Below are 57,671 nucleotides of genomic sequence, written 5' to 3'. Positions count from 1 at the left end.
CGATCGGATAGCCGCGGTGCAGCAGCACGCCTTCGTCGCCATCGATATAGGTGATCTTGGATTCGCACGACGCCGTGGAGGTAAAGCCCGGGTCGTAGGTAAACATCTTCGTCTGCTTGTAGAGCGAGCCGATATCCACGACGTCCGGGCCGATCGACCCCGATCGCACTGGCAGGTCCGCCGATTTTCCGCCGATTGTTATTGTCGCGCTTCTTTCTGACATGGGACCCTCCGTGTTTGTGGCATCGTGGCATATCGATGTGCCGCGAATTTGAGCGTTGCGAATTTGCTATATGATTTATTTTCGGCTGCCAAGCAGTACGAAAGGCATATTGTGCGGTGCGAAAATCAGCATATGGCGTTGCAACAATCGCATGTTACGGCAACATGTCCAGCGATATCAATGGTCGCCAAGCTGATAATGCGGTACCATTCTATTTGCAATTGAGCGGCCGTGCCTGTTTTTTGGGCAGGCGGCCTTCCGATTGCAATCCCGCTTCATAGATTGCAGGATCGCCTTCCTTGGCAGGAGGGGCGAAGCGGACGAATGGGGGAGCGACAGGCACAGGCAGTCGTGCTAGACGCGGAGCGTGCCGCGTGGCGGCCCGCCGCTGGCGATCATGCGCCTGCGAGCGCCGATTTGCCCGCCACGCGCCTTGGCCGCACGCGACCGGCGACCCGTTACGGCCCGATGCTCCGCAATCGCGTCCGGTCGACGGCGAAATCCTTTCGCGGCCATTTCGGCGCCGCTGTGGCCGAGGAGGCGGAGTTCGGCCACGGTTTCGTCCTGGTTCCGGTTCTGCTTGCGCTTGGTGCCATTGCGTGGTTTGCGCTGCCGGAATCCGTCGGAATTGCCGAACTTGCAGTGCTGCTCTGCGTTTTCGGCATACCTGCATTGCTCTGCCGGGGCGGTTTTCATCGCTGGCGGCCGCTGGCTCTTGGGCCCGCGCTCGTTGTCGCCGGCATGCTGCTCGCCTCCCTCGAAACGGCGAGGCTCGACACCGTCGTTCTCGACGGGTCGGTGACGACGGAGCTGCGCGGCCGCGTGCTGTCGCGGGAGCCGGACGACAAGGGGCGCTGGCGCTATCTCGTCGAGATTGAGGAAACGTCGAGGCCGCGGCTGCGCAGGCCTCCGGCGCGCGCGACGCTGCTTGCGCGGAGCCGTCACGAGCCTTTTCAGGTTGGAACGGTCATCGAAGGCAAGGCCCGCCTTTCTCCGCCTTCGGGGCCGGCGCTGCCTGGGCTCAATGATTTTGCCTTCGACTCCTACTTCAGGGGCGTGGGCGCCGTCGGCTTTTTCTACGGCGCTCCGCATGCCGCGACTGATGCGGTGAGCGTCGCCATCCCGTCGCAAACCGCACTCTCTGACTGGATGCGCGCCGAGTTGGCGACTATGCGCGAGACGGTCGGCAATCGAATCCGGGCGGCGATCGGCGGCGACACCGGGGCGATTGCCGCGGCGCTCGTGACGGGGGAGGAGCGCGCCATCGGCCGCGAGACCGTGGAGGCGCTGCGTGCGGCCGGCCTGTCGCACGTGCTCGCGATCTCGGGCCTCAACATGGTGCTTGCCGCGGGCACGTTTCTCATCGGCGCACGGACGCTCATGAGCTTCGTTCCCGGTCTTGCGGAGAAATTCCCCGCCAAGAAGGTCGCCGCCGCCGGCGCGTTGCTCATGGTTTTCCTCTACATCCTCATTTCCGGCGGGGCGGTCTCTGCGCTGAGGTCCTGGATCATGATTTCGATCATGCTCGTTGCCGTCTTCTTCGATCGCATCTCGATCAGCCTGCGCAATGTCGCGCTTGCCGCACTCGTTATCATCGCCTGGAAGCCCTCCGCAGTCGCCGGACCGGGATTTCAAATGTCCTTTGCGGCCACCTTGGCCCTGGTTGCCGGCTATGCCCGCTGGCGTGACTACAAGGCAAGGGATCGCGAGAACGCCGGCAAGCGGGGGCGCTGGCAGGCCGTATCCGGCCTCGCGGTGGGTACGGTCGCCACCTCCGTCATCGGCGGATTGGCAACGGCCATCTACGCCGCCGGCCATTTCAACCGCCTGCCGGCCTACGGGCTGGCGGCCAATGTGGCCGCGACGCCGCTGATCGGCATCCTCGTCATGCCTTTCGCCCTGTTCGCGATGCTGCTCATGCCCTTCGGGCTCGAATATTATCCCTTGCAGGTGATGGGGCAGGGGCTGGACTGGATGCTTGCGGTCGCGCGCTACGTCGCCTCGCTCGATGGCGAATGGGCTACGGGCCGCATCGACGCCACCGGCTTCTTCCTCGTCGCCTTCGGCGGCGTTCTGCTCTGTGTGCTGCGAACGCGGCTGGCGCTCGCCGGGGTTGGGCTGGTGCTTCTCGGCGGGGCTCAGATCGCCTCGCAGGGCCGGGCCGAGCCCCCGTCGATCACGATATCGGAGGACGGCCAGTTGGTCGGGCTGGTCGCCGGCAAGGCGATCGCCACCAATCGCAGCCGACCGCCGGAATTCATCTTTTCACAATGGCAGCGCGCGCTTGCCGCGGCCGATCACATAAGGCCGGTCGAGGCGCCCGCAACAGGCGCCGGACAGGGTGCGGCGGCAACGTCCGTCCACGTCGCCGCATTGCTGGCGGTGGCAAAGCCCGGCGCCTTCGCCTGCCGGAAGGGCGCAGCCTGCGTCGGCAGGAGCCGCGAAGGCTGGACGGTGATCGTCGTCGAGGCCCCGCAACTCGTTCCAGTGCTCTGCGAACACGCGGACGTCCTCGTCGTTGCCACCCGCCGGCCGGTAGCGACCTGCCCGTCGAGACGGGCGCTGATGATAAGCGGCGAGACCCTGCGGCGGACCGGCGCCATCGAGATCCACGCAGAGCGAACGCAATCGGGCGCGCCCGATGGCATGCGCATCGTACCGTCCTTTGCCTCGACCGAGAGGCCCTGGCAGCGCCATCGCCGCTACGACTGGCGCAGCGGCGACTTCCTGAGTGAAGCGCCTCCTCTCTGAAGCCGTGGGTATCGCGGCGGGCCGGGACATGCCGCGTCATTATTCTTGATTATTATACTCCACAAATCCTTGCCATCCGGCGATGCTTTGTCGTAAAGAGCGTCGCGGAAGGGCTTTGCCCGGGGCCCGCGACGATCGGGCGGAAGCAGAACGAGGAACGAGATGGCGAACCGGATCCGGCCGAAATTGATTGTTGTGCTGGCGGCAATGCTGGCTGCTTTCCTTGCCGCCCCTGCTGCGCCCGGCTTCGCCCAGACGGCGGCGGCGCTGCAGCCCGCGGCGGCCGGCGCGCAGGAGCCGATCCTGCCCCATGAGCTTTCGCCGGTCGGCATGTTTCTTGCGGCCGATGTCGTCGTAAAGAGCGTGATGATCGCGCTGGCGCTGGCTTCCGTCGTCACCTGGGCGATCTTTCTTGTGAAGACGCTGGAACTCGCGCAGGCAAAATCGCGGCTGAAACGCGCGGTTGAAGTTCTGACCGCGGCAAACGGTCTGGCCGGCGTGGAGTCGAAACTCGTAAGGACCGGCGTGGCCGCCGACATGGTCGCCGCGGCGATCGACGAGATGCGGCGTTCCGAAGCCGTGCTGGACCATGTGCCGGCAGCAGGCATCAAGGAACGTGTCGCCTCGCTGCTGACCCGCATCGAGGTCCGCGCCGGCAAGCGGATGAGCGCCGGCACCGGGATCCTCGCTTCGATCGGTTCGGTGGGCCCGTTCGTCGGCCTGTTCGGCACGGTCTGGGGAATCATGAATTCCTTCATCGGCATCAGCAAGGCCCAGACGACCAACCTCGCGATCGTTGCGCCGGGGATCGCCGAAGCGCTGCTGGCTACCGCGATCGGCCTGGTGGCGGCCATACCGGCCGTGGTCATCTACAACTACTTCGCCCGTTCGGTGGGGGGCTACAAGCTCATCCTTGCAGATGCTGCCGCAGCCGTCGAAAGACTGGTGAGCCGTGACCTCGACCATCGCCTGGTGCGCAAGGCGCAACCGCGCCGGCCGGAGGGGCTTGCCCATGGCCCCGACGCGCCGATCGCCCGAATCGGATAAAGGCCATGGCGGGAAAAATTTCCGACGGCAGCAGCGATCTCGACGAGAACAGCGAGATCAACGTCACCCCCTTTATCGACGTGATGCTGGTGCTGCTTATCATCTTCATGGTGGCCGCGCCGCTCGCTACGGTCGACATGAAGGTCGACCTGCCGCAATCCGTCGCAAAGCCGGCCCCGCGTGACGACAAGCCTGTCTTCGTGACGCTGAAGGCCGATCTTACGCTCGCGATCGGCAACGAGGAGACGGCCCGCGAAGCCTTCGTTTCCGAGCTCCAGCGGATCACGAACGGCAACACGGAAACGCGCGTGCTGCTGCGCGCTGACAAGCTGGTCGATTATGGCGAGCTGATGACGGTGATGAACCTCATCCAAACGGCGGGTTACGGCAAGATCGCGCTCGTCGGCCTCGAAGCGGCACCGGGTCGCTGACCCTGCCGCGCGTCTGCGTGCCATTCGCGCGATCGCGACAGGCGAGCCTTCCTCCGGTCTTGTCCCGTCTCTCCGGCCCGCCCGCCGGCTGCCGGCTTTCCATTTTGCGCGTGCAAAATACCGCGGTCGCTTGAAACCGGCCGTGCGGCGAATTATGAGCTTTAGGCAACAGGCTTATAGAAGCCCGACGCAGATCACGCGGATTTCCAAGGCAGCGGCGCCCGCGCCACTCGACACGAGGCAACATCATGAACTTCGAAGCAGCGCGCATTAAGATGGTGGACAATCAGATCAGGACCACGGATGTGACCTCCCATTCGATCCTGTCCGCCTTCCTCTCCGTTCCGCGCGAAGAGTTCGTGCCCGCAAAGATGCGGGACCTGGCCTATATCGACGCCGATATCGAGCTCGCGGGAAGCGCCGCCCGGCGTTACCTGATGGAACCGTCGCCTTTGGCGAAGCTCCTGCAGCTTGCGCGGATCTCCAAGTCGGACGTGGTGCTCGAGATCGGCTGCGGCACCGGCTATGCGTCTGCGCTGCTGTCGCTCATCGCCGGCTCGGTCGTGGCGCTCGAAAGCGACGAGTCGCTCGCCGCGACCGCAACCGAGACGCTGGCGCGCCTCGGCTACGACAATGTGGCGGTGGTGACCGGCGACCTCGAGAAGGGCTATGCGGCCGAAGCGCCCTATGACGTGATCTTCATCAACGGGGCGGTGGAAACGATACCCACGGCCCTGTTCGAGCAGCTTCGCGACGGCGGTCGCCTTGTGGCGGTTGAAGGGTTTGGTAACGCATCCCATGCAAAACTCTATGTGCGCGAATCGGGAAGGACGTCGGAACGGGCCGCCTTCAACACGGCCGTGAAGCCGCTCCCCGGGTTCCGCCGCGAGAAGCCTTTCGTTTTCTGAGGCGCCTCTCATTGAGGTAGCTCAGCATATGCGCGTTGAAGCTAAAACTGTAATGTTGCCAATCGGCAACGTATCGCTTGTTTCTTTTTGAAATGCCCGCGTCGAGCGTTAGTGTGCAGTTGTCGGGAGACCGAATCCGGGGTTCAAAAGAGTATGGAAGTGGTGATTTGCCCGCCAATGGGTGGCGCGGGCGCTTCACTGCATTGGTTGCGCAGGCGCCCGTTCAGGGTTTGATCTGCTGAAATCGCGGGGGTGCAACGTCACCCCGGCTGATCGGAGGGAAGATGGTGTCGATTGTCCGCAAAGCAGCCTTGTGGGCGGCTGTCTCGACCAGCGTGCTGCTTGCGCCGCACGCAGTCCTCGCGGAGACGATCTTCGGGGCAATGGCGAAGGCCTATGCGAACAACCCGGATCTGAACGCAGCGCGCGCCGGTCTGCGCGCCACTGACGAAGGGGTGCCTATCGCCAAGGCCGGCTATCGGCCCCAGGTCTCGGCGAGCGCAACGGGAACGCTCGCGCGAATCGATGCCGAGACCGGCAGGCGCGATGTCCACAGCGGACAGGTGGGCATCTCCATCACCCAGACGATTTTCGACGGGTTTCAGACGCTGAACAATGTCAGGGCGGCAGAGGCCAACGTGTTCTCGAGCCGCGAGACGCTGAAGGCCAATGAGATCCAGATCCTGCTGGCGGCCGCGCAGGCCTACGCCAACATCGCCCGCGACCAGCAGATCGTTTCCATCCGCCGCCAGAACCTGGCCTTCCTTCGCGAGCAGTTAAACGCTGCGCAGGCCCGCCTCGACGTGGGCGAAGGCACGCGCACCGACGTAAGCCAGGCGGAAGCGCAACTGGCGGACGCCCAGTCGCTGCTCGTCAGCGCGGTTGCCCAGTTGAAGCAGAGCGAGGCGGTCTATGTGCAGATCGTCGGCGCGGCGCCGACCGGCATCAGGCAGCCGGGCCCGGCGAAGAAGGGGATGCCGAGGTCCCTCGACCAGGCGGTTGCGACGGGCTTGCGGCAGAATCCGCAGATCCTGGCTGCGCAGTACGCCGTTGATTCGGCGGGCTTCCAGGTGAAGTCGGCCGAGGGCTCGATGTTGCCCGGCGTCGTCCTCCAGGGCGCTGTCACGCGCAATACCGGCAATAGCGGCACGGGGCTCGATGATACGACCGCGAGCGTCACGGCGCGTCTCGAGGTTCCGATCTACCAGGGCGGTGCGGAGTACGGCCAGATCCGCCAGGCCAAGGAAACCCTGGGTCAGCAGCGCATCCTCGTCGATTCCGCCCGCGCTTCGGTGCAGCAGACGGTCGTGACCGCTCATGCCCAGCTCGAGTCGGCGCTGGCGCGAATCACCGCCAGCCGATCGCAGATCGCCGCCGCCAATCTGGCGCTCGAGGGCGTCGTCGAGGAACGCAAGGTCGGGCAGCGCACGACCCTCGACGTGCTCGACTCGCAACAGGACGTGCTGGATGCGCAGGAGGCCTTGGCCGGCGCCCAGCGTGATGCCGTCGTGGCGAGCTATGCACTGCTTGCGGCAATGGGCAACCTGACGGTCAGGACACAGGGCCTGCAAGTGGCCGAATACCGCGCCGAGGAACACTACGAAGCCGTCAAGGACAAGTGGTTCGGCCTGCGCACCGTCGACGGGCACTAGAGCATTTTGCACTCAGGTGGAACCACCTGACGTCGCATAAATGCGGCCAGACAAACGATAGAGCGGTGGTGCGGACGGTTGTGAGCGCATCCCGCTCAAGCACAGGCAACAGCAGTCAATTCCAAGATATTTGGCGCCGCGTGTTCCGGAAGGATGCGCGGCGCTTTTGCGCGTTTCGTCGGCCGCATCTGCCCTGAAAAACAAATCTGTGCAAGAATTTCACGAGCTGATTCGCGGCGTTTGTTTCAACCGCGAACTCACTTAAGGTTCGTTCGAATCGGCACACGGAAGCTTGATACCTCCGTGCTCGTCCGCAGCAAACGAGGATTGAAATGGCGCAGCTCAATGTCGCACGTGAACCTTCGATGGATGAGATTCTGGCATCCATTCGCAAGATCATCGAGAACAACGAGCCAGGGCCGGCCGGTTCCTCCGCCCGCCAACCCTTCGAGGATGACGCCGAGGACGAGATCGAATTGACGATCGATTCCGAAATCGAGGCCGCCGCTTTCGGCGCCGCCGACGAACCGGTCGTGCCGGTCATGCCGTCGTCGGCTGCGGCGCCGGATGAGCGCGCGGAGGCATCGTCGCCGCTTTCGCTTGCCGATGTCGCTGCGCGGGTGAGGGCTGCGTCGGAACGCCATGCCGTCAATCATGGTCCGCGGGAGCAGCCGGGCATGGCACCGGTGCGCGCTCCGCAGGAGAGCCCCGTGATCACGTCCCCTATGGCGGCCGTTTCCGTGCCAATGAGCCTGGCGGCGGATGCGGCAGAGGAAAGTTCGGAGAGCGCCGCATCGTTCACCGCTGTCGCGGCGGCGCCAGCGGCCGCGGAGCCGCCCGCAACGCCACAACCGCCCGCTTCGGTGGGGGAGAGTCCGGAAGCCGACAATCCGATGGCCGCGATCGTCTCCCCGGCGGTCAGCCGTCAGGTGGCGCGGGCTTTCGACGATTTGGCGCATGCGGTCGAGCACGGGCCGAGGCGCTCCTTCGATGAGATCGCCGAGGCGATGCTGCGCCCGATGCTGCAGGAATGGCTGGACGATAATCTCCCGACGCTCGTCGAAAGACTCGTTCGCGAGGAGATCGAGCGCGTCGCACGCGGCACTCGGCGCTGACGGCGGCGAGAAGCGGGACGGCGGCCTTCCGAGTCGGACCGCTACACGGCGGCAGCCATGACTGTCTCGGTTGTGGTAGGACGATGCTCGCCCGTGCCCAGTTGCATTGCCATCGTGCATTGTGGAATACATTTGATCGCAAGGCGCCTTCAAAGCATTTTGCAGTCAGGTGGAATCACCTGACGTCGCACAAATGCGGCAAAAGAACATTGAGCGGTGGCGCGAACGCATGTGAGTGCATCCCGCTCTAAAGTGCTGCGCGGTCCTGCCGGCATGCATTATGATGAAAGCCGCGTCTGTCACGGCCGCGGCTTTTTTCCCGTTTATGTTGACTTGCGCCGGACCTTCCGGTTTACAAACGCTGACATCAATCTCCAAAAATTGGCCAAAGAATGCTTGATAAGACCTACGATTCCGCATCAGTCGACCCGCGCATTGCCAAGAAGTGGGACGAAGAAAACGCGTTTCGTGCGGGCGCGGGTGCAAAGCCCGGCGCAGAGACCTTCTGCATCGTGATCCCGCCGCCGAACGTCACCGGTTCGCTGCACATGGGCCATGCGCTCAACAACACGCTGCAGGACATCATGGTGCGTTTCGAGCGCATGCGCGGTAAGGACGTGCTCTGGCAGCCGGGCATGGACCATGCGGGCATCGCCACGCAGATGGTCGTCGAGCGTCAGCTTGCGCAGCGCAAGCTCCCGGGGCGGCGTGAGATGGGCCGCGAGGCTTTCGTCGAGAAGGTTTGGGAATGGAAGGCCGAATCCGGCGGGCTGATCTTCAACCAGCTAAAGCGGCTCGGCGCGTCCTGTGATTGGTCGCGCGAACGCTTCACCATGGATGAAGGGCTTTCGGAGGCCGTCCTCGAAGTCTTCGTGAGCCTCTACAAGGAAGGTCTCATCTACCGCGACAAGCGACTGGTGAACTGGGATCCGAAGCTGTTGACGGCGATTTCGGATCTCGAAGTCGAGCAGCATGAGGTCAACGGTCATCTTTGGTACTTGCGCTATCCGCTCGAACCGGGTGTCACCTACGAGCATCCGATCGCGTTTGACGAGGACGGAAAGGCGACCGAGTGGGAAACGCGCGATTATGTCGTCGTCGCCACCACGCGGCCGGAGACGATGCTCGGCGATAGCGGTGTAGCGGTCAATCCCGACGACGCGCGCTACAAGCCGCTGATCGGCAAGCACGTCATCCTGCCCATCGTCGGACGCCGCATCCCGATCGTTGCCGACACCTACGCCGATCCGACGGCCGGGACCGGTGCCGTGAAGATCACCCCTGCCCATGATTTCAACGACTTCGATGTCGGCAGGCGCGCGGGACTTCGCGCGATCAACATCATGACCGTTGAAGGGCGGATCACCATCAAGAACAACGAGGACTTCCTCGAAGGCCTCGACGAACCCGCCGCCCTGCATGGCGCCTGGGATGAACTCGAGGGCAAGGACCGCTTCGAGGCTCGAGCGATCATCGTTCGTATCTTCGAGGAGGCCGGCTTGCTCGACAGGATCGAGCCGCACAGGCACATGGTTCCGCACGGCGACCGCGGCGGCGTGCCGATCGAGCCGCGGCTGACCGAGCAATGGTACGTCGACGCCAAGACGCTGGCCAAGCCCGCGATCGCGGCCGTCAGGGAAGGGCGGACGAGCTTCGTCCCGAAGAATTGGGAAAAGACCTATTTCGAGTGGATGGAGAACATCCAGCCCTGGTGTATTTCGCGGCAGCTCTGGTGGGGCCATCAGATTCCCGCCTGGTATGGACCTGACGGTCAGGTCTTCGTCGAGAAGACCGAGGAAGAGGCGCTGCACGCCGCGATCCAGCATTACCTCGCGCATGAAGGGCCGATGAAGGCCTATGTCGAGGACCTGCTCGAAAACTTCAAGCCGGGCGAGATCCTGACGCGCGACGAGGACGTGCTCGATACCTGGTTCTCCTCGGCGCTCTGGCCGTTCTCGACGCTCGGCTGGCCGAAGGAAACGCCGGAACTGGAGAGGTACTATCAGACCGATGTGCTGGTGACCGGCTTCGACATCATCTTCTTCTGGGTCGCCCGCATGATGATGATGGGCCTTCACTTCATGAAGGATGAGGACGGGACGCCTGTCGAGCCCTTCCACACCGTTTACGTCCACGCTCTTGTTCGCGACAAGAACGGGCAGAAGATGTCGAAGTCCAAGGGCAACGTCATCGACCCGCTGGAACTGATGGACGAATATGGCGCCGATGCGTTGCGCTTCACGCTGGCGATCATGGCGGCGCAGGGGCGTGACGTGAAGCTCGATCCGGCCCGCATCGCCGGCTACCGCAACTTCGGCACCAAGCTCTGGAATGCCACCCGTTTTGCCGAGATGAACGGTGCGACGAGCAGCGAAGGCTTCATCCCCGAAGCGACTTCGCTGACGATCAATCGCTGGATCCTGACGGAGCTGTCGCGCACCATCCGTGACGTGACCGAGGCGATCGAGGGCTACCGGTTCAACGAGGCGGCCGGAAGTCTCTACCGCTTCATCTGGAATCAGTTCTGCGACTGGTACCTGGAACTGCTGAAGCCGGTCTTCAACGGCGAGGACGAGGGGGCCAAGGGCGAGTCGCAGGCTTGCGTCGCCTATGTGCTCGACGAGACCTACAAGCTTCTGCACCCGTTCATGCCCTTCATGACCGAGGAGCTTTGGGAAAAGACCGCCGGCGCCGGGCGCGAGCGCGCGACGCTGCTGTGCCACGCCGAATGGCCGGCCGCCTTCTATGCGGACGATGCGGCCGCCGACGAGATCAACTGGTTGATCGATATCGTCACCGGCATCCGCTCCGTCCGCGCGGAAATGAGGGTCCCGCCGGCGGCGATGGCGCCGCTGGTGATCGTCGGTGCGAAGGGCCTGACGAGCGAGCGGCTCGACCGTCATGCTTCGGCGATCAGGCGCCTGGCGCGGATCGAGAGCATCGAACACGCGGCTTCGGCGCCGCGCGGCAGCGCGCAGATCGTCGTCGGCGAGGCGACGGCTTGCCTGCCGCTTGGCAATCTCATCGATCTGGCGGCGGAAAAAGCGCGCCTCGAGAAGGAAGTTGCCAAGGTCGAGGGGGAGCGGCAGAGAATCCTCGGCAAGCTCGCCAACGAAAAGTTCGTCGCCAATGCGAAGCCGGAGGTGGTCGAGGCAGAGCGCGAGCGGCTGACCGAACTCGACCTGCAGGTAGAGTCGCTCCGCGTCGCCCTCAGCCGCATCTCGGAAGCGGACTGACTGATCCCGTCCTTTCAACAGGAGCGCAATCCGCGGTAGAGATACCGCGGATTTTCCATTCGGCTTTTTCGGGATTCGAGTCGGCGTTCTCGATAGCGAACGGCGGTTAATACACGCATGGGTTTCGCTTGCAGGCTTTTCAACGGGACAGCCGGTCTTTGTCGGCAAAAAGCAATGTTGTTGTTCTGACGTCACACTTCGGGAAGATCGAAGAATTTATTTCTATTGATTTGTCGGTCGCGCTTTCAAAAGGGAACGAAATTTCACACTCTGGCGAATTGTGGCTATATCCTGAAGTTCTTACGTAAATTTTGTGACCGTTTCCCCCCAGTTGGGCCTTCCTGTGGCCGTTTGCCATTTCACGCGATCGTGAGGATACTTCCCGGCAAGCGCGGCACGAGGTGGATGGTCGCATTTTCTTGAAATGCAGGGGAGGAGCTTGATGGCTCGAGGTGGACTGAAGAAGGGTGTTCTGGCTGCGGTGGCCGGAATGCTCGTGGCGTCGGCTGCGCAGGCGGGAGGGCTTGAGCGCAGTGGCTACAATATCGACCTCTTGTTCGATCCGTCGGACTATGCGGCCGAAGCAACGGCGACCTATGTCAACCCGCAGCGCGAGCTGAAGAATGTTAAGGACACGAATCCGGCGCCCACAAATCCCTTTACCGGAGAGTTTGGCGGCGGGGATTTAACTGGTCGTCCGAGCAGTGTGGACGACACCGAAAGCTATTGGGCGCCCCGCATCGGCGTTAAGGCTGCCTTGGGTGACAGCATTGACTGTATGGCGGACTACTCGCAGCCTTGGGGCGCCCACACCAATCCCGGCACGAACTGGGCCGGCGCCAACAACAACATCGAGACGAAGGTTGAAAGCGACAACTACGCGGCCACCTGCTCTTACAAATGGGAGATGGGACCTGGCTACGTTCGCTTTATCGGAGGTGCCTTCTATCAGGAGGTTGGTGGCTTTAAAGAGCGGCTTGTGCAGGATCCCGCGTTCTTGCCAGCAGGTCTTTCCGGCGTTGGACGTCTCGAATTGGAGGACAGCGGCTGGGGCTGGCGAACGGGCGTAGCCTACGAAATTCCCGAATACGCAATGCGGGCTAGTCTCGTCTACAACAGTGCTGTTGATCTCGACAATCTAACGGGCTTTATCGACCTCCGTCAGCTCGGCCTCACCAAGTATGATGTCAGCGGTTCTGCTTCGATGCCGGATTCGCTGGAACTTAAGGTGCAATCCGGTATTGCTCCTGGGTGGTTGGCATTCGGCTCCGTCAAGTGGACGGACTGGAGCCAGTTGCAAGTCGTCAAATTCTGCCCCGCGACCGTAACGTCGCTCACGCCATGTACTACGCTAGACCTTCTCTACCGCGATGGCTGGACCGTGACCGGCGGTATCGGTCACAAATTCAATGATCAATGGAGCGGCGCAGTCAGCCTCACCTGGGACCGCGGCACGAGCCACGGCTACGGCACCCAGACCGACACTTGGCTGCTCGGCACGGGCGTTTCCTATACGCCCACGCAGAACGTGGAAATTCGCCTCGCGGGCAGTGCCGGCATAATGACCAGCGGCAGCTCTGGTCCAGTCAACTTCAACGGTGAGGTCATCGGCGACGACGTCTCCTACGACTTCGACAACGACTTCGTCGGGGCGATCTCTACATCCTTGAAGGTGAAGTTCTGATCACATCAGATCAACCGCAAAGAGGCCCGGTTTTCCACCGGGCCTTTTCTTTGCGCCCGAGCCAGGCGCCCGTGCTTAACCACTTTTATAAGCAGTTGTGAATGTGACGATTCGGCAACAGTTTTCTTGCTATGGTTTGCTAGTATCCGGGCCGGCTCGGTTATGTCCATTTCCCGCCACAAAATGAGAGCAGCGATTATAGCAACAAACGGGTGTAGTCGAGTTCCGTGCCTGCGTTCGAGGTGAAGCGAGTTTGTGTGCCGTCATGACATCCCATAGCGATTGGCGTCGGGTGAGCAACCGGAGCGAGGCCGGGGGCATGGGGATCGATGCGTGCGACACGCGAGAATTTCGTCGTGGGAGCGCATGGTCGGTCTCCTTTCGGAACCCGATCGGTGCCGGTGCACGGGGCGATGTTTGCAGCGGTGATGGGTTCGGCGTGGCCGGCTGGAACGAAAGAAACTGATTGTGATGCGCGCGGGTGAATTGAAGTCGCTGAGAGTTGCGGTGCTGGGTATGTCGCTGGCCGTTGGCGCCGCTGCCGGGCCCGCACGGGCTTTCGATCCCGGAGCGGGCGTGTCCAAGGAGTCCGGACCCTTCGCCCTCTTCAAGTTCGGCTTTTCCGCCTACAAGAACGGCCGCAAGGACGAGGCGGTCGAGGCCTATCGTTATGCCGCCGAAAAAGGCCATACCGGCTCCCGTTGGGCGCTCGCCAACATGTACGCCTATGGCGACGGCGTCGCCGAGAACGACCTCGAAGCATTCAAGATCTATAGCGAAATCGCCCAGCAGGGCGTCGAGCCGGGTTCGGAAGACACCGGTTATTTCGTCAACGCGCTGATCTCGCTTGCCGGCTATTATCGGCGCGGCATTCCCGATAGCCCCGTAAGGCCCGATCTGTCGCAGGCTAGGCAACTGTATTTCCAGGCCGCGTCGACCTTCGGTGTCGCCGAGGCGCAGTTCCAGCTCGCGCGCATGCTGCTGTCCGGCGAGGGCGGCGCCGTCAACGTCCAGCAGGCGAAGAAGTGGCTGAACCGCGCGCGCAAGAATGGCCACGCCGGCGCCATGGGCGTGTTCGGCAATGTCATCTTCCAGGAAGGGCAGGCCGTCCGCGGACTGGCCTACATGACCGCGGCGCTCGACCAATGTTCCCCCAAGGACAGGCCCTGGCTCCAGGCGATGCAGGAGCAGGCCTTCTCGCTCGCCAGCGAAGACGACCGTCGCATGGCGATGCTGATGTCGCAGAACCTGCATCTGCAGGGCGACGAGTGAGTCTTACCGGCTAGCCGGCAGGCCGCCGTCACGTCCGATCGGCTCAGTCTGCGGCGCGCTTTGGAGTATTTTGCACTCAGGTGGAATCACTTGACGTCGCATAAATGCGGCAGAACAAACAGATAGAGCGGTGGCGCGAACATGTGAGCGCATCCCGCTCCAGGTCATTGTTTTTATGCATGTCGTTGCCCCAAAACCGCTGCACACTTTTGGGCGACCTGCATCAGGCCGGCTGGAACGCGAATTCGGCCGTGACGGGTACGTGGTCTGACGGCTTTTCCCAGGACCGGACGCGCTTTTCGATCGATGTCGAAACGAGCTTGTCGGCCGCCTCCGGTGACAGCATCAGATGGTCGATGCGGATGCCGAAATTCTTCTGCCAGCAGCCGGCCTGATAATCCCAGAACGAATAGAGCGGCACCTCGTCCGAAGTCGCGCGAACGGCGTCGGTGAAGCCGAGGTTGCGCAGGCGCCGGAAGGCGGCGCGCGTCTCCGGCAGGAAAAGCGCGTCGTTCCGCCAGACCTTCACGTCCCAGCAATCGTGCGCTTCCGGAATGACGTTGTAGTCGCCGGCAAGGATGAGCGGTTCCTCGAGCAGGAGCCTTTGCTCTGCAAAGGCGGTGAGGCGCTGCATCCATTTGAGCTTGTAGGTGTATTTCTCCGTCTCCACCGGATTCCCGTTCGGAAGATAGAGGCAGCAGACGCGAATGGCGCCGCCGTCGACCGAGAACACGCCCTCGATGAAGCGCGCCTGCTCGTCGAGATCGTCACCAGGCAGTCCGCGATTGACCTCGTCGGGTCGGGACTTGGAGAGCAGCGCGACGCCGTTGAAGCCCTTCTGGCCATGGGTCTCCACGTGATAGCCGAGCGCCTCGACCTCGAGGCGCGGAAACGCTTCATCGACGGATTTGATCTCCTGCAGGCAGGCAATGTCCGGATTGGATTCCTTGAGCCAGGCGACGAGATTGTCGACCCGCGCCTTGACGCCGTTGATGTTCCAGGTGGCGATCTTCATGGAGCAGCGTTTGCCTTTCGGTTCGGTGGAGCCTTTGGCGGCGAGTCGTTGTAGCGGCTGCGGCGCTGCGCGTCCATCAAGACGCGCAAGCGAATCATGCAGCAGGATTTCTTTTGACAAATCCGGTACCTGCAACATTTCTCTGTTGAAAGCCGGCCGGAAAAAGGCCGAATTCCCGCGCCTTTTTTCGCGCGCCGGTGGCGGAATTGATTCCGGTTTCCTTCCGTCTATAGTCCCGCGCATGATCGCGTTCGTTGAAAATTATTGGCCGCACTTCCTGGCGCTTTTGTCATTCGCGCTGGGCATCCCGGCCATCATCCACGCGGCGATGACGAAGGAAGATGTGCGTGCGGCCGCCGGCTGGGTCGGGGTGGTCCTGCTGTCGCCGGTCATCGGCGCGCTCATCTATGCCGTTGCCGGCATCAACCGGATGCGCCGCTCGTCGATCGGCCTGCAACGCTCGCTGCTGCGTTCGACGGAGCGCGACCCGTTCGGGCGCTTCGATATCAGCCATGAGCAGGTGGTGGCCCGCTTCGGACAGCGCTTCGCCGCGATGAAGATGCTCGGCGATCGCGTTGCGCGCTTCACGATGTCGATGGGGAACCAGATCACCATGCTGGAAGGCGGCGACGCCGTCTATGGGGCGATGCTGGAGGCGATCGCCGCCGCCCGCCGCAGCGTCCTGCTCGAGAGCTACATCTTCGATCGCGACCCGATCGGCCTGCGTTTCGCCGACGCCCTCATCGCCGCGGCGAAGCGCGGCGTCAGCGTCCGCGTCGTGATCGATGCGGTGGGCGCGCGCTACTCCGTGCCGAGCATCGTCGGCTACCTGAGGGAAGGGGGCGTGCCGACCGCCGTCTTCAACGGCAACATCATCATGGGCCTGCGCCTTCCCTATGCCAATCTCAGGACGCACCGCAAGATCATGGTGGTCGATGGGGCGGTCGCCTTTGCCGGCGGCATGAACATCCGGGCAGGCTTCGCGGCCGAACTCGCGGGCAGCGAGGCGTCCTTCGACACGCATTTCCGCGTTACCGGGCCGGTCGTCGCCGACATCTTCCAGGTCGCGGCGGAAGACTGGCAGTTTTCGAGCGGCGAGATGCTGGCGGGAGAAGCCTGGCAACTGGCCGATCTTCCGGAGGCGCCGGCGCTGCCATCGGTATGGATGCGAGCCGTTCCTTCAGGACCCGACAGCACCAACGAGACAAACCACAAAATGCTGATGGGCGCCTTCTCGGTCGCGCGAAAGCACATCCGCCTGATGTCGCCCTATTTTCTGCCCGACAAGGAATTGATCAGCGCGCTGGTCACCGCGGCCCGCAAGGGGGTCGAGGTCGACATCGTCGTGCCCGCCGTCAACAATCTCACCCTCGTCGACCGCGCCATGTCCGCCCAGTTCGACCAGATGCTGGAGGGGCACTGCCGGGTGTGGCGAGCGCGGGGTACCTTCAACCACTCGAAGCTGCTGGTCGTCGACGACCACTGGGTCTATCTGGGCTCCAGCAACCTCGACCCACGCTCCCTGCGCCTCAATTTCGAGTTCGATCTGGAGATCCTCGACGATGACCTCGCGCAAGCCATCGGCAAGAAGATCTGCGCCATACGCGCCACCGCCGAGGAAGTGACGTTCGCACAGCTGCGCGCGGAGCCGTTCATCAACCGCCTTGCGAACCGTCTGCTCTGGCTGGGGTCGCCCTATCTTTAGGGCGTGACGTGACGAGCGCTCGTCAGATCGAAAAACTGGTGCCGCAGCCGCAGCTTGCGACCGCATTCGGATTCGTGATCTGGAAGGACTGGCCGAGCAGATTGTCGACGAAGTCGATTTCCGAGCCGCCCATGTAGACGAGCGAAAGACTGTCGATCAGCACTTTGGCGTTACCCTTCTCCAGGACGAGGTCGTCTTCGTTGGCCGCCTCGACCAGATCGAATTTGTAGGAGAAGCCCGAGCAGCCGCCCCCCTCGACGGAGACGCGCATTGCGCTCTTGTCCTTTTCGGCATCGAGTATGGCGGCAATGCGTTTGGCCGCCGCGTCCGAAAGGGTCACCGTGTGCTGCATCATCTTTGCCTCCTGCCGGGGTCAAGAACCGGAGAGATTCGTTTGCGACTTGGCGTTACAATCACATGGGACGTGCACGCAGGCAATTTCGCCAAGTCATTGTTCTTTCACAAGAATGCCGGCGGCCATCCGCCGCCGCTTTCCTGTGGCGCATACTATAGGTATGAAGGCTTGAATGTCCCGTCAATGGGATGACCCGCGCAGGTGTGAAATGGCATTCGACAAGAAGACCCTCGGTTTCGGTTATGGCGAGCATGCGGCTTTCGCTGCCAACCCATGGGCTTCGCGCGGGAGGCTCTATCCGGAAGCGTCGAGCCCGACGCGATCCGATTTCCAGCGCGACCGCGACCGCATCGTCCATACGACGGCGTTCCGGCGGCTGAAGCACAAGACCCAGGTGTTCATCGCCGCGGACGGCGACCATTATCGCACCCGGCTTACGCATACGATCGAGGTCGCGCAGATCGCTCGCGCCCTGGCGCGAGCGCTGAAGCTCGACGAGGACCTCGCCGAAGGCGTGGCCCTCGTGCACGACTTCGGCCACACGCCCTTCGGGCACACGGGCGAGGATGCGCTGCACGAGGTGCTCAAGCCCTATGGCGGCTTCGACCACAATGCCCAGTCGCTGCGCATCGTCACCAAGCTGGAGCGGCGCTATGCGGAATTCGACGGCCTCAATCTCACCTGGGAAAGCCTCGAAGGCCTGGTCAAGCACAATGGCCCGTTGATGACGGCAGACGGGCAGGGCACGCGCGGCCCCGTTCCGCAGCCGATCCTCGATTACTGCGCGCTCCACGATCTCGAACTCGCAAGCTTTGCCAGTCTCGAAGCCCAGGTTGCGGCGATCGCCGACGATATCGCCTATAATACGCACGACATCGATGACGGATTGCGTGCGGGCTACCTGACCTTCGAGATGCTGGAGGAGGTGCCCTTTCTCGCCCGGCTGATGCGCGAGGTCCATGACCGCTATCCGGGCCTGGAGCGCAGCCGCTTCACGCATGAGATCATGCGACGGCAGATTACCGCCATGGTCGAGGACGTGATCGGCGTGGCGCAGAAGCGCCTTGGCGAAATCCGCCCGCAGAGCGTCGGCGACGTGCGTCTTGCCGGCAAGGTCATCGCGACCTTCTCCGAGGTGATGAGCGAGACCGACCGGCAGATCAAGAATTTGCTGATGACGCGTATCTATCGCCATCCGGAGGTGATGCGCGTGCGGCAGGGGGCGGCATCGATCGTGACGGACCTCTATCGGGCTTTCATGGCGGATCCGTTGCTGATGAAGGAGCACTACTGGATCGACCAGATCCCCGGCATGGCGGAGCCGGCGCGGGCGCGTCACGTCGGCGATTACCTCGCCGGGATGACCGACACCTTCGCGATCAGCGTGCACAGGCGCTTGTTTGACCATACGCCCGATTTGCGCTAGTGACGCCCCCGCGCGGAGGCTAGAGGTTCCCGATGAACCCGGCCTCCTTTTGAATTTGCGCCATTGTCCAGTGTGGCTGGAAAAAGCGGACGGAACAGATGAACCTTTTCACAGACTTCGAATCAAGAGTTAAGAATATTCTGGAATCGCTTGATATCGTTCGTGAAAAGCGATCCACTCTTGATTTCGCGCGCATCAATATCGAGCCGCCGCGCGATGCAAGCCATGGCGACGTCGCCACCAATGCGGCGATGGTGCTTGCCAAGTCCCTGGGCATGAATCCGCGCGCCCTCGCGGACCTGATCGTCGAGAAGCTGAGGCAGGATCCGGAAGTTGCCGACGTTTCCGTCGCCGGGCCGGGCTTCATCAACGTCTGCTTGTCCGTTGCCTATTGGCAGAAGCTCCTGTCGGCGGTCATCAGGGCGGGCACCGACTACGGGCGCAGCACCGTGGGCGCCGGGCGGAAGGTCAACGTCGAATATGTCTCGGCCAATCCGACGGGGCCGATGCATGTCGGCCATTGCCGCGGCGCCGTCGTCGGCGACGCGCTCGCCAACCTCCTGGCATTTGCCGGCTATGACGTGACCAAGGAATACTACATCAACGACGCCGGTTCGCAGATCGACGTGCTCGCCCGCTCGGCGTTCCTGCGCTACCGCCAGGCGCTCGGCGAGGAGATCGGCGAGATCCCGGCGGGGCTCTACCCCGGTGATTACCTCGTTCCCGTCGGCGAGGCGCTCGCCGACGAATTCGGCACGAGCCTTCGGATCATGCCGGACGAGAAATGGCTGCCGCTCGTCAAGGAGCGCGTCATTGATGCTATGATGGCGATGATCCGCGAGGATCTCGCCGCCCTCAACGTCAACCACGACGTCTTCTTCTCCGAGCGGACCCTGCACGACAACGGCGCGGCGCGGATCCGCACGGCGATCAACGACCTGACGTTCAAGGGCCACGTCTACAAGGGCACGCTGCCGCCGCCCAAGGGACAGTTGCCGGAGGACTGGGAAGACCGCGAGCAGACGCTCTTTCGCTCGACCGAAGTGGGCGACGACATCGATCGACCGCTGATCAAGTCCGACGGCAGCTATACTTATTTTGCCGCCGACGTTGCTTACTTCAAGGATAAGTTCGATCGCGGCTTCCACGAGATGATCTATGTCCTTGGCGCCGACCATGGCGGCTACGTAAAGCGCCTCGAGGCCCTGGCGCGCGCCATATCCGGCGGCACGGCGAAGCTGACGGTCCTGCTTTGCCAGCTCGTCAAGCTCTACCGCGGCGGCGAGCCGGTGAAGATGTCCAAGCGTTCCGGCGACTTCGTGACGCTCCGCGATGTGGTGGAGGAGGTCGGCCGCGATCCGGTGCGCTTCATGATGCTCTACCGTAAGAGCTCCGAGCCGCTCGACTTCGATTTTGCCAAGGTGACGGAACAATCGAAGGACAATCCGGTCTTCTACGTGCAATATGCGCATGCGCGTTGCCGGTCCGTGTTCCGGCAGGCGGCAGAGGCCTTCCCCGATCTCGATTTGGCCTCGCTCGATCTTGCCGGCGCGGTCATGGGCGCGATCGCCGATCCGGCCGAGATGCAGCTTGTCGCCAAGCTCGCAGAATATCCGCGCGTGGTGGAGGCGGCGGCACTCTCGCAAGAGCCGCACCGGATCGCTTTTTACCTGTATGATCTTGCTGCGGTCTTCCATGGACTCTGGAACAAAGGTAAAGAAAATCCGGAATTACGTTTTGTTAACGATAAGAACAGAGAATTAAGCATTGCCAGACTCGGGCTGGTGCATGCTGTCGCCTCGGTATTGAAGTCGGGCCTGTCGATTACGGGTACCTCAGCACCGGAAGAGATGCGGTAAGTAGTGTCACCATTTCCCCACAATGCGCTGGCAATTCAACGCAGGCAGTTGTGAGTGGAAACTATGGCAGACAAACAATTCGCACGAAGCGGGCAGCCGGCAGACTTCGATACCCTGGCCGATGACGATCCGTTGAGCGAACTTGCCCGTATTGTCGGGTACGATGCTCGGCCAGCCGTTCAGCAACTGCAGGAACTGCAGCGCCATCAGGAGACGATGCGGCGCGAGCCGGCTTTCGACCTCGAGGAGGAGCTGCTTCGCGCCTTCGACAGCTACGATGCCCCGCGTGCCGCGCCGGTCCGGCCGGACAGCGGCCTCGTGGAGCACCCGTCCGCCGGCATGGCGGTCGAGCCCCCGCTTTCCGGCGGCGCTGAACAGACCCAAGCCTCTCCGGTCGTCGAGGACGTCGTTCCCGTTGCAGTGGAGACGCCGGCGCCGACCGAGCAGGCGCCCGACGCCGCAGCGGTGATGCGTGCCGAGATTTCCGATCCTTCCTACTCGGCCGATGCGGACGTGGTGGCTCCCGAGGAGCCGGTGGCCGAACCGGCCGTCGATCTGGAGCGCGAGCTCGAACTGTCTCTTGGCTACGATCTGTCGGTCGACGCAGAACCGGTCGAGCGTGTGGCGCCGGTTGAGATTGCGCAGTCGGTCTCTGAGTCCGAAGCAAGCGAGTTGCCGGTTTTCGCCGACTGGCAGGATACGCTCTCATCCAAGCTCGCGGTTGCCGGCAAGCTTGCCGAGCAGGCTGCGATCGCGGAGCCGGTCTATATCGACATGGCGGCCGATGTTGCGCGGCCGGTCGAAGCGGTTCCGTCTTTAGAGACGGTCGTCGAACAGCCCGTGGCGGCGCCGGCGCAGCCCGTTGCGCAGGATGAGCTCCTCGTGGATATCGAGCGGTTCTCCGTTTCCTCGGCGGCCAGCCTTGCGGCTGAGCCGGAGACCCAGGCGCGGCCCGCTGCCCCGCCGAAGAAGAGCAGCTATCCCTTCACGCCGACATTCAGCCGGGCGACGCCGGTTGCATCATCTGGCGGCGTCTTGCAGCAGCGCGCGTTTGTCACTCCAGTGACGGAGCCGGTTGCCGCCAAGGCGACAGCCGCGCCGGTCGCGCCGGTGGTTACGCCGGTGGTGGCGGAAGCCCCCGCTGCTCCCGCCCCTCAGAAGGTTCAGGACAGTCTGCCGGAGTCGGAACTCGAGCCAAGCTTCGATATCGAGGACTTCGAACTGGAACTGGCCGACATTGCGCTCGACATGGATCTGGCCGAGGACGACGTTGCCAAAGCCGCGCCAAGCGCGCCGCTGCAGTCGGCCGTGTCGCATCCCGCGCTTGTCGAGGCGCCTGCCCAGCCTTTCCTGCAGGCCCAGCCTTTCCTGCAGGTATTGAGCACGCCGAAGCAGGCGGAAGCGCGCGAGGAGCAGCCTCAGCCATCGGCTGCGGCGGAGGTCGAAGAGCAGCCGGTTGAGAATTCGCTGCCGTTCGATCCGGCGATGATCGGCGAAACGGAGAGCGGCGTGGCGCCGATCGCCGAACTCGACGTGCCGCAATTGCCGGTGCCGGAACCCGAGGAGAAGCCGGCCGCTTTCCCGGCAGACTATGACCTGGATATCGACGCGGAGATGGCGCAGCTTTTCGGCACGCCCGCGCCCGCCGCCAAGAACGGCGCGCACGCCGTTGCGGCCGAGTTGCCCGCTGCCCCCGTTTCGACGGCCAAGACGGCGCCGGCACTCGCTTCGATCGACGACTTTGCCGAATTCGAGAAGGCGATGGAGGAGGACTTCCAGCGCTCGATGGCGGAGCGTCGCGGCGTGATGCAGGATGCCGAGCGGACCGCCGCAATGCCGCGGGCCGAGAGCGACGACTACCGCGAACAGGGCTATGGCCGCCGGTCGCAGCGGACGATGCTGTTGGCCGCGAGCGTCGCCGGCGTCATCATTCTCGGTGGCGCGGCAGTCTATGCCTGGATGGGCGGAAGCAATGCCGCGCTTTCCGGCGATGGCCCGAAGATCATCCTGGCGGACAAGGCGCCGGTCAAGATCGTGCCCGAGGAGAAGGGCGGCAAGACCGTGCCCAACCAGAACAAGGCAGTCTATGATCGCGTAGCCGGCGACAAGAGCAACGGCCCGCGCCAGGAGGCCCTGGTCTCCTCGACGGAGGAGCCGATGGACGTGGTACAGAGGACGCTCACTCCGGAAACGCTGCCGCTCGAAGGCAATGACGAGGGCGAGGCCCTGGCCGGCGTTCCGACCTCGCAAGAGGACGAAGTCGCGCGCTTGCTGCCGGATGGAAACAGCACCGGCGCCGAAGATGCCGAAGCGGCGAAGGGGCCGGTGGTCACCCCGCGCAAGGTCCGCACCATGATCGTCAAGCCGGACGGCACGCTGGTCCCGCGTGAAGAACCGGCGGCCGAGCCGGAAGTCGCGGCCGCCGGCGCCGAGCAGATGCCCGTCCAGGCGTCCGCCGAAGCCGTTGCCTCCGGCTCTCAAGGCAATGCGGCGACTGCCGCGGTCGGTTCCGATCTGCGCGCCGCCGGGCAGCCGAAGCCAGCGGGCGCCGATGAGGTCGCCCTCGCGGCCGCGGGCAACGCGTCGGTGGACGAGGTTGCTCCGGTTCGTAGCGTGAAGACGACCTCTGTCGATGGTGAAAAGGCGCCGTTGCCCCAGACGCGGCCCCAGGCCAAGGCCGAGGCTGCTCCCGAGACGCCGGGCCCGTCGGATAATAAGCCGGCGACGGAAACGGCAAGCGCTCAGCCGGCCGCCCCGCTCGCCACAGCTTCGGTTCCGGCCGGAAGCTATGTGATCCAGATCGCGTCGCTGCCCTCCGAGGCCGAGGCGCAGAAGAGCTACAACAATCTTTCCGCCAAGTTCGCGGGCGTCATCGGCGGCCGCGGCGTGGATATCCGCAAGGCCGAAATCGCAGGCAAGGGCACCTACTACCGGGTCCGGATTCCTGCCGGTTCGCGCGAGGAGGCAAATGCGCTCTGCTCCCGCTACAAGAGCGCCGGTGGAAGCTGCCTCGTTACGAAGTAGGTTTCAGCTGACGGAGAAGGTGTAAGAAACGGGTGCGGCGGCAACGCCGCGCCCGCTTTCTTGTTTGTGCACGACCTCGAAAGGGTCGTTTTGTGGCTTCGCGGCGACGGGCGGGGACACTATGCTGGTCGCATGAGCGAATCAAAGGCATTCATTTCCGGCTGCAAAGGCCTGTCGCTGACGGCCGAGGAACGTCGCTTCTTCGACGGTGAGCGCCCCTGGGGCTTTATCCTCTTCGGTCGCAATATCGGCGAGAGGGAGCAGATCCGCGACCTCGTGACCGACTTGCGGGACAGTGTCGGCAATCCGAAGGCACCCGTGCTGATCGACCAGGAGGGTGGACGCGTCCAGCGCATTCGCCCTCCGCTCGCGCAACAATATCCGAGCGGCGCGGATATCGGCGACATCTATCGGCGGGATCGGGAGACGGGACTGCGCGCCGCATGGCTCCTGGGACGCCTGCACGCCTTCGACCTGATGCGCTTCGGCATCACGGTCGATTGCCTGCCGGTCCTGGACATTCCCGTGCCGGGGAGCCACGACGTTATCGGCAACCGTGCCTACGGGCACGATCCGGAGACGGTGACGGCGATCGGCCGGGCGATGAGCGAGGGCTTGAAGGCGGGCGGCATGCTGCCGGTCATGAAGCACATGCCCGGCCACGGCCGCACTTTCGTCGACTCTCATCACAGCCTGCCGGTCGTGACCGCCGGCCTGGATGAGCTGAAAGGGAGCGATTTCCTGCCCTTTGCCGCTATGAAGGACGAGGCGATGGCCATGTCGGCGCACATGGTCTTCACTGCGATAGACCCGGACAATCCCGCGACGACCTCCGCGAAGGTCGTGCGCGAAATCATTCGCGGCCACATCGGCTTCGACGGCCTGCTGATGTCGGACGACGTCTCGATGAACGCGCTCGCCGGGGATATGGCGACACGCGCCCGCGGGATTATCGCCGCCGGCCTTGATCTCGTCTTGCATTGTCATGGCATAATGGAGGAAATGAAGGCCGTCGCCGACGTCGTCCCGGTTCTCTCGGGTGATCGGCTGCGCCGGGCAAGGGCGGCGGAAGCCGCCTTCCGCGCGCCGGACGGCGAGGACGAGGACAGGCTGCGTACCGAATTCAATGCAATGTTCGCCCTCGTCTAGTGCATTTTGCCGTCGCACAGACGCGGCTCGAACAAACAGATGGAGCGGTCGCGCGAACGTAGGTGAGCGCATCCCGCTTCAGGCAAGGGCGGGACCGCCGCTGAAGGGGCCCAAGTCGTGAGCAATGCGGGCGAAAGAAAGGGACAATCGGGGGCGACGGCGCCGATGGACGCCTTGTGGCAGGATGCGCCCGTCGACCGCGGAGCGCATGAGGAAGAACTCGTCGTCGACATTGCCGGCTTTGAAGGGCCGCTCGACCTGCTTCTCCATCTTGCCCGCAGTCAGCGCGTCGATCTCTCGCGCATCTCGGTCCTGGCGCTTGCGGAACAGTATATCGCCTTCATCGAACGGGCGCGCTCCATCCGCATCGAGCTTGCGGCCGATTACCTGGTGATGGCGGCCTGGCTCGCCTATCTCAAATCGCGGTTGTTGATCCCGCAACAGGCGAAGGATGAAGGCCCCTCGGGCGAGGAGATGGCCTCGGCGCTGGCCTTCCGACTGAAGCGGCTGGAGGCGATGCGCGATGCGGCGACGCGGCTCGTCAACAGGAGCCGTCTCGGTCGTGACATCTTCGCACGCGGCGCGCCCGAACACATCGTTCCGGAGAAGAAATCCGGCTACGATGCCTCGCTTTATGACTTGCTGACGGCCTATGCGCTGCTGAGGCAGCGCCAGGCGATAACGCAGGTGACCATCGAGAAGCGCCATGTCTGGTCGCTCGCCGATGCGCGCCTGATCCTGGCGAGGATGGTCGGCACGCTCGATGACTGGACCGCGCTCGATCATTTCCTGATCCGGTACATGACGAGCCCGAAGGAGCGCGCAACCGCGATCGCGAGTTCGTTTGCCGCGTCGCTGGAAATGGTGCGCGAAGGCCGATTGGAAATACGCCAGGAGGGTGCCTTCGCGCCGATCTATCTCAGGCGCGGGCCGAGGCCGATCGACGCGGCGATGCTCGCGGAAATGGAGGCGGCGCGTGGCTGAAGCGCAGAGATACTTGCCCGGCTTACCGGAAGAGGAGGACGAACTCGACGAGATCGCCCTCGATCCGCGGCTCCTGGAGGAGGCGGAGCGGATAGCCGAGGCGCTGGTTTTCGCATCGGCCCAGCCGGTTTCCGAGACCTATATCGCAAGCCGCCTGCCGCGCGGCATCGACGTCGGACCCGTCATGTCGCGGCTGAAGGCGATCTATGCGAGCCGTGGCGTCAATCTCGTCCAGGTCGCCGACCACTGGGCTTTCCGTACCGCCGCCGATCTTTCCTTCGTCGTCCAGACGGACGAGCAGGAGATCAGGAAACTGTCGCGCGCGGCGCTCGAGGTCCTGGCGATCATCGCCTATCACCAGCCGGTGACCAGGGCGGAGATCGAGGATATTCGCGGCGTCCAGACCTCCAAGGGTACGCTCGACGTCCTGATGGAGGCCGGCTGGGTGCGGTTCCGCGGTCGCAGGCGTACACCGGGGCGGCCGGTGACGTTCGGGACGACCAGGGACTTCCTCGATCATTTCGGCCTCGAAGAGATCCGCGATCTCCCGGGCATCGAGGAACTGAAGGGCGCGGGTCTGCTCTCCGGCCGCGTTCCCTCGAACCTGCACATTCCGGTCCCGGTCGGCGAGGACGAGCTTTCCGAGAACGAAGACCCGATTACCCAGATGGACCTCGAGGAACTGGGCCTCTTGACACCGAAGGCTGAAGAAGACGATTAAAAATCCTGACTAGGGATGTCGGCTTTGAAGCGCCGACGGCGAGGCGGCCGACCGCCTTCGGTTCAGGGAATCGCAGAGTATGGTTTCAGATACGCCTAACGGCACCGTCGTGACGAGGCGGTCGGGAGTGTCGTTCGCGGCGAGCCTGGCATTCGAGAATATCAGCCACCGCTATCACGCCAAGGAGACGATCAGGGGCGTCAGCCTCAAGGCGGAGGCTGGCGAAGTGCTCTGCCTGCTCGGCCCGTCCGGGTCCGGGAAGACGACCTTGTTGCGCATCGCCGCGGGCATCGAGGTGCAGACGGGCGGCCGTCTTCTCCTGAACGGGCAGGAGATCTCGGGTCCTTCGGTCTTTCTTCCGCCGGAGAAGCGCGGCGTCGGGCTGATGTTTCAGGACTTCGCGCTTTTCCCGCACATGACGATCCGCGACAATGTCTGCTTCGGACTGACGGCGCTCCCGAAGAAGGAGGCGCTGATGCAGGCCGATGCGGCGCTGGAGCGCGTCGGGTTGCTCAATTACGCCGACCGCTATCCTCATGTGCTTTCCGGCGGCGAGCAGCAGCGCGTGGCGCTTGCCCGCGCACTCGCCCCTCGGCCCGCGGTTCTGTTGATGGACGAACCCTTCTCCGGGCTCGATTCCAGGCTGAAGGACTCGATCCGCGCCGACACGCTCGCGATCCTCCGCGAGACGCGCGCGACCGCGATCGTCGTGACCCATGACGCGGAAGAGGCGATGCGGATGGCGGATCGGATCGCCCTCCTGAAAGACGGTCGCCTTGTCCAGGTCGGCACGGCGGACGAACTTTATCGCCAGCCGCGCGATCTTTTCGCCGCCGGCTTCTTCTCGGAGATAAACGTCTTCGACGCCCGCGTGCACGGCGGCCGGGTCGAGACGCCCCTCGGCGTGGTTCCGGCCGGGCACTACGCGGAAGGCCAGTCCCTGAGCGTCGCCGTCCGGCTCTCGGGCGTCCAGCTTAGGGAGGAGGGCGGCGATATCCCGGCGCGCATCGTCTCCCGGCGCTTCCTGGGCGTCGTTGAACTGCTGGAACTCGCCGTGCCGCAGTCCGAGCGGACGGTGCGTGCCCGCATTCGTGCCGATTTGCTGCCGCAAGGATTGCGGGATGTCACGCTTTCCGTTAACGAGCGCGACATATTGGTATTTGAAAAAGAAGCACCAACACCGTAGGGTCCACCGAGACACAGATTTGCCGGTCGGCACGCCTGAAAAATGACAATGTGGTGGCTCTACACTCAAGTAGGCCTCGAGGGAGTAAGTGGATGGGATCCTTTAGTATATGGCATTGGCTGATCGTCCTTGTGGTGGTCCTGCTGCTGTTCGGCCGTGGCAAGATTCCGGAGCTGATGGGCGATGTCGCCAAGGGCATCAAGAACTTCAAGAAGGGCATGACCGACGACGATGCCGCGGCCGCCGACAAGACGATCGACGGCAAGACCGTCGAGCACAAGTCCGACGAAGTCCGCTGACGAGCGGATGCGGGCGGAACGACCGGGCGCATGTTTACGCCCGGTAAGCCGCATTATGGGTTAGTAGGGCGCGTCGGATGCTTGATGTCGGCTGGACCGAGCTTGTTGTTATTGCAATCGTCTTGATCATCGTTGTCGGACCGAAGGATCTTCCGCCGATGTTGCGGTCCTTCGGCCGGATGACCGCCAAGATGCGCGGCATGGCCGCCGATTTTCGGCGCCAGTTCGACGAAGCCTTGCGCGAGGCCGATCTCGACGAGGTGCGCAAGACGATCAGCGATGCCCAAAGCCTCAATCCGACCACCGCCTTGCGCGATGCGATGAACCCGTTGCGGCAGCTCGGCAATGAAATCAAGTCCGACCTGCAAAAGGCGACCACGCCCGACAAGCCTCCGCAGGAGGCAGTGCCGGAGCCGACGGTCGAGCCGGCAAGGGTAGACACGCCCGTCGAGGCCGCCGTGAAACCGGCGGATGCGGCGGCGGCCGCCGCCATTGGTTCGGCGTCGCTGCAGGCGGACCGCGCGGCCGGTGCAGCACAGTCAAGCGAGGCGAAGCCTGCCGCCAAGCGCAAGGCCGCCGCCCCGTCGAAAAAACCGGCCGCTGCCAAGGGCACGCAGAAGACCGCTGCCGTCGTGGCGCCGACGAAGGCGTCGGTGCGCAAGGCGGCGAGCGAAGGGCAGGCCGAGGCCGGCATAAAGACACGGGCTTCGCGCAAGAAGGGTGATGCATGAGCGGCGATATCGAAGACCGGCCGCAGCCGCTGATCGAACATCTGATCGAACTGCGCACGAGGCTGATGTGGGCTGTCGGGGCGTTCTTTGTCGCCTTCCTCGTCTGCTTCTATTTTGCCAAGCAGTTGTTCAATCTCCTGGTGCTGCCCTTCAAGTGGGCCGTGAGCTGGGCGGGGCTCAGCCATCGCAACGTCGAGCTCATCTACACCGCGCCGCAGGAATTCTTCTTCACGCAGATCAAGGTCGCCATGTTCGGTGCCCTGGTGATCGCATTTCCGGTCATCGCGTCGCAGATTTACAAGTTCGTCGCGCCGGGCCTCTACAAGAACGAACGGGCGGCCTTCCTCCCGTTCCTGATCGCCTCGCCTATCCTCTTTCTGATGGGCGGCGCGCTCGTCTATTTCTTCTTCACGCCGATGGTCATGTGGTTCTTCCTTGCCATGGAGCAGGGCGGCGGCGAGGGGCAGGTCGCGATCCAGCTCCTGCCGAAGGTCTCGGAGTATCTGAGCCTGATCATGTCGCTGGTCTTCGCCTTCGGCCTCGTCTTCCAGTTGCCGGTCATCACGACGCTGCTGGCACGGGTCGGCTTCGTTACCGCCGAGGGGCTCGCGGAAAAGCGCAAATATGCAATCGTTATCGCCTTCGTCGTCGCTGCCGTGCTGACGCCGCCCGATCCCGTTTCCCAGATCGGCCTTGCGCTGCCTGCCATCCTTCTCTACGAGATTTCAATCTATACGGCGCGACTCGTCGAACGACGCCAGGCGGCCGAGGCGCTCGCCCGTGAGGTCGCCTCTGCGCAGGACAGTTCTTCCGAGACGGTCGGCTCCGCCAAGGGCTGAACGTTCGACGTTCTCTCGTCGCTCTTCGCAGCGCCGCGCGTCCATTCAGGCACGAAAACGGCGCTGCAGGACTTTGACTCCCTGCATGGTTCCTTGAATCAACCCGGATTTGAGGAACCGTGCAGTAGAAAACGCGTGGAACAACTATGCTCGATATCAAATGGATTCGTGAGAATGCGGACGCGCTCGACAACGCCCTGGCGAAACGGGGTGCGGAGCCATTGTCGGCGTCGCTGATCGCACTTGATGAACGTCGCCGTACGATCCTCCAGTCCCTGCAGGACATGCAGTCGCGCCGCAATGCGGCGTCGAAGGAGATCGGCGCCGCGATGGCCCAGAAGAACACCGAACTCGCCGAGAAGCTCAAAGGCGAGGTTGCCGAGCTCAAGGTGACGATGCCGGCGGTCGAGGACGAAAGCCGCCGGATCGAGGCGGAGCTCTCGGACGCACTGTCGCGCATCCCCAACATTCCGCTTGCGGACGTTCCGGTCGGCCCGGACGAGACGGCCAATGTCGTGACGCGGATCGCAGGCGCGAAGCCCACCTGGAATCACAAGCCGCTCGAGCACTTCGAGATCGGCGAGGCCTTGGGTTTGATGGACTTCGAAGGTGCTGCGCGCATTGCCGGGTCGCGCTTCACGATCATCAAGGGGCAGCTCGCGCGCCTGGAGCGGGCGCTCGGGCAATTCATGCTCGACCTGCACACGCAGGAACATGGCTACATCGAAGTCCAGCCGCCGCTGCTCGTGCGCGACGACGCGATGTACGGCACCGGCCAGTTGCCGAAATTCGCGGAGGACCTGTTCCGGACGACGGACGAGCGCTGGCTCATCCCGACTGCGGAAGTACCGCTGACGAACATGGTGCGCGGGCAGATCCTCGACGGCGAGGCGCTGCCGCTGCGCTTCACCGCGCTCACGCCCTGCTTCCGCTCCGAGGCCGGCTCTGCCGGCCGCGACACCCGCGGCATGCTGCGCCAGCACCAGTTCAACAAGGTCGAACTGGTCTCGATCACGGATGCCGAAAGCTCGATCGACGAGCACGAGCGGATGACCGCCTGCGCCGAGGAGGTTCTGAAGCGCCTGGGCCTGCATTATCGCGTCATGACGCTGTGCACCGGCGACATGGGCTTCGGCGCCCGCAAGACCTACGATCTGGAAGTCTGGCTGCCGGGACAGGATACCTATCGCGAAATTTCGTCCTGCTCCGTCTGCGGCGACTTCCAGGCGCGGCGCATGGACGCGCGCTACCGCTCGAAAGAGGAGAAGGGGACGAAGTTCGTCCACACGCTGAACGGTTCGGGCGTTGCCCTCGGGCGCGCGTTGATCGCCGTGATCGAGAACTATCTGAACGAAGATGGCTCGGTCACCGTGCCGGAGGTCCTTCTCCCCTATATGGGCGGCCAGCGACGGATCGAGAAAGCCGCTTGACGGGCGGGAAAACGGAAGAGACAGGGATGCGAATCCTCCTGACGAACGACGATGGCATTCATGCCGATGGGCTCGCCGTGCTCGAGCGGATCGCCCGGACGATCTCGGACGATGTCTGGGTGGTTGCGCCCGAGGTGGACCAGAGCGGGCTCGCCCATTCGCTGACGCTTTCCGAGCCGCTGCGCTTGCGGCAGGTTTCGGAAAGGCGCTTTGCGCTCAGGGGAACGCCGACCGATTGCGTGATCATGGCGGCCAGGAAGATCCTCGACCGAAAGCCCGACCTTGTCCTGTCAGGCGTCAATGCGGGAGGCAATCTGGCGGATGACGTCACCTATTCGGGCACGGTTGCTGGTGCGATCGAAGGGACGCTGCAGGGAATCCGCTCGATCGCGCTGAGCCAGGCCTATCAATATGTCGGCGGCAGGGAGGTGCCGTGGGACGTGGCCGAGACGCACGCGCCGGCATTGATCCGCACATTGATGAATGTCGATTTGCCGGACGGAACCTTCATCAATCTGAACTTCCCCAATTGTGCGGCCGATGCTGTCGCGGGCGTGGAAGTCACCGCCCAGGGCAAACTTGAATTCGGCCTCAGCATCGACGAGCGCACCGACGGCCGCGGCTTTCCCTATTTCTGGCTGCGCTTCGGCGAGCGCTTCGGGGATTTTCGCTCCGGCACCGACATTCGCGCATTGCGCGACGACAGGATTTCGGTAACGCCGCTTAAACTGGATATGACCGATTATACCGCCCAGGATCGTATCGCTCGCGCATTGCGGGAGGGGACTGTCGCTTGAACGGACGCGTTTCCCAGCAGGAGGGCTTTGCAGCGATGGCGCTGCGCCTTCGCGCCGCCGGCGTTGTCAATCATGACCTGTTGAAGGCGGTGGAGCAAACGCCGCGCGCCAATTTCACGCCGCCGCAATACCAGGATGCCGTCTATTCGAAGCGGCTGATACCGCTGGACTGCGGCGCGTTCATGGAAGGGTGCGACTTTGCCGTTCGGCTGCTGCATTGTCTCAACATCAAGGCGGGGCAGCGCATTCTCGAAGTCGGAACCGGCAGCGGCTTCACCGCCGCGGTGATGGGGCGGATCGCCGAACGGGTGCTGACGATCGACCGCTACCAGACGCTGGTGGGATCGGCGCAGAAGAACCTCGAGAAGACCGGCCTTCGCAACGTCGTGGTCAGGCAGGCCGACGGCAGCGCCGGCGTGCCGGGCGAGGGCACTTTCGACCGGATTCTCATCACCGCGGCCTTCAACAGCTTGCCGCGGATGTTCTCCGACCATCTCGTTTCCGGCGGCACGCTGCTGGTGCCGATCATGATGAGCGAGAGCCACTGCCGGATCGTACGGGTCAATCGTACCGGTAGCCGCTTCGATCGCGAAGACCTTTTCGACGCGCCTTATCTTCCCATCGTCCCGCAGATGGCCTCCTTCCTTTAATCCGGCCGACTGCCGGGGCTCCAGTTCTGGGGGCCGGCGTGCCGCGATCCGGAATGGCCCCGGCGTTAATACATTTTTAATCAACGTCAGCTTCGCGCAAGCTTGCCGCCCTAGGCCGAAAAGGCATGATCAGGCGCGAGCCTTGCATTCCATTCGCGTCGTCCGGTTGTCATGCGAGAGCGACGGAGAGGCCATATGCAGATTGCGAACAGGTTGACTGCGGCGACCGCCGGCGACGGCTTGGGCAATCTCGGCGGGCGCTCGGCCGAACAGGTTGGGGCGGCAAGCAAGGGCGAAAGCGACGTGCCGGTGTCCGCCGCGAGCTTCGTCGATCCGACACCGCGCATCTCGCTCTCGGTCGACGCGTTGCTCTATCTCAGCCGTACGAAGAAGGCGCCCGAGCGGATGCCGCCGTTGACCAGGGATGAGTGGAGCAACCGGCTTTCGCCGCAGCTCGCGGCGCGCGAATATCAGGCCTTCGGGAAGTTCGCCGAAAACGGCGACTACAAGGCCTATTACAAGGCTTTCATCGATTACTACGACAACCTCCGCCCGGAGGATCAGAACAGCCCGCGCTACTTCGCAACCCGTGAGGCCGCGGTCGCCGGCTTGCGGTCGCTCGAATACGATGCCGAAAGCGGACTCGAGGTCGAGGGCAATTTTGAACGGCTCGTCAGTGTTTTCCTCAACGAGGACAAGACCACTTTTTCGACGCGGTCAGCGGCGGCGCCGGCGGCTGAGAGGGCGTTTTTCGCCTGGGATGCCTCCAATGTCAGTTACGAGGACATGAGCGACGACGAGGCGACCGGGCCGCGATCGCTTTCGGAAATCGAGCGCCTCTATTCCGAGCTCCTCTGAGCTTGCTTTTCCCGGCTGCGCCTCTCTGCTGCGGCGCACTATGGTTAGTATTTGGTCAAAAGTGGTGCCGTCCTTAACTGGGCGGTAACTCTAATGCGCTTTAATCATTCTACAGCGAGTTGCGTTCGGAGTGGGTAAAGCGTGATGCGTAAATTTGTATCTCCCCATGCAGGCAAGTCCGTGATCCGCCTTTGCGCGGCGGTCTTGCTCGCGGGTGTTGCGACCGGTTGCAGTTCTGATGTCAGCCGCTTCGACGGGCTCTTTTCCCGGTCCGACGACATTACGACCGGATCGATCCCCAGGAGCGCGACCCCGGTTCCGCGGGGTGATGTAGCAAGCGGCGGTGTGTCGGGCCCCTCTTATGGAGGCGGCGCAGCGCTCGGTCAGGCCTATCCCGCTGGCGGCCAGGGTGGCGGCTATGATCCGATCAATACGGCGACCACGCCGGTTTCGAGCGCCCGCGTCGCATCGACGCCGATGAGCGTCCAGCGCTCGACGCTCGCAGAGCCCTCCGCCGCTGCAGTCCGGCAGCCGCAGCCCTTGCCCGCTTCCCGCCAGACGCAGACGGCCTCGCTTGCGAAGTCCGAACCGCTGCCGACGGTCGCCGGGGGAACGGCGAGCAAGGGTGGTTGGAGCACTGCGAACGCGCCGACGATCATGGTGCGCCCGGGCGATACGCTCGCAAGCCTCGCGAGACGGTTCGGTGTTCCCGAGAAGGAGATCCTCAAGGCGAACGGCTTGAAGTCCGCAGGCCAGGTCGAGCCGGGGCAGCGGCTGGTCATTCCGTCATTCGGTGCGGCAGGCAGCGCCGCGAAGGCGGCGGCATCGAACACGATCGCCGATCTCGATGGCGGCAAGAGGCGGCCGTCGCCGCTGCCGACCGATCAGCGCGAGGTGGCCATTCTTCCCGGCCAGTCGCAATCGCGTGAAAAGAGCGAAAGCCGGAGCGATGTGGCCGCAGGCAAGCTCAATGCCGCCGGCGAAGGTGGTGGCGGCAAGGATCTGTATACGGTCAAGGCGGGCGATTCGCTGAACCGGATCGCCAAGGCGAACGGCGTCTCGGTCGCTGCCCTGAAGCAGGCGAACGGCCTGACGACGGAAGGTATCCGCGTCGGCCAGAAGCTGAAGATGCCGGGCGCGACGGCGGCCGCTCCGGCCACCGATGCGGTGGTCACCGCTTCCGTTCCGAACAAGAAGGCCGAAACCAAGGTGGCCTCGATCGAGCAGGGCAAGCCGGCGGAATACCAGCCCCCGGTCGCCAAGGAGAGCGTGTCGGAGGTCGCGATCAAGTCCGACGACGTCGACGCGGACCTGCCGAAGTCGACCGGTATCAGCAAGTATCGCTGGCCGGTGCGCGGGGCGGTGGTTGCCGGCTACGGCGCCAACGTCAACGGCAACCGCAACGACGGCATCAATATCTCGGTGCCGGAAGGCACGCCGATCAAGGCGGCCGAGAACGGCGTCGTCATCTATTCGGGCAGCAGCCTGAAGGAACTCGGCAACGCGGTCCTGGTTCGCCACGACGACGGCACGGTCACGGTCTACGGCAATGCTTCGGAGCTCAAGGTTCAGCGCGGGCAGAAGGTGCAGCGCGGCCAGACGCTCGCATCCTCAGGCATGACCGGCAAGGCCAGCCAGCCGCAGGTGCACTTCGAGGTGCGCAAGAACGCGACGCCGGTCAATCCGGCGACCTATCTCGAATAGGCTGTTACCCCGCACGCTAGCGGAGCGGCGGGGAGAGGGGGTTCACGAGGTCGCCACGAGTCCCTTCGCCCCGCTCGCGGGGAGAAGGTGCCGGCAGGCGGATGAGGGGCGCACCCGCGAATGCATCGCATTCCCCTCCCGCGAAAGACCGGTTCTCCGTTCGATCACGCGGATGCGTCGAGCTGTCTGCGCAGGCGCCCGGCGAAATCCTGAATGAATTGCCAGGCGACGCGGCCGGATCTCGATCCCCGCGTTGTCGCCCATTCCAGCGCCTCGACATGCAGCGTTTCCGGTTCGACCGGCAATTTGTAATAGCGCGCATATCCGTCAACCATCTCGAGGTAGTCGTCCTGGCTGCACTTGTGGAAGCCGAGCCACAGGCCGAACCGGTCCGATAGAGACACCTTCTCCTCGACCGCCTCCGACGGATTGATCGCGGTCGACTGCTCGTTCTCCATCATGTTGCGCGGCAACAGGTGCCGGCGGTTGGAGGTCGCATAAAGCACGACATTCAGAGGGCGCCCCTCGACCCCGCCGTCGAGAACCGCCTTCAGCGATTTGTAGGACGTGTCGTCGTGGTCGAAGGAGAGATCGTCGCAGAAGACGATCACGGGCATCGGCGCCGCCTTCAGGATTTCCATGAGCGCCGGCAGGGTCGAGATGTCTTCGCGATGGACTTCAACGAGTTTCAGCGCGCGGCCGGTCTCGCGCGCTACCTTGGCGTGGACTGCCTTGACCAGCGACGACTTGCCCATGCCCCGCGCGCCCCAGAGGAGCACGTTGTTCGCCGGATAGCCTTCGGCGAAGCGGAGCGTGTTGTCGAAGAGGATGTCGCGAACATGATCGACACCGGCAATCAGCGAGAGGTCGATACGGTTCGGCTTCGGGACGGGCTGCAAGTGGCGCGTGGCGGGCGCCCAGACGAAGCAGTCTGCCGCATCCCAATCGTTGACCGCATGGGCCGGACCGGCGATCCGCTCGAGCGCTGCTGAAAGCTTCTGTACTTCGTTGATCAGGACGTCGATCTTGCTTTCGTGCATCTCATCTATCTCCGGCGAACCTTATCTCTGATGCGGGACTATGCCGACGCGACGGCGGCAGTGCGCCAGGCTCAGCCAATTCCTTGAATTGCCCGCGCCGTCCATCCGTTGCGTGCTCCACAGTGCCGCGCGTCTCATCAGACGCGCAAGGGTCGCTGTAACACTTTGAATTGCTGCATGTCTCTGTCCTTGAATCGAGGTCGATTCAAGGTGACATGCAGTAGCGGACCGCCGGTTGCGGCGGCATTTGCGCAGGTAGCACGGCGGTTTGCGCTGGAAAAGCCCCGGCTCGAGCCCTCGGGGGGTTCTCCTCTTGCAGAAATTGTGCCAGAGGCAGGAGAAACGGAGAAGGGCGCCCGCGATTTGTGTTGCGGGACGGCTTGCCTATATTCCGGCAGTTTGTCGCGGGAACCGCCGTGCAATTTGAACCCAAGGAGTGATCGATGTTCATTACCGAAGCTTTCGCGCAGACGGGCGCCCCGAGTGCCGGCGGCGCCGACATTTTGATGTCCATTCTGCCATTCCTTCTGATCTTCGTGGTCATGTATTTCCTGATCATCCGCCCGCAGCGCGCGCAGATGAAGCGTCGCGAAGAGCTCCTGAAGAACATCCGCCGCGGCGATCAGGTCGTGACCGGCGGCGGGATCGTCGGCAAGGTCACCAAGGTCGTCGACGATGCGGAGCTCGAGGTGGAGATCGCCGAGGGCACCAAGGTGCGTGTGGTCCGCAGCGGCATTTCCGAAGTCCGCGTCAAGGGCGAACCCGTCAAGGAGTAGACTTCGAGCCATAGCCGCGACCGGTCGAGCCCGGCGAATGGAGCATTTTGAAGCATGCCCAAGTTCTCGCCGTTGAAAAACACCCTCATCTGGCTGGTCGTTCTCGCGGGCTTTGCCTTCGCGCTGCCGAATCTCGTTCCGAGGGACGAGCTTGCCGAATGGCCGCGATGGCTGCCGCATCGGCAGGTGCCGCTCGGACTTGATCTCGAGGGCGGCTCGCACATCGTGCTGAAGGTCAGCCGCGAGGACATCGTCGCCGAGCGGCTGCAGGCCACGATCAATGGGATCGCCAATGCCTTCCGGGCCGCCGATATCGCTTACACGGGCCTCTCCGGCAGCGGTCAGACGATCCGGTTTCGCATTCGCGATGCGGCAAAAGCGGGAGCCGCGCGCGAGGCATTGCGGGTTTTGACCACCCCCGTCGAAACCGGCGATCTTTTCCGGGATCCGATCCAGGAACTGGCTTACGCGGAGAGCGCGCCTGGCGAGCCGTTCCGGCTTCGCCTGACCGACGAGGGCATCGACCTGCGGGTCGCCGCCGCGGTCACGCAGTCGATCGAGGTCGTCCGCCGGCGGGTTGCCGAAGTGGTCGCCGTCGAGCCCGTCATCGACCGTCGCGGCAAGGACCGCCTGAGCGTCGAGGTGCCTGGTCTGGACGATCCGCAGCGTCTGAAGGACCTTCTCGGCCAACGCGGCGACGTTGCCTTCAGGTGGCTGGATCCCTCGATGTCCGCGCAGCAGGCGGTGGACACGAAGCCGCCGGCGGCATCCGAGGTCCTCTATTCCCTCGACGATCCGCCGGTTCCCTATCTGGTCGAAAAGCGTGCCTTTGCCTCAGCGGGCGACTTTGTCGAGGCGCAGCCCGGCTTCGATCCGGCAACGGGCGAACCCGTCGTCAACGTCAAGCTGAAGGCCGATGTCGCCGCCGGCCTCGCGCCGCTGCTGCAGACGGATGGAAAACGGCAATTCGCCATCGTGCTCGACGGACAGGTCGTCTCGACCCCTGCTGTCGCTGCAGCGATAAGCGGCGACAGCGCGCGGATTTCGGGCAATCTTTCGCAGGAGGGGGCCAACAATCTCGCCGCGCTGGTGCGTGCCGGCCCGCTGCCCGTTTCGCTGACGGTCATCGAGGAGCGTACCGTCGGGCCCGAGGTGGGAACGGACGCGATTGCCGGCGCCCTCAAGGCAGGACTGATCGCGGCATTTGCGGTCGCAGCCTGCATGATCGGTTTCTACGGCTTCTTCGGCCTCGTGGCCGTGATCGCCGTCGTCGTGAACCTGGTCCTGATCATTGCGGTCCTGTCGCTTCTCGGAGCGACGCTGACGCTGCCCGGTATTGCCGGGATCATCCTGACGATCGGCGTCGCCGTCGATTCGAACGTTTTGATCTACGAGCGCCTCAGGGAGGAAGCGCGCAGCAGCGACCAGCCCTTGAGGAGAGCGCTCGACGACGGTTTCGCGCGCGTTCTGAGAAGCATCGTGGACGCCAACCTCACGATGTTGATTGCGGGCGCGCTGCTGCTCTCCCTCGGTTCGGGTGCGATCCGTGGCTTCGCCGTAACGCTCGCCATCGGCAGCGTTACCACGATCCTCACCGCCCACAGCCTGACGCGCCGGCTCATCCGCGGATGGTATCGGCGTCGCCGGCCGCGGCGACTGCCGCGCGGCATCCGCACGGGCTTTTTCAGCGCCGCGGATTTTCGTTTCATGGCTATCCGCAACCCGGTCTTCATCCTGATGGCCGCGCTGTCGCTCGCTTCGCTGTTCCTTCTGACCGGTCTCGGGCTCAACATGGGAGCCGACTTCAGGGGCGGCTCCCTCATCGAACTCAGAGCGCGGACGGGCCTCGCCGACACCGACTATATCCGCGCCCGTCTCGATGAACTGAACCTCGGCGACGTTCGCGTCGAGGAACTTGGTTCCGGGCGGGACGTTCTCATCCGTGTCCCGTCGCAGGAGGCCGGAGACAATGCCGAACAGACCGCGGTCGGCCTGGTCCGCGCCGAACTCGAGGATCAGTACGTGTTCCGGCGCGTGGAGGTGGTCGCCCCCGGCGTGTCCGGGGAACTCACGCGGGCCGGCACGCTTGCCCTGGCGGCGGCGATGCTGGCGGTGCTGCTCTACGTCTGGTTTCGTTTCGGCTGGCGCTTTGCCGTCGGCGCCATCGTGGCAACGCTGCACGACGTGCTTTTGACCCTTGGTTTCCTCGTCGTGACGGGTGTGGAGTTCAACCTCGCCAGTATTGCCGCGCTGCTGACGATCGTCTGCTATTCTCTGAACGACACCATGGTGATTTACGATCGAATTCGCGAGAACCTCGCGCGCTATCGGAGGATGCGGCTGTCGGTCCTGATCGACATATCGATCAACCAGACGCTGTCGCGCACCGTGCTTACGGCCTTGACGACGCTGCTCGCACTCGCTGCCCTGTATCTGTTCGGCGGCAGCATCCTTGTGCAATCCTTCAGCGCGACGCTCATCTTCGGTGTGCTTGTGGGGACGGTTTCGTCGATCTATATCGCCGGGCCGGTTCTCATTCTCTTCAACCGCCGCAACCATCGCCTGGATGGTGAGCCGGACCCCGTCGGCGGGGAGACCGCGCCAGGCACAGAGGCAAAGGGTGCCGCCTGATCATGGCAAAGGGTATCGAAATGCGTGAGGCGCACTTTCCGGGACGTGCGCCGGTCGACGCCTACGGCAATGGCGGCTTCCGCTTTGCCGACATGTCGCATCGCGGCTCCGTGCTGATGCTCCCCTCCGGCATCTATGCCTGGGACCTCATCGAAGGCGACCCGCTGTCGGTTCAGAAATTCCAGCGTGTCCTCGATGAGGCGCGCGAGATCGAGGTGCTGCTCGTCGGTACCGGCCGCGAAATCCGGCCCCTGCCCAAGGAGTTGAAGGCGGCGCTCACGGCCGCCGGCATCTCTTCCGATCCGATGAACACCGGCGCGGCGGTGCGGACCTATAACGTCATGCTGGCGGAATCGCGCGCGGTCGCCGCGGCCTTGATTGCGGTGTGACGATTTCGAAGGAAGTTCAGCTTGCAACAGCCTGATGCCGAGATTCTCGCAAGCCTGCGGGACACCGACCGTGATCGCTACCTCGCCTGCCTGCTTTCTCCCCCGGAGAAGCGTCGTTCGCTTGCGGCGCTCTATGCATTTTACGCCGAAATCGCCCGCGTGCGTGACATGATCCACGAGCCGCTGCCGGGTGAAATCCGGCTGCAGTGGTGGCGCGACATTCTCGAAAACGAGCAATCGGCCGGCGAGGGCCATCCGCTGGCCGCGGCGTTGTTGCGCGTCATTCGCGAGCACCGGCTGCCGGTCGACGTGCTCCAGAACATGATCGACGCGCGCATCTTCGATCTCTACGACGATCCGATGCAGGACAGGGCGGCGCTGGAGGGATATGCCGGCGAAACGGCCTCGGCGCTGATCCAGCTCTCCTCGCTGATCCTCGATCCGGTGAATGCGCCGAATTCGGCAGAGGCCGCCGGGCATGCCGGGGTCGCCCAGACGATCGCCGGGCTGCTCCTGCTTCTGCCGATTCACACGCGACGCGGCCAGGTCTATTTTCCCTCGGAGCTCCTGCGTGCGACCGGCCTCGACCGGGAGACGCTGCTTGCCGGCCGCGACGAAGAAGCGATCGATAGGGCGGTGCGGGCGATCTGCGGCCTCGGTCGCGATCATCTCGCCAAGGCGCGCAAAGGCCTGGATGCGATCTCGCCGCTGAATTTCTTCGCGTTTCTTCCGGTCGCACTCGCCGAACCGGTGCTCGATCGTGCGGAGGCTGCGGGGGCCAAAATCCTCAGGCAACCGATCCAGCCGCCGCAATGGCGGCGGCAATGGCGGATGTGGCGGGCAAGCCTCAGACGGCGGTTCTGAGCGGTATGAGGCGCGGGCGTGCTCCGTCACGCGGGTCAAGCTGGCGCAAGTCTCGCGGGATAAAACTCGTCTATCGGATTCCTGTCGCTTGAAGGTAACCTGTCATGCTTTGGTTGCTGCTCCTGGCCCTCGTTGCTGCGGTCGGTGCCTTTTACGTTCGCATGAACGCGCGTGCGGAGCATGACGCCGACAATCCGGACGCCGGCTCGGCCATCGTCGAATTCGGCCGTGCGTTTCCGGACGAAGCGATCCGGGCCCTGCATTCGACCGTCGACAGGCAGGCGATCTTCCTGCGCCTGCACGACGGCAAGGCCGGTTTCATCCAGTCGCACGGCACGCATTACGTATGCCATGTGATCCAGCCCGGCAAGGTGCGGGTCAACACGTCCGAGAGCGGGCAGGGGCTGATCGTCCATTTCCCGGAGTTCAACTACCTGGACAATGCCTTCGAGTTCCGAACGGCGGCTGAGGCAGCGGAGGTCTCGCTCTGGCTGCTTGGCAGTTTCACGCCCAGATCGGACACGGACGCGCCCTCCGACGTCGGACAGGCGGCGCAGACGATCGATTGATCGCGGGCTTCTGTTGACGTTTTTGCCCTCATCCGCCCTGCCGGCCGCCTTCTCCCCGCAGGCGACCGCAGGCGGGGAGAAGGGAACTCGCGCCGCCGCCCTCGTCGGGGATTTACGCCGTCTTGCCGAGCCAGCTTGCGCAATCGCTTAGGGCTCGCGATGCCGTCGCCTGCTTCTTGGCGAGCGCCTTCTCCTTGCCGCGGAAGCGCTTGGCGCCGTCCGGTCTCGTAAGCGCGCCGGGCTCCAGCGGCGGGAACAGGCCGAAATTGACGTTCATCGGCTGGAACGACCGCTTGCCCGGCTCGTCATCGGAGACGATATGGCCGCCGGTGATATGGTTGAGCAGGGCGCCGAATGCCGTGGTGACGGGCGGCGGGGAGGGCGTTTCGCCCTTGCGCTCGGCCGCTGCGAAGCGGCCGGCCAGGAGCCCGATGCTGGCGCTTTCGACATAGCCCTCGCAGCCGGTGATCTGGCCGGCGAAGCGCAGGCCCGGCCGCGACTTGAGCGTCAGCGATTGATCGAGCAGGGTGGGCGAGTTGATGTAGGTATTGCGGTGCAGCCCGCCGAGCCTTGCGAACTCGGCTTTCTCGAGGCCCGGGATCATCCGGAAGATTTCTGCCTGCGCCCCATATTTCAGCTTCGTCTGGAAACCGACCATGTTGTAGAGCGTGCCGAGCGCATTGTCCTGGCGCAGTTGTACGACCGCATAGGGCTTGACCGCAGGGTTATGGGCATTGGTGAGCCCCATCGGCTTCATCGGCCCATGCCGCAAGGTCTCACGCCCGCGTTCCGCCATGACCTCGATCGGCAGGCAGCCGTCGAAATAGGGCGTGCCTTCCCATTCCTTGAAGCCCGTCTTGTCGCCGGCGATAAGCGCGTCGACGAAGGCGTTGTACTCTTCTTCCGTCAGCGGGCAATTGATATAGTCCTTGCCGGTGCCGCCGGGGCCGACCTTGTCGTAGCGCGACTGGTGCCAGCAGATATCCATGTCGATCGTGTCGGCGTAGACGATCGGCGCGATCGCATCGAAGAAGGCGAGCGCATCGGCACCGGTCTCCCGCCGGATCGCTTCGGCGAGATCGGGGGCCGTCAGCGGGCCTGTCGCGATGATGGCGAGATCCCACTCCTTCGGCGGCAGGCCGCGCACTTCTTCGCGCAGGACGGTGATCAGCGGGTGGCTCTCGATTGCGGCACTGACGGCGTCGGAGAAACCGTCGCGGTCGACGGCAAGCGCGCCGCCCGCGGGTACCTGGTTGCGATCGGCGCAGTGCATGATCAGCGAGCCCGCAAGGCGCATTTCCGCATGGAGCACGCCGACGGCGTTGCTCGTCGCGTCGTCCGAGCGGAAGGAGTTGGAGCACACGAGTTCGGCGAGGCCGTCGGTCTTGTGGGCATCCGTGCCCCGTACGCCGCGCATCTCATGCAGGATGACCGGCACGCCCGCTTCGGCGATCTGCCAGGCGGCTTCGGAACCGGCCAGGCCGCCGCCGATGACATGGATGGGCGAATAGGAGGAAGAAGTCTTCGTGTTCATGCGCGGCTTCCTACCACAGCCGTCCCGCGCTTCCAAGAAACGAAAACGGCGCCCGAGGGCGCCGTCTTAGGAGGTCTGCGATGCTCGTTCCGATTAGCGGAAGGAGCGGGCCGCGATGTTGCGGATATCGTAGCGGGTGATGCCGATATCGCTCAGGGTGTGGTTCGACAGGCTGCCGAGCTCGGCAACGGTGCGGCGGTAGTTGATCCAGCTTTTTGCAATGCGAATCGGGTTCATGGTCTTTTCCTCGAGATCAATGTGTCGCGACGGTGTTTTGTCTGCGTCGTTGAGGTTCTTATACGCTTGTCTAATTGGAGGATGGAGTGCAAAGAAAATGCATCTGCTATGCATTTGTGCACTGCATCGCCGGTTTCCTGAGCAGCGAAGCGCCCACGCTCGAAAATGCACCATGCATCGACATAGGATCGGATGCGCCGGGCTGCGGTCAACGCATTGTGCCGACGGGCCTTTTCCAACACCTGGCGAGATGCGGCCATCGCCCCGGGCGGGTGCTCATCGGGAGCGTAGGGCCATCGGCAGAAAACCACGCTGGAGCCATTTCGCACGTGCGAAACGTTGCCGTGTCTCCGGCACTTATTCTGTTACGTGAGCAAAGAAAAACGCCCGCCGGCCGAGCCGGAGGGCGTTTTCGGGAAACTGTCGTTTTGGCGAAGCGTGACGCTTACTTGATCGCCTGGCGAGCAACGTAGGGAATGTCGCCGCGGCCGATGCCGAGGTCGCTCAGTTCGCGGTCGCTCATGCGGCCGAGTTCGCTGCAGGTCTGACGATACTTGCGCCAGTTGTTGAAAGAACGTGCGAGGTTCATGATCCTATGCCTTTCCTAGGTTCGTTTGCCAGCGCTCTGTCTCTCTTGCTGGCCGTCATCTTATGGTCTGGAATATAATCGATCTGACGGCCCGTTACAGAGACAATGCTGCATCGCACCCATGCATGGCCTGCAAGCCTTTTTGCTCCCTTTAACCTGCCCTTGAGCAGCCGCGCCGGTGCCGCCCGGCACCGGCCGCCATGAGCGTCATAATCGAGCGAGAGACAGGTGGACCTTGCAAAAGACGACGCCCGCCGGGGGAGGAGGTCCGGCGGGCGTCGCTTGTTCTGATTGGCAACTAGGAGGAGGAGTGTCGCCAATCCGGATCGGGAGCGCTGGGAGGAGGAGTGCGCTGCCCGACCGATGATCGATAGATAGGGTGGACGACCGGATTTGCCTAGGGCTGCCGTTGAATGACAACTATGCCTTTCTTGCATGGCTCGTTGATGCGGCGCCAAAAGGCACCTGATACCGTGCAGAAGGCGAAATCATGCGTGCGGCGCAAGACGTTGTCGGGAAAAGAATAACGCCCGCCGGGGGAGGAGGTCCGGCGGGCGTCACAAGAGCGATTGGCAACCGGGAGGAGGAGTGCTGCCAATCCTATCGAAGCGGCGATGGGAGGAGGAGTTCCGCTGCTTCGAATTCCGTCGAGCTGCATGCTCGGGTCGCGGGCTTCCGCTTCACTTGTGACTGCGGTCGCCTTCGATGTCTTGAATATACTGGCGGCAACTTTGTTTGTGCAGTGCAATATCGACATGGAAGATATGCGGATCGTGCAATTCCCCGCAGTATTTCAGGGGTGGCGCATGCGCTGGGAGCGAGTTGCGGTCCGCGCCGGGACGATCATCATTATCTTGCCGGTATCGGATCTTACGGTCCCGATATGGGCGGCAATGGTGCCGCTGCAGTGTGCATTTTCCCTTTGATCCGGCGAAAACGGATGATATAGAGACGCCGCGCTCGGGAAGCCCTGTACCCTTCGCACGTCCAGAATATCCGCGGCATTCCGCTGATTTGGTCTTGCAGGAATGCGATTGGGCGGTGCGATCGTCTGAACGCGGGTATGGTGAAATTGGTAGACACGCCAGATTTAGGTTCTGGTGCCGCAAGGCGTGGGAGTTCAAGTCTCTCTACCCGCACCAGGACGATATCGCGGCCATGCGTCGATATTCGACGGCGAGAAGGGCAGGCGGGGTGCCATTTTGCTTGCAAAGCGGTTGGAATTGCGTAAAGCCACTCCCGGCAAATGGATCGGCTCACGTGCTCGCCAAGCCTCACCAGGGGAAGAGCACTGTCAACGTGAAATGAAGGTTTGAACATGCAGGTTATCGAAACGCTCGCTCAAGGGCTGAAGCGGGAACTCAAGGTCGTCATTCCGGCCACCGAAATGGAAGCTCGGATGAACGAGCGTCTGGCCGAGGTGAAGGATCGGGTTCGCATCAACGGCTTCCGTCCCGGCAAGGTGCCGGTCGCGCATCTGAAAAAGGTTTACGGCAAGTCGATCATGGCCGATCTCGTCAACGAGATTGTTCGCGAGAAGCCGACCGAGATCCTGACGAGCCGCGGCGAGAAGTCGGCCACCCAGCCGGAAATCGCGATGACCGAGGACGAGTCGGAAGCCGACAAGATCCTGAAAGCCGAAGCCGACTTCGAATTCACCGTTGCCTACGAGATCATCCCGGCGATCGAACTCAAGGACGTGAGCGGCATCAAGGTGACGCGCGAAGTCGTTGACATCGGCGACGAGGAAGTCAACGAGCAGATCCTGCGCATCGCTGAGAGCGCCCGCACCTACGAATCGAAGAAGGGCAAGGCCGAGAACGGCGATCGCGTCACGATCGACTATCTCGGCAAGGTCGACGGCGTCGCCTTCGACGGCGGCAAGGATGAAGACGCCGAGCTCGTGCTTGGCTCCAACCGCTTCATTCCGGGCTTCGAGGAGCAGCTCGTCGGCGTGAAGGCGGGCGATGAGAAGACCATCACGGTGACGTTCCCGGCCGACTATCCGGCTGCCAACCTCGCCGGCAAGGAAGCGACCTTCGACATCACCGTGAAGGATGTCGCTGCCGCCGCCGCGATCGAGATCAACGACGAACTGGCAACGAAGCTCGGCCTCGAATCCGTGGACAAGCTGAAGGAGATCGTCCGCGGCCAGATCGAGAGCCAGTACGGCTCGGTCACACGCCAGAAGGTCAAGCGCCAGCTGCTCGACCAGCTCGACGAGCTCTACAAGTTCGAGACCCCCGAGCGCCTCGTCGACGCCGAGTTCAACAACATCTGGCGCCAGATCAACACCGACCTCGAGCAGGCCGGCAAGACGTTCGCCGACGAAGAGACGACGGAAGAGGAAGCCCGCGCCGAGTATCGCAAGCTCGCCGAGCGCCGCGTCCGCCTCGGCCTCGTCCTCTCCGAAATCGGCGAGAAGGCCGGCGTCCAGGTGAGCGATGAGGAAATGCAGCGTTCGCTGTTCGAGCAGCTCCGCCAGTTCCCGGGCCAGGAAAAGCAGATCTTCGACTATTTCAAGAACACCCCCGGCGCTGCCGCTTCGCTGCGCGCCCCGCTGTTCGAAGAGAAGGTCGTCGATCACCTGCTCACCGAGGTCGCCGTCACGGACAAGACGGTCTCCAAGGACGAACTGATGGCTGAGGACGAAACCGACGAGAAGCCGGTCAAGAAGGCTGCCGCCAAGAAGAAGGCCGCTGCCAAGGCGGAAGCCGCCGAAGGCGAAGAGGCTGCCGCGCCGAAGAAGAAGGCTCCCGCCAAGAAGAAGGCGGCGGACGACAGCGCCGAGTAATCGGCTTCGACCGAACGATGCAAAGGCCGCCTCCGGGCGGCCTTTTTGTTGGGCGGCTTGTTCGTTGTGGCGCTGCCCCTCTCCCCGCTTGCGGGCGTCATACGGGGAGAAAGAATTTTTGCGCCGGCGGCGCCGCGAGTCCGCTTCGCCCCGTCTGCGGGGAGAAGGTGGCCGGCAGGCCGGATCAGGGGGCGGACCCCGGAGAAGAGCCTGGTGCGCTCAGTCCGCCTTGATCTCACCCATACGGTTCCAGGCGTCGAGCCCGGCGATCTTGTAAGCCTCGGCAAGCGTCGGGTAGTTGAAGGTGTTCTCGACGAAATATTCGACGGTCCCCTTCAGGTTGAGCACCGCCTGGCCGATATGCACGAGTTCGGTCGCGCCTTCGCCGATGATATGCACGCCGAGGAGCCGCCTCGTCCTCAACGAAAAGATCATCTTCAACAGGCCCGAGTCGAGCCCCATGATGTGCCCGCGCGATGTCTCGCGGAACCGGGCGATGCCGCATTCGTAAGGAATGCCGCGTTCCTTGACCTCTTCTTCGGAAAGCCCGCAGGTGGAGATTTCCGGCACCGCATAAATGCCGTAGGGGAAATATTTCTGCGGCTCCTTGGCGATCGCACCGACGGCGACGCGGGCAGCGACACGTCCCTGTTCCATCGATGTTGAAGCCAGGCTCGGGAAGCCGACGACGTCGCCGGCGGCATAGATGTTCGCCACCGCGGTCTGGAACGTCTCGGGATTGACCCGAAGTCGTCCCCTGCTGTCCGCCTCAAGCCCTGCGGCGGGGAGATTGAGCGCGTCCGTCGCCCCCATGCGGCCCGCGGCATAGAGGACCATCTCGGTGGTGATCTTGCGGCCGTTGTCGAGCGTAAGCACGACCTTACCGTCGTCGAGCCGCTCCACCTTTTCCGCCTTCTGGCCGAGATTGAGCTTCATGCTGCGGTCGCGCAGCTGATAGCTGAAATCCTCGACGATCTCCCGATCGATGAAATCGAGCATCGTCGTCTTGGGATCGATGACCGTGACCTGGGTGTCCAGCGCGCTGAAGATGGTGGCATATTCGATCCCGATGACGCCGGCGCCGATCACCACCATCGAGCGCGGCAGTTGCCGGATCTCGAGCAGTTCGTCGCTGTCGACGATGGTCTTGCCGTCAAAGGGGATGTAGTCCGGGCGAAAGGGTTTCGTTCCGACCGCGAGCAGGATGTTTTCGCCGGAGACGAGCATGCTGTCGCCGTCATCCTTGGCGACCTCGAGCGTGGTCGGAGCGACGAAGCTCGCGCGGCCGCGGACGTGCTGCACGCGGTTTCGTGCAAATTGATGCTCCAGCACCTCGACTTCGTGGTTGAGCGTGATGATCAGGCGCTGGCGCAGGTCGTCGGCGCTGATCTCCTGCTTCACGCGATAGGAGCGGCCGTAGAAGCCGCGCTCGCGCCAGCCGGTAAGATTGAGCGCGGTTTCGCGCAGCGTCTTGGACGGAATGGTTCCGGTGTGGACGGAGACACCCCCGACGCGCTTTCCCTGCTCGATGACGAGCACCTTCTTGCCGAGTTTTGCGGCCTGGATGGCGCCCCTGCGCCCGGCGGGACCGCTGCCGACGACGATGAGATCGAATTGGTTCATGAACTTCCCCTGACACCGCGAGGACCGTTGGTGAAGGCGGCAGACTTCGCGCAGCACATCTATACCTTCAACCGCACTATTTCATGAAGTGCAATGCCGCAATGATCTGTCCTGGATGCGTCCAGGGGCAAATGCGGCTATGTTGATTCTCGGACAATAGCCGCTGCTAGTTCAGCGACAAAGTGGAGGATGCCTGCCGATGGCGCTGGAGCGGATGAAGGACGGCAAATCGGCTGCACCGCATTTAATGGACGCCGGCGAGCAGGCAGCGCCGCGCAGCCGCCGCGGGGTCGTGGCGGCCGCCGTCTATCAGAACGGGCGGCGCCTGCGCGATATCGAAGTGGAAGAAGCGGGGGAATGGCGAAACCAGGAGAACGTCGTCATCTGGATCGGCCTGCATGAGCCGGACGAGCAGCTCCTGCGGCAGGTGCAAAGGGAGTTCGATCTGCACGATCTGGCGATCGAGGATGCCGGCAAGGCACACCAGCGTCCGAAGCTCGAAATCTACGGTGACGCCATCTTTGTCGTCGCGAGAACCGCCCACATGGTCGGAGACGAGATCGCCTTCGGCGAAACCCATCTCTTCGTCGGGCGCGGCTATGTCGTCTCCGTTCGCCACGGTGCGTCGACCTCCTACATGGCGGTAAGACAGCGATGCGAATCGTCGCCGGCCGCCCTGGCGCACGGCGAGAACTACATTCTCTATTCCATCCTCGATTTCATCGTCGACAACTATATGCCGGTGCTCGAAGCGATCCATGGCGAGGTCGAGGAACTGGAAGACCGGCTGCTGCGCTCGCGGCTCGACAAGACGGACATCGAGCGCCTCTACATGATGCGCCGCAATCTGCTGCGCCTGCGCAATGCGGTCGTTCCGCTGGTCGACGTGTGCCGACGGCACGAGCATCTCGAACTGCCGGGCATGGACGCGGCAATGCAGCCTTTGTTCCGCGATGTCACCGACCATGTGCGGCGGGTCCAGGAGGACCTCGATGCGCTGCGCGAGGTGCTCGCCTTCACTTTCGAGGCGAGCCTGATGATCGGACAGTCGGAGCAGACGGAAATATCGCGCAAGCTCGCCTCCTGGGCCGCAATTCTCGCGGTTCCGACGGCAATCGCCGGCATTTACGGCATGAACTTCGACGAGATGCCGGAGTTGAAGTTCCGTTATGGCTATTTCGTCGTCCTGGCCGTGATCTTCGCCCTGTGCGCGACCCTTTATAGGCTCTTCCGCCGGGCGCGGTGGCTGTGATCGCATGCGGTAGCAGGCCGCGCCGTCAGAACAGCCGCAAGCCCTTCATGCTGACATGCCCGTCCTTGCCGATGATCACGTGGTCGTGGACCGTGATGCCGAGCGGCTTGGCCGCGTCGGCGATCAGCTTGGTCATTTCTATGTCCGCGCGCGAAGGGGTCGGATCGCCCGAGGGATGGTTGTGCACCAAAATCAAGGCGGTAGCGGAAAGCTCCAGCGCCCGCTTGACCACCTCGCGAGGATAGACCGGGGTGTGGTCGATCGTGCCCTGCTGCTGCACCTCGTCGGCGATCAGCGCGTTGCGCTTGTCGAGGAACAGGATGCGGAACTGCTCCTTCGTCTCGTGCGCCATCGCCGCGTGGCAATAGTCGATGACGGCGCTCCAGGACGACAGCACCTGCTTGTTGCGCAACTCGCTCTTCAGCATCCGTTGCGTTGCGGTGGCGATCAGCTTGAGATCGAGCGCCACGCTCTCGCCGACGCCCTTCACCTCGTTGAGCAGGTTGAGCGGCGCGCCGAAAACGCCGGCAAGCGTCCCGAAGCGGTCGATGAGCGCCTTGGCGATCGGCTTGGTATCGCGACGGGGGATCAGGCGAAACAGGATGAGTTCGAGAATCTCGTAGTCGGCAAGCGCCTGCTCGCCGTGCTCGCGGTAGCGAGCCCTGAGCCGGTCGCGGTGACCATGGTAATGCGCCTCGGCGGCACCGTCGGGCGACGGTACCGTTCCAACGCTCCGCCGTTTCTGCGGCGCGAAGAACTGCCGCTCGTCCGCGGGCTCGTCCGGATCGGCTGCGGCGGAAATCGGCGGCTTCGTCACGCGTTGCCCAGTGCGGCAATGCCAGGCTTGAAGAGGCCGGCCGGTGACAGCGTGAAGATCTCGCAACCGTCCGCAGTCACGCCGACGGTGTGCTCATATTGCGCCGAGAGCGACCGGTCCCGCGTGACGGCGGTCCAGCCATCGGAGAGCACCTTCACATGCGGCCGGCCGAGATTGATCATCGGCTCGATCGTGAAGATCATGCCTTCCTTCATCTCCGGCCCCTCGTTGCTGTTGCCGTAGTGAAGGATGTTGGGCGCATCATGGAACAGTCGGCCGACGCCGTGGCCGCAGAAGTCGCGCACGACCGAGCAGCGCTCGGATTCGGCATAGGCCTGGATCGCGGCGCCGATCGCGCCGGTTCGGGCGCCGGGGCGAACGGCGGCGATGCCGCGCATCAGGCATTCATGCGTCACCTCGAGCAGGCGTTCGGCGGCGCGCTTGATCTCGCCGACCGGGTACATGCGGCTCGAATCGCCGTGCCAGCCGTCGACGACATAGGTGACGTCGATGTTGACGATGTCCCCATCGCGCAGCGGCTTGTCGTTGGGGATGCCGTGGCAGACGACGTGATTGATCGAGGTGCAGGAAGACTTGGTATAGCCGCGATAGTTGAGCGTCGCGGGCAGCGCGCCATGGTCCATGCCGAATTCGAAGACGAAGCGGTCGATCTCTTCCGTCGTCACGCCGGGCTGTACGCGCGCCACGAGTTCGTCCAGGCAGCGTGCGGTCACCTGGCAGGCCTTGCGCATGCCTTCAAATCCATCCGGTCCGTAAAGACGAATGACGCCGGTGTTCTTGTAGGGGGCAGCGCCGGCCTCGATGTAAGTTACCATTCCAAGACTTTCGTTGTTTCAGGCGCTTTTCATAAAACAGCGGCAACCGGTTCGTCCACTGTCATCGACCCCACGGGCACGATTTCTGAGGGCGAGACCGCGCATTTGACCGCATAGGCCTCGACCCCGCGTGCGATCGCCCGCTTGAACTCACGAGCATAGACCGGATCGAGGTCCCGGCATATCCGGAAGAGGTCGCAATCGTCCCGTTGAACGAGGTAGAGCATAACGGCGCGATGGCCTGCTTCCACCATGTCGCCCAGTTCCTCGAGATGCTTCGCGCCGCGGGCGGTCGGGCTGTCCGGGAATTCCGCCAGCCCCCGTTCACGGCTGAAGTGGACGTTCTTGACCTCGACATAGGCAAACCCCTTCTCAGGATCGGCGAGCAGGATATCGATCCGCGAGTTGCGCCCGTATCTCTGCTCCCGCTTGATGAGGGCATAGCTATCGAGGTCGCTGACCTGCCCGGCGAGGATCGCCTCTTCGGCGAGCCGGTTCGGCAGCCCCGTATTGATGCCGACAAGCGTCCCGTCCGCTTCGACGATCTCCAGCATGTGGCGATATTTGCGCGTCGGACTGTCATGTTCCGACATCCAGATCGCCGAGCCCGGCGTTGTCAGCCCGCGCATCGAGCCGGTGTTCGGGCATGAGCCGGTGAGCGGCGTGCCGTCGGCGAGAACGGCGTCGAAGAGGAAGCGCTTGTAGCGCTGCACGAGCGTCGCGGGAACGAGCGGACGGGAGAAATGCACCTGCCGTTTCCGTTGGTTCAGGCGCGGACCCGGACATAGGAGCCGGGCGCGTCCTCCAGCGTGTTGAGCGTACCGCCGGGCTTGCGGGCCGGAACACGGCGCTTGTCCAGCTTTTCGACCCAGCTGTGCCAATGCGGCCACCACGACCCCGGCGTCTCCGTCGCCTTGCTCGCCCAGGTCTCGAAATCGCCCTTGGCCGGGCCTCCGGTCCAGAACTGGTATTTGCCCTTGGCGGGCGGGTTGACGACGCCGGCTATGTGGCCCGAGCCGGACAGCACGAAGGTGACCTTGCCGCCGAAGCTGCTGCTGCCGAGGAAGACCGACTTCGCCGGGGCGATGTGGTCCTCCTTCGTCGCCAGATTGTAGATGGGAATCTTGACGTCTCTGAGCGAAATGCGTCGACCGGCAAGCACCATCTCGCCCCTCGAGAGCTTGTTCTCCAGATAGCAGTTGCGCAGATAGAAGGAATGGTTCGCCGCCGGCATCCGGGTCGAATCCGAATTCCAGTAGAGCAGGTCGAAGGGCAGGGGGTCCTGGCCCTTGAGATAGTTGTTGACGAAATAGGGCCAGATCAGCTCGGACGCCCTCAACATGTTGAATGCGGCCGCCATCTTCGACCCTTCGAGGTAACCCGTCGCGCTCATATTGGCTTCGACATGGCGGATCTGGTCGTCGTCGACGAAGACCTTGAGGTCGCCGGCATGGGTGAAATCAACCTGCGTCGTAAAGAGCGTCGCGGAGCGGATGCGGTCGTCGCCTTCGGCGGCATGGAGCGCCAGGGTGGCGGCAAGCAGCGTCCCGCCGACGCAATAGCCGATGGCATTGACCTCGCGCTCGCCGGTCGCCCGCTCGATCGTGTCCAGCGCGAAGCCGATCCCTTCGCGTGCATAGGCCTCCCAGTCCTTGCCGGCATGGCGCTCGTCCGGATTGACCCAGGAGACGACGAAGACGGTGTGGCCCTGGTCGACCGCCCATTTGATGAAGGATTTCTCCGGATTGAGATCGAGCACGTAGTACTTGTTGATCCAGGGCGGGCATATGAGCAGCGGCCGCTTGAGCACGGTCTCGGTGCTCGCCTCGTATTGTATGACCTGGCAGATGTCGCTTTGCGCGATCACCTTGCCGGGAGTGACGGCGATGTTCTCGCCGATCGCGAATTTGCTCGTATCCGTCTGCCGCAGCCGGAGGTCGCCGCGGCCGGCGGCGATGTCTTCGGCCAGCATCTGCATGCCTTTGACGAGATTGGCGCCGCTTGAGGCCACCGTTTCCCGGTAGAGCTGCGGATTGGTGGCGATGAAATTGCTGGGGGAAAGCGCACTCGCTATCTGGCGCACATAGAATGCCGCCTTGTGGCGGGTGTGCTCGTCGAGCCCCTCCGCGCCCTCGACCATGCGCTCCGCCCAGTCGGACGTCACGAAATAGGCCTGGCGGACGAAATCGAAGAAGGGATTTTTCACCCAGTCCTCATCCGCGAAGCGCTTGTCGTTGCGTTTGACGCTCGTCGGTTCCTCGACGGTGTCGCCGGCCATGCGGTGGACCGTTCGCGACCAGATGTCGAAGAAGCCGCCCATGAGGTTTGTCTGCGCCTCGAGTGTGCGGCGCGGATCGGACAGCCAGTATTCGGAGACCTTCGAGAGCGTCTTGACCATGTCGGAGACAGGCTGGGCGAAACTGTCGGCTTTCTCGCCCGTCTCGCGTGGCGCCAGCCATGCGGATGCCGCCCTTCCCATTTGCTCGACCGCACGAGCCATGTTGATGGCCAGGCTTTCGGGATCCTTGACGACGTAAGGTTCGACCGATTTCGGGTCGAATCCGGAAAAACCGCCCTTGCCGCTGGTGTCCTCGGCCTTTTCTGCTGTCACCCGGCGTCCTCCACAGCATCTTGTTTGTTTTGCATTTTTACATTCTGCCCGAAAATGATTACAAGGGCTAGCGCATCGTCGCGCCGCAGAAACAGGGGTCATCGCCAGCATGCTTGCCGTCGCAAAACAGCGTTCGCTTTCCCGGCTTTCCGGACTGATTCTCGTGACCGCGATTGCCGGATGCAGTTCCACGGCCGACCTCGCCACCTATCCTTCCGTCTACGGGCAGAAGCCCGCCGCCATGCCGCAGATGACCGACGAAGAGGCTCTGAACATGCAGGGGCGGCTGACGGCGCTTTCGGCCCAACGCGCTTCGGGTGCGATCTCCGAAGCGGAGTATCAGCGGCGGCTGAAGGCGCTGCAGTTGCTTGCTGCGCAGCACGGGCCCGACACGCTGAAGGAGATCGAGAATTAGCGCTTGCCTTTCTCATGATTTGGCAGCAAAGCGTTCAATGGCCATAATGATGGCCATTCACCCGCGCATATCGAGAATACCGAACGGACTCGCAAAAGCGCGTGCCAAATGAGGTCTGAGATGGAAGAGTTTCACAAAGTCCGGCGCCTGCCGCCCTATGTTTTCGAACAGGTCAACCGTTTGAAAGCAAGCGCGCGAGCCGCCGGGGCTGACATCATCGACCTCGGCATGGGCAATCCGGACCTTCCCACTCCGCAGTCGATCGTCGACAAGCTCTGCGAGGTCGTGCAGGACCCACGCACCCATCGGTATTCGTCGTCAAAGGGCATTCCGGGGCTGCGCCGCGCCCAGGCCGCCTATTACGCGCGCCGCTTCGGCGTCAAGCTCAACCCCGAGACGCAGGTCGTCGCGACGCTGGGCTCGAAGGAAGGCTTCGCCAACATGGCGCAGGCGATCACCGCTCCGGGCGATGTGGTCCTTTGTCCGAATCCCACCTATCCGATTCACGCTTTCGGCTTCCTGATGGCCGGCGGCGTCATCCGCTCGATCTCCGTGGAGCCGGACGAATCGTTCTTCCCGCCATTGGAACGCGCCGTGCGGCATTCGATCCCGAAGCCGCTGGCGCTGATCCTCAATTATCCGTCGAACCCGACGGCGCAGGTCGCAACGCTCGACTTCTACAAGGACGTCATCGCCTTCGCGAAGAAGCACGACATCATCGTGCTGTCCGATCTCGCCTATTCGGAGATCTACTTCGATGATGCGCCGCCGCCCTCCGTGCTCGAAGTGCCGGGCGCGATCGATGTGACGGTCGAATTCACGTCGATGTCGAAGACCTTCTCGATGCCGGGCTGGCGCATGGGCTTCGCCGTCGGCAACGAGCGGCTGATCGCCGCCCTGACGCGGGTGAAGTCCTATCTCGACTACGGCGCGTTCACGCCGATCCAGGTGGCGGCGACGCAGGCGCTCAACGGCGACGGCAGCGACATCGCCGAGGTGCGCGCGGTTTACAAGCGCCGCCGCGACGTGATGGTCGAAAGCTTCGGCAAGGCGGGCTTCGAGGTGCCTCCGCCGCCGGCGACCATGTTCGCCTGGGCGAAAATCCCCGAGAAGTTCCGTCATCTCGGCTCGCTGGAGTTCTCGAAGCTCCTCGTCGAGAAGGCGGATGTGGCGGTCGCACCCGGCATCGGCTTCGGCGAGCAGGGCGACGACTACGTCCGCCTGGCCCTCGTCGAGAACGAACACCGGATCCGCCAGGCGGCGCGTAACATCAAGCGCTTCCTGTCCACGGCGGACGAGACGCTGCATAACGTCGTTTCGCTCAACGCGCACCGCTAACCACGTCAAAATAGCCCTGCCGGATGCGGCGGGGCGCCCTCTACATGTAGGAACTTGCTATGGCAGATGCCCTCAAAATCGGCATTGCGGGCTTGGGGACGGTCGGTGCCTCGCTCGCGCGGATTCTCCAGCAACGTCACGAGACGCTGGCGACCACATGCGGAAGGGCGATCGAGATTAGGGCGGTCGCGGCAAGAAACCGCGCGAAGGATCGCGGCGTGGATCTGGCGAACATCGCCTGGTTCGAGGACGCGGTATCGCTGGCGTCTGATGCAGACATCGATGTCTTTGTCGAACTCATGGGTGGCGCCGGAGATCCGGCCTATTCATCGGTCAAGGCGGCTTTGCAGCGCGGCATCCACGTGGTGACCGCCAACAAGGCGCTGCTCGCGGCGCATGGGATCGAACTGGCGGAGATTGCCGAGAAGCATGGCGCGCTGCTCAACTACGAAGCGGCGGTCGCCGGCGGCATTCCGGTCATCAAGGTGCTTCGCGAATCGATGACGGGCAACACGATCTCGCGCGTCTACGGGATCATGAACGGCACCTGCAACTACATCCTGACCAAGATGGAGAAGGAGGGCCTGTCCTTCGAGGAGTGTCTCAAGGAAGCACAGCGCCTGGGTTATGCCGAGGCGGACCCGGCCTTCGACATCGAGGGCAACGACACCGCGCACAAGCTCTCGATCCTGACGAGCCTGGCCTTCGGTACGGCGATCGCCGCGGAGGACATCTATCTCGAAGGCATCACCAACATCTCGATCGAGGACATCCATGCGGCGGCCGACCTCGGTTATCGCATCAAGCTGCTCGGCGTCGCGCAGCGCACCGAGAGCGGCATCGAGCAGCGTGTCCACCCGACCATGGTGCCGCACGACACCGTCATCGCCCAGGTGGACGGTGTGACGAACGCAGTCGCGATCGAGTCGGATATTCTGGGCGAGCTCCTGATGGTCGGCCCTGGCGCGGGCGGCGACGCCACCGCGTCGGCGGTGCTCGGCGACATTGCCGACATCGCCAAGAGCCGTCCGGGCGCCCAGCACGTGCCGGCATTCGGTCGCCCTGCGAAGGCGCTGCTCCCTTACAAGCGCGCCCGCATGCAGAGCCACGAGGGCGGCTATTTCATCCGCCTGAAGGTCGTCGACCGCACAGGCGTGTTTGCCAACATCGCTCGCCATATGGCCGAAAACGACATCTCGCTCGAATCGATCATGCAGCATTCCAAGCAGTATGCGGATTCTGCCGAACCGAAGACGATCATCCTCGTCACCCATGCGACGCACGAGGCCTCGGTGCGCAAGGCCATCGTCTCGATCAAGGGCGAGGGTTATCTCGTGGGTGAACCGCAGGTGATCCGCATCGAGCGGCCGAAGGCCTGGTAACCGGCTTCATACGTCAAAACTGTTGAGAAACGGCCTCGGCGCGCATCTTGCGGGCCGGAGCGTAGGGTCGGCCGGTTTTTCCGCCCGGAAATCTTCGTTAAGAACGAAGGGATTTCGGGCGGGTGATCGACATGGATGTATTGGCGGATCCGATAGAGCGGGCATTTCTCGGCGTCGAGCGCTCGGTCAGCGGCCAGCGTTGGGTTTCGCGGCTGGACCAGGCGGGGCAGAACCGCGCGCTGGCGATCAGCCAGGTCCACGGCTATTCGGAGCTCATCGCCCGCGTGCTCGCCGGTCGGGGCGTGGGGCTGGACGATGCGGCCGCCTTTCTCGATCCGACGCTTCGCGGGCTGATGCCCGATCCCGATACGCTGACCGATTGCCGCAAGGCGGCGGAGCGGCTGGCGGATGCGATCCGCCGCGGCGAAAGGGTTGCGATATTCGGCGACTACGACGTCGATGGCGCGGCCTCCTCCGCGCTGATGGTGCGGTTCCTCGGCCATTTCGGCATCAAGGCCGATATCTACATTCCCGATCGCATCTTCGAGGGCTACGGCCCGAACCCGCAGGCGATCGACCAACTGATCGACAACGGTGCCGAACTGATCGTCACGGTCGACTGCGGTTCGACCAGCCATGAATCGCTCGCAGTTGCGGCGGCCCGCGGCGTCGACGTCGTCGTCATCGATCACCACCAGGTCGGCTCGGCGCTCCCCTCCTGTCACGCGCTCGTCAATCCCAATCGCGAGGACGACCTGTCAGGGCAGGGGCACCTCTGCGCGGCCGGCGTCGTCTATCTCGTGCTGGTCAACACCTTGCGCGTGCTCCGCCTCAAGGGCGATGCGCGCGTGAGCGCGTTCGATCTTCTGTCGCTGCTCGATCTCGTCGCGCTCGCGACCGTTTGCGATGTCGTGCCGCTCAGG

48 protein-coding genes and 1 tRNA gene (2 of these 49 only partly in view) are annotated in these 57,671 nt (G+C 63.4%); 37 read left to right on the top strand and 12 right to left on the bottom strand.

The window, feature by feature from the left end; all coding sequences use genetic code 11:
• Positions 1–223: the beginning of a citrate synthase gene (gene gltA, locus ATB98_RS12985; protein WP_066874212.1), read on the bottom strand. 1,067 nt of this gene lie to the left of the window's left edge; the window shows 223 of its 1,290 coding nt (coding positions 1–223); it begins with the start codon at positions 221–223; its stop codon lies off the left edge, out of view.
• Between the two features lie 324 nt (positions 224–547).
• Here gltA and ATB98_RS12980 point away from each other — a divergent pair, with 324 nt between their 5' ends.
• The 9 genes from ATB98_RS12980 (at position 548) to exoR (ending at position 14,319) form a co-directional block, all read left to right on the top strand.
• Positions 548–2,974 (top strand): ComEC/Rec2 family competence protein, encoded by a 2,427-nt coding sequence (locus tag ATB98_RS12980; protein WP_066874210.1) that lies wholly within the window; start codon positions 548–550, stop codon positions 2,972–2,974.
• Between the two features lie 162 nt (positions 2,975–3,136).
• Positions 3,137–4,021, top strand: coding sequence for a tonB-system energizer ExbB (exbB, locus tag ATB98_RS12975; protein WP_066874208.1), 885 nt, complete (start codon positions 3,137–3,139; stop codon positions 4,019–4,021).
• A gap of 5 nt (positions 4,022–4,026) precedes the next feature.
• The gene (gene exbD, locus ATB98_RS12970; protein WP_066874206.1) at positions 4,027–4,452 is read left to right on the top strand and encodes a TonB system transport protein ExbD; all 426 of its coding nucleotides are present in this window, start codon (positions 4,027–4,029) and stop codon (positions 4,450–4,452) included.
• 248 nt (positions 4,453–4,700) lie between these two features.
• Positions 4,701–5,360, top strand: a complete 660-nt coding sequence (locus tag ATB98_RS12965; RefSeq protein ID WP_066874204.1) for a protein-L-isoaspartate O-methyltransferase family protein — start codon at positions 4,701–4,703, stop codon at positions 5,358–5,360.
• A 284-nt stretch (positions 5,361–5,644) separates the two neighbouring features.
• Positions 5,645–7,012 carry an outer membrane channel protein TolC gene (gene tolC, locus ATB98_RS12960; protein WP_066874202.1) on the top strand — a complete coding sequence of 456 codons (1,368 nt, stop codon included), beginning with the start codon at positions 5,645–5,647 and terminating at the stop codon, positions 7,010–7,012.
• A 332-nt stretch (positions 7,013–7,344) separates the two neighbouring features.
• Positions 7,345–8,127 (top strand): PopZ family protein, encoded by a 783-nt coding sequence (locus ATB98_RS12955; RefSeq protein ID WP_066874200.1) that lies wholly within the window; start codon positions 7,345–7,347, stop codon positions 8,125–8,127.
• 392 nt (positions 8,128–8,519) lie between these two features.
• Positions 8,520–11,363, top strand: a complete 2,844-nt coding sequence (locus tag ATB98_RS12950; protein WP_066874198.1) for a valine--tRNA ligase — start codon at positions 8,520–8,522, stop codon at positions 11,361–11,363.
• A gap of 442 nt (positions 11,364–11,805) precedes the next feature.
• Positions 11,806–13,047 carry an OmpP1/FadL family transporter gene (locus ATB98_RS12945; RefSeq protein ID WP_066874397.1) on the top strand — a complete coding sequence of 414 codons (1,242 nt, stop codon included), beginning with the start codon at positions 11,806–11,808 and terminating at the stop codon, positions 13,045–13,047.
• A 471-nt stretch (positions 13,048–13,518) separates the two neighbouring features.
• On the top strand, positions 13,519–14,319 hold the full coding sequence (exoR, locus tag ATB98_RS12940; protein WP_066874196.1) for a two-component system ChvIG regulator ExoR: 801 nt from the start codon (positions 13,519–13,521) through the stop codon (positions 14,317–14,319).
• A gap of 223 nt (positions 14,320–14,542) precedes the next feature.
• Here exoR and xth read toward each other — a convergent pair whose 3' ends face one another.
• Entirely contained in the window at positions 14,543–15,334 is a 792-nt protein-coding gene (xth, locus tag ATB98_RS12935) for an exodeoxyribonuclease III (protein ID WP_066874194.1), read from the bottom strand.
• A 241-nt stretch (positions 15,335–15,575) separates the two neighbouring features.
• Between xth and ATB98_RS12930 the strand changes: the two genes are divergently transcribed.
• The gene (locus ATB98_RS12930; protein ID WP_066874395.1) at positions 15,576–17,039 is read left to right on the top strand and encodes a phospholipase D-like domain-containing protein; all 1,464 of its coding nucleotides are present in this window, start codon (positions 15,576–15,578) and stop codon (positions 17,037–17,039) included.
• Positions 17,040–17,061: 22 nt separating this feature from the next.
• On the opposite strand, the gene erpA is transcribed toward ATB98_RS12930, so the two are convergent.
• Positions 17,062–17,394: an iron-sulfur cluster insertion protein ErpA gene (gene erpA / locus ATB98_RS12925; RefSeq protein ID WP_066874192.1), complete on the bottom strand. Its 333-nt coding sequence runs from the start codon at positions 17,392–17,394 to the stop codon at positions 17,062–17,064.
• Between the two features lie 208 nt (positions 17,395–17,602).
• Here erpA and ATB98_RS12920 point away from each other — a divergent pair, with 208 nt between their 5' ends.
• The 15 genes from ATB98_RS12920 (at position 17,603) to ATB98_RS12850 (ending at position 35,051) form a co-directional block, all read left to right on the top strand.
• Entirely contained in the window at positions 17,603–18,820 is a 1,218-nt protein-coding gene (locus ATB98_RS12920) for a deoxyguanosinetriphosphate triphosphohydrolase (RefSeq protein ID WP_066874190.1), read from the top strand.
• A gap of 98 nt (positions 18,821–18,918) precedes the next feature.
• The gene (gene argS / locus ATB98_RS12915; protein WP_066874188.1) at positions 18,919–20,679 is read left to right on the top strand and encodes an arginine--tRNA ligase; all 1,761 of its coding nucleotides are present in this window, start codon (positions 18,919–18,921) and stop codon (positions 20,677–20,679) included.
• A gap of 63 nt (positions 20,680–20,742) precedes the next feature.
• The gene (locus ATB98_RS12910; protein WP_066874186.1) at positions 20,743–23,703 is read left to right on the top strand and encodes an SPOR domain-containing protein; all 2,961 of its coding nucleotides are present in this window, start codon (positions 20,743–20,745) and stop codon (positions 23,701–23,703) included.
• A 132-nt stretch (positions 23,704–23,835) separates the two neighbouring features.
• Positions 23,836–24,852 (top strand): beta-N-acetylhexosaminidase, encoded by a 1,017-nt coding sequence (gene nagZ, locus ATB98_RS12905; protein ID WP_066874184.1) that lies wholly within the window; start codon positions 23,836–23,838, stop codon positions 24,850–24,852.
• A 165-nt stretch (positions 24,853–25,017) separates the two neighbouring features.
• Positions 25,018–25,836 carry a segregation and condensation protein A gene (locus tag ATB98_RS12900; protein ID WP_066874182.1) on the top strand — a complete coding sequence of 273 codons (819 nt, stop codon included), beginning with the start codon at positions 25,018–25,020 and terminating at the stop codon, positions 25,834–25,836.
• Positions 25,829–26,557, top strand: a complete 729-nt coding sequence (scpB, locus tag ATB98_RS12895; protein WP_066874180.1) for an SMC-Scp complex subunit ScpB — start codon at positions 25,829–25,831, stop codon at positions 26,555–26,557. The genes ATB98_RS12900 and scpB overlap by 8 nt, the downstream gene beginning before the upstream one ends.
• A 79-nt stretch (positions 26,558–26,636) precedes the next feature.
• Positions 26,637–27,743 (top strand): ABC transporter ATP-binding protein, encoded by a 1,107-nt coding sequence (locus ATB98_RS12890; protein ID WP_066874178.1) that lies wholly within the window; start codon positions 26,637–26,639, stop codon positions 27,741–27,743.
• Between the two features lie 92 nt (positions 27,744–27,835).
• Positions 27,836–28,042, top strand: a complete 207-nt coding sequence (locus tag ATB98_RS12885) for a twin-arginine translocase TatA/TatE family subunit (protein ID WP_066874176.1) — start codon at positions 27,836–27,838, stop codon at positions 28,040–28,042.
• Between the two features lie 77 nt (positions 28,043–28,119).
• Positions 28,120–28,773, top strand: a complete 654-nt coding sequence (gene tatB / locus ATB98_RS12880; protein ID WP_066874174.1) for a Sec-independent protein translocase protein TatB — start codon at positions 28,120–28,122, stop codon at positions 28,771–28,773.
• Positions 28,770–29,612: a twin-arginine translocase subunit TatC gene (gene tatC, locus ATB98_RS12875; RefSeq protein WP_066874172.1), complete on the top strand. Its 843-nt coding sequence runs from the start codon at positions 28,770–28,772 to the stop codon at positions 29,610–29,612. The genes tatB and tatC overlap by 4 nt, the downstream gene beginning before the upstream one ends.
• A 146-nt stretch (positions 29,613–29,758) precedes the next feature.
• A complete protein-coding gene (serS, locus tag ATB98_RS12870; protein ID WP_066874169.1) occupies positions 29,759–31,042 on the top strand; it encodes a serine--tRNA ligase in 1,284 nt (427 codons plus the stop codon).
• 26 nt (positions 31,043–31,068) lie between these two features.
• Positions 31,069–31,839, top strand: coding sequence for a 5'/3'-nucleotidase SurE (gene surE / locus ATB98_RS12865; RefSeq protein WP_066874167.1), 771 nt, complete (start codon positions 31,069–31,071; stop codon positions 31,837–31,839).
• A complete protein-coding gene (locus tag ATB98_RS12860; protein ID WP_084435458.1) occupies positions 31,836–32,489 on the top strand; it encodes a protein-L-isoaspartate(D-aspartate) O-methyltransferase in 654 nt (217 codons plus the stop codon). Before surE ends, ATB98_RS12860 begins: the two co-directional genes overlap by 4 nt.
• A 195-nt stretch (positions 32,490–32,684) precedes the next feature.
• Positions 32,685–33,347, top strand: coding sequence for a biotin biosynthesis protein BioC (locus tag ATB98_RS12855; RefSeq protein WP_066874164.1), 663 nt, complete (start codon positions 32,685–32,687; stop codon positions 33,345–33,347).
• Between the two features lie 144 nt (positions 33,348–33,491).
• Complete coding sequence (locus ATB98_RS12850) at positions 33,492–35,051, top strand: LysM peptidoglycan-binding domain-containing protein (RefSeq protein WP_066874162.1); 1,560 nt, start codon at positions 33,492–33,494, stop codon at positions 35,049–35,051.
• A gap of 164 nt (positions 35,052–35,215) precedes the next feature.
• On the opposite strand, the gene ATB98_RS12845 is transcribed toward ATB98_RS12850, so the two are convergent.
• The gene (locus ATB98_RS12845) at positions 35,216–36,091 is read right to left on the bottom strand and encodes an ATP-binding protein (protein WP_066874160.1); all 876 of its coding nucleotides are present in this window, start codon (positions 36,089–36,091) and stop codon (positions 35,216–35,218) included.
• 443 nt (positions 36,092–36,534) lie between these two features.
• Here ATB98_RS12845 and yajC point away from each other — a divergent pair, with 443 nt between their 5' ends.
• The 5 genes from yajC to ATB98_RS12820 all read left to right on the top strand — a co-directional run bounded on the left by yajC (position 36,535) and on the right by ATB98_RS12820 (position 41,320).
• Positions 36,535–36,867 (top strand): preprotein translocase subunit YajC, encoded by a 333-nt coding sequence (gene yajC / locus ATB98_RS12840; protein ID WP_066874158.1) that lies wholly within the window; start codon positions 36,535–36,537, stop codon positions 36,865–36,867.
• 54 nt (positions 36,868–36,921) lie between these two features.
• The gene (gene secDF / locus ATB98_RS12835) at positions 36,922–39,498 is read left to right on the top strand and encodes a protein translocase subunit SecDF (RefSeq protein ID WP_066874156.1); all 2,577 of its coding nucleotides are present in this window, start codon (positions 36,922–36,924) and stop codon (positions 39,496–39,498) included.
• Between the two features lie 2 nt (positions 39,499–39,500).
• A complete protein-coding gene (locus ATB98_RS12830; protein WP_066874154.1) occupies positions 39,501–39,887 on the top strand; it encodes an Mth938-like domain-containing protein in 387 nt (128 codons plus the stop codon).
• Positions 39,888–39,908: 21 nt separating this feature from the next.
• Complete coding sequence (locus ATB98_RS12825) at positions 39,909–40,751, top strand: phytoene/squalene synthase family protein (RefSeq protein WP_066874152.1); 843 nt, start codon at positions 39,909–39,911, stop codon at positions 40,749–40,751.
• 104 nt (positions 40,752–40,855) lie between these two features.
• Positions 40,856–41,320, top strand: a complete 465-nt coding sequence (locus tag ATB98_RS12820; protein ID WP_066874150.1) for a hypothetical protein — start codon at positions 40,856–40,858, stop codon at positions 41,318–41,320.
• 112 nt (positions 41,321–41,432) lie between these two features.
• Here the strand turns inward: ATB98_RS12820 and trmFO are convergent, their stop codons facing one another.
• The 3 genes from trmFO to ATB98_RS12805 form a co-directional block, all read right to left on the bottom strand.
• Positions 41,433–42,854 (bottom strand): methylenetetrahydrofolate--tRNA-(uracil(54)-C(5))-methyltransferase (FADH(2)-oxidizing) TrmFO, encoded by a 1,422-nt coding sequence (gene trmFO / locus ATB98_RS12815; RefSeq protein WP_066874148.1) that lies wholly within the window; start codon positions 42,852–42,854, stop codon positions 41,433–41,435.
• A 93-nt stretch (positions 42,855–42,947) separates the two neighbouring features.
• Positions 42,948–43,091, bottom strand: a complete 144-nt coding sequence (locus ATB98_RS12810; RefSeq protein WP_066874146.1) for a DUF1127 domain-containing protein — start codon at positions 43,089–43,091, stop codon at positions 42,948–42,950.
• 445 nt (positions 43,092–43,536) lie between these two features.
• On the bottom strand, positions 43,537–43,680 hold the full coding sequence (locus tag ATB98_RS12805; RefSeq protein WP_066874144.1) for a DUF1127 domain-containing protein: 144 nt from the start codon (positions 43,678–43,680) through the stop codon (positions 43,537–43,539).
• 1,057 nt (positions 43,681–44,737) lie between these two features.
• On the opposite strand from ATB98_RS12805, the gene ATB98_RS12795 reads away from it, so the two are divergent.
• Together ATB98_RS12795 and tig are read left to right on the top strand one after the other, a co-directional pair.
• A tRNA-Leu gene (locus ATB98_RS12795) sits at positions 44,738–44,822 on the top strand.
• 176 nt (positions 44,823–44,998) lie between these two features.
• On the top strand, positions 44,999–46,474 hold the full coding sequence (gene tig, locus ATB98_RS12790; protein ID WP_066874141.1) for a trigger factor: 1,476 nt from the start codon (positions 44,999–45,001) through the stop codon (positions 46,472–46,474).
• A 219-nt stretch (positions 46,475–46,693) separates the two neighbouring features.
• Here the strand turns inward: tig and sthA are convergent, their stop codons facing one another.
• Complete coding sequence (sthA, locus tag ATB98_RS12785; protein WP_066874139.1) at positions 46,694–48,097, bottom strand: Si-specific NAD(P)(+) transhydrogenase; 1,404 nt, start codon at positions 48,095–48,097, stop codon at positions 46,694–46,696.
• A 205-nt stretch (positions 48,098–48,302) separates the two neighbouring features.
• Between sthA and ATB98_RS12780 the strand changes: the two genes are divergently transcribed.
• Positions 48,303–49,349: a magnesium and cobalt transport protein CorA gene (locus tag ATB98_RS12780; RefSeq protein ID WP_066874393.1), complete on the top strand. Its 1,047-nt coding sequence runs from the start codon at positions 48,303–48,305 to the stop codon at positions 49,347–49,349.
• A gap of 25 nt (positions 49,350–49,374) precedes the next feature.
• On the opposite strand, the gene radC is transcribed toward ATB98_RS12780, so the two are convergent.
• Genes radC through phaC form a run of 4 tightly spaced genes read right to left on the bottom strand, consistent with a single transcriptional unit; the run spans position 49,375 to position 53,613 of the window.
• On the bottom strand, positions 49,375–50,166 hold the full coding sequence (gene radC, locus ATB98_RS12775) for a RadC family protein (protein ID WP_066874137.1): 792 nt from the start codon (positions 50,164–50,166) through the stop codon (positions 49,375–49,377).
• A complete protein-coding gene (gene map, locus ATB98_RS12770; RefSeq protein ID WP_066874135.1) occupies positions 50,163–51,002 on the bottom strand; it encodes a type I methionyl aminopeptidase in 840 nt (279 codons plus the stop codon). The genes radC and map overlap by 4 nt, the downstream gene beginning before the upstream one ends.
• A 29-nt stretch (positions 51,003–51,031) precedes the next feature.
• Positions 51,032–51,751: a DNA/RNA nuclease SfsA gene (sfsA, locus tag ATB98_RS12765; protein WP_066874133.1), complete on the bottom strand. Its 720-nt coding sequence runs from the start codon at positions 51,749–51,751 to the stop codon at positions 51,032–51,034.
• A 17-nt stretch (positions 51,752–51,768) separates the two neighbouring features.
• The gene (gene phaC / locus ATB98_RS12760) at positions 51,769–53,613 is read right to left on the bottom strand and encodes a poly(3-hydroxyalkanoate) polymerase subunit PhaC (protein ID WP_066874130.1); all 1,845 of its coding nucleotides are present in this window, start codon (positions 53,611–53,613) and stop codon (positions 51,769–51,771) included.
• 109 nt (positions 53,614–53,722) lie between these two features.
• On the opposite strand from phaC, the gene ATB98_RS12755 reads away from it, so the two are divergent.
• From ATB98_RS12755 to recJ, 4 genes are all read left to right on the top strand, one after another.
• Positions 53,723–54,028, top strand: coding sequence for an SHOCT domain-containing protein (locus tag ATB98_RS12755; protein WP_066874128.1), 306 nt, complete (start codon positions 53,723–53,725; stop codon positions 54,026–54,028).
• A 120-nt stretch (positions 54,029–54,148) separates the two neighbouring features.
• Complete coding sequence (locus ATB98_RS12750; protein ID WP_066874126.1) at positions 54,149–55,366, top strand: LL-diaminopimelate aminotransferase; 1,218 nt, start codon at positions 54,149–54,151, stop codon at positions 55,364–55,366.
• A 59-nt stretch (positions 55,367–55,425) separates the two neighbouring features.
• Complete coding sequence (locus tag ATB98_RS12745; protein ID WP_066874124.1) at positions 55,426–56,748, top strand: homoserine dehydrogenase; 1,323 nt, start codon at positions 55,426–55,428, stop codon at positions 56,746–56,748.
• A 131-nt stretch (positions 56,749–56,879) separates the two neighbouring features.
• Positions 56,880–57,671, top strand: the beginning of a protein-coding gene (recJ, locus tag ATB98_RS12740) for a single-stranded-DNA-specific exonuclease RecJ (protein ID WP_066874391.1). The gene runs 1,011 nt beyond the window's last position; only the first 792 of its 1,803 coding nucleotides appear in the window; its start codon is at positions 56,880–56,882; its stop codon lies beyond the right edge, outside the window.

Origin of the sequence: Sinorhizobium saheli, assembly GCF_001651875.1 — a bacterium.
Lineage (GTDB): Bacteria > Pseudomonadota > Alphaproteobacteria > Rhizobiales > Rhizobiaceae > Sinorhizobium > Sinorhizobium saheli.
This window is presented reverse-complemented; position numbering and strand designations above follow the sequence as displayed.

Excerpts from the sequence above, each read along its gene's own strand:
- ATB98_RS12980 (WP_066874210.1), top strand. The coding sequence starts at position 548 with ATGGGGGAGCGACAGGCACAGGCAGTCGTGCTAGACGCGGAGCGTGCC.
- exbB (WP_066874208.1), top strand. The coding sequence starts at position 3,137 with ATGGCGAACCGGATCCGGCCGAAATTGATTGTTGTGCTGGCGGCAATG.
- exbD (WP_066874206.1), top strand. The coding sequence starts at position 4,027 with ATGGCGGGAAAAATTTCCGACGGCAGCAGCGATCTCGACGAGAACAGC.
- ATB98_RS12965 (WP_066874204.1), top strand. The coding sequence starts at position 4,701 with ATGAACTTCGAAGCAGCGCGCATTAAGATGGTGGACAATCAGATCAGG.
- tolC (WP_066874202.1), top strand. The coding sequence starts at position 5,645 with ATGGTGTCGATTGTCCGCAAAGCAGCCTTGTGGGCGGCTGTCTCGACC.
- ATB98_RS12955 (WP_066874200.1), top strand. The coding sequence starts at position 7,345 with ATGGCGCAGCTCAATGTCGCACGTGAACCTTCGATGGATGAGATTCTG.
- ATB98_RS12950 (WP_066874198.1), top strand. The coding sequence starts at position 8,520 with ATGCTTGATAAGACCTACGATTCCGCATCAGTCGACCCGCGCATTGCC.
- ATB98_RS12945 (WP_066874397.1), top strand. The coding sequence starts at position 11,806 with ATGGCTCGAGGTGGACTGAAGAAGGGTGTTCTGGCTGCGGTGGCCGGA.
- exoR (WP_066874196.1), top strand. The coding sequence starts at position 13,519 with ATGCGCGCGGGTGAATTGAAGTCGCTGAGAGTTGCGGTGCTGGGTATG.
- xth (WP_066874194.1), bottom strand. The coding sequence starts at position 15,334 with ATGAAGATCGCCACCTGGAACATCAACGGCGTCAAGGCGCGGGTCGAC.
- ATB98_RS12930 (WP_066874395.1), top strand. The coding sequence starts at position 15,576 with ATGATCGCGTTCGTTGAAAATTATTGGCCGCACTTCCTGGCGCTTTTG.
- erpA (WP_066874192.1), bottom strand. The coding sequence starts at position 17,394 with ATGATGCAGCACACGGTGACCCTTTCGGACGCGGCGGCCAAACGCATT.
- ATB98_RS12920 (WP_066874190.1), top strand. The coding sequence starts at position 17,603 with ATGGCATTCGACAAGAAGACCCTCGGTTTCGGTTATGGCGAGCATGCG.
- argS (WP_066874188.1), top strand. The coding sequence starts at position 18,919 with ATGAACCTTTTCACAGACTTCGAATCAAGAGTTAAGAATATTCTGGAA.
- ATB98_RS12910 (WP_066874186.1), top strand. The coding sequence starts at position 20,743 with ATGGCAGACAAACAATTCGCACGAAGCGGGCAGCCGGCAGACTTCGAT.
- nagZ (WP_066874184.1), top strand. The coding sequence starts at position 23,836 with ATGAGCGAATCAAAGGCATTCATTTCCGGCTGCAAAGGCCTGTCGCTG.
- ATB98_RS12900 (WP_066874182.1), top strand. The coding sequence starts at position 25,018 with ATGGACGCCTTGTGGCAGGATGCGCCCGTCGACCGCGGAGCGCATGAG.
- ATB98_RS12890 (WP_066874178.1), top strand. The coding sequence starts at position 26,637 with ATGGTTTCAGATACGCCTAACGGCACCGTCGTGACGAGGCGGTCGGGA.
- ATB98_RS12885 (WP_066874176.1), top strand. The coding sequence starts at position 27,836 with ATGGGATCCTTTAGTATATGGCATTGGCTGATCGTCCTTGTGGTGGTC.
- tatB (WP_066874174.1), top strand. The coding sequence starts at position 28,120 with ATGCTTGATGTCGGCTGGACCGAGCTTGTTGTTATTGCAATCGTCTTG.
- tatC (WP_066874172.1), top strand. The coding sequence starts at position 28,770 with ATGAGCGGCGATATCGAAGACCGGCCGCAGCCGCTGATCGAACATCTG.
- serS (WP_066874169.1), top strand. The coding sequence starts at position 29,759 with ATGCTCGATATCAAATGGATTCGTGAGAATGCGGACGCGCTCGACAAC.
- surE (WP_066874167.1), top strand. The coding sequence starts at position 31,069 with ATGCGAATCCTCCTGACGAACGACGATGGCATTCATGCCGATGGGCTC.
- ATB98_RS12855 (WP_066874164.1), top strand. The coding sequence starts at position 32,685 with ATGCAGATTGCGAACAGGTTGACTGCGGCGACCGCCGGCGACGGCTTG.
- ATB98_RS12850 (WP_066874162.1), top strand. The coding sequence starts at position 33,492 with ATGCGTAAATTTGTATCTCCCCATGCAGGCAAGTCCGTGATCCGCCTT.
- ATB98_RS12845 (WP_066874160.1), bottom strand. The coding sequence starts at position 36,091 with ATGCACGAAAGCAAGATCGACGTCCTGATCAACGAAGTACAGAAGCTT.
- yajC (WP_066874158.1), top strand. The coding sequence starts at position 36,535 with ATGTTCATTACCGAAGCTTTCGCGCAGACGGGCGCCCCGAGTGCCGGC.
- secDF (WP_066874156.1), top strand. The coding sequence starts at position 36,922 with ATGCCCAAGTTCTCGCCGTTGAAAAACACCCTCATCTGGCTGGTCGTT.
- ATB98_RS12830 (WP_066874154.1), top strand. The coding sequence starts at position 39,501 with ATGGCAAAGGGTATCGAAATGCGTGAGGCGCACTTTCCGGGACGTGCG.
- ATB98_RS12820 (WP_066874150.1), top strand. The coding sequence starts at position 40,856 with ATGCTTTGGTTGCTGCTCCTGGCCCTCGTTGCTGCGGTCGGTGCCTTT.
- trmFO (WP_066874148.1), bottom strand. The coding sequence starts at position 42,854 with ATGAACACGAAGACTTCTTCCTCCTATTCGCCCATCCATGTCATCGGC.
- ATB98_RS12810 (WP_066874146.1), bottom strand. The coding sequence starts at position 43,091 with ATGAACCCGATTCGCATTGCAAAAAGCTGGATCAACTACCGCCGCACC.
- ATB98_RS12805 (WP_066874144.1), bottom strand. The coding sequence starts at position 43,680 with ATGAACCTCGCACGTTCTTTCAACAACTGGCGCAAGTATCGTCAGACC.
- tig (WP_066874141.1), top strand. The coding sequence starts at position 44,999 with ATGCAGGTTATCGAAACGCTCGCTCAAGGGCTGAAGCGGGAACTCAAG.
- sthA (WP_066874139.1), bottom strand. The coding sequence starts at position 48,097 with ATGAACCAATTCGATCTCATCGTCGTCGGCAGCGGTCCCGCCGGGCGC.
- map (WP_066874135.1), bottom strand. The coding sequence starts at position 51,002 with ATGGTAACTTACATCGAGGCCGGCGCTGCCCCCTACAAGAACACCGGC.
- ATB98_RS12755 (WP_066874128.1), top strand. The coding sequence starts at position 53,723 with ATGCTTGCCGTCGCAAAACAGCGTTCGCTTTCCCGGCTTTCCGGACTG.
- ATB98_RS12750 (WP_066874126.1), top strand. The coding sequence starts at position 54,149 with ATGGAAGAGTTTCACAAAGTCCGGCGCCTGCCGCCCTATGTTTTCGAA.
- ATB98_RS12745 (WP_066874124.1), top strand. The coding sequence starts at position 55,426 with ATGGCAGATGCCCTCAAAATCGGCATTGCGGGCTTGGGGACGGTCGGT.